Origin of the sequence: Parabacteroides provencensis (assembly GCF_900232875.1) — a bacterium.
In the GTDB taxonomy this organism is placed as follows: domain Bacteria; phylum Bacteroidota; class Bacteroidia; order Bacteroidales; family Tannerellaceae; genus Parabacteroides; species Parabacteroides chinchillae.
In genome coordinates this window covers 957,672-1,014,534 of the sequence record NZ_LT960488.1, presented here as the reverse complement: position 1 = coordinate 1,014,534, position 56,863 = coordinate 957,672, and the positions used below count along the sequence as shown (strand labels likewise).

63 protein-coding genes (2 of these 63 only partly in view) are annotated in these 56,863 nt (G+C 39.8%); 51 read left to right on the top strand and 12 right to left on the bottom strand.

The window, feature by feature from the left end:
• Nucleotides 1-163: the 5' portion of a radical SAM-associated putative lipoprotein gene (locus CTY47_RS04550; RefSeq protein ID WP_158228503.1), read on the bottom strand. It extends 296 nt beyond the left edge of the window; 163 of the gene's 459 nt are visible here — the first part of the coding sequence; it begins with the start codon at nt 161-163; the stop codon falls past the left edge of the window.
• A gap of 140 nt (nt 164-303) precedes the next feature.
• Between CTY47_RS04550 and CTY47_RS04545 the strand changes: the two genes are divergently transcribed.
• Both CTY47_RS04545 and CTY47_RS04540 read left to right on the top strand, forming a co-directional pair.
• Nucleotides 304-2,151: an ABC transporter ATP-binding protein gene (locus tag CTY47_RS04545; RefSeq protein ID WP_099463610.1), complete on the top strand. Its 1,848-nt coding sequence runs from the start codon at nt 304-306 to the stop codon at nt 2,149-2,151.
• A gap of 28 nt (nt 2,152-2,179) precedes the next feature.
• Nucleotides 2,180-4,624: a glycoside hydrolase family 95 protein gene (locus CTY47_RS04540; protein ID WP_099463609.1), complete on the top strand. Its 2,445-nt coding sequence runs from the start codon at nt 2,180-2,182 to the stop codon at nt 4,622-4,624.
• On the opposite strand, the gene CTY47_RS04535 is transcribed toward CTY47_RS04540, so the two are convergent.
• The 7 genes from CTY47_RS04535 to CTY47_RS04505 all read right to left on the bottom strand — a co-directional run bounded on the left by CTY47_RS04535 (nt 4,621) and on the right by CTY47_RS04505 (nt 11,785).
• Nucleotides 4,621-5,817: a porin gene (locus CTY47_RS04535; RefSeq protein ID WP_099463608.1), complete on the bottom strand. Its 1,197-nt coding sequence runs from the start codon at nt 5,815-5,817 to the stop codon at nt 4,621-4,623. The two genes, CTY47_RS04540 and CTY47_RS04535, sit on opposite strands and share 4 nt — an antisense overlap.
• 196 nt (nt 5,818-6,013) lie before the next feature.
• Nucleotides 6,014-6,700 (bottom strand): phosphate signaling complex protein PhoU, encoded by a 687-nt coding sequence (gene phoU, locus CTY47_RS04530; RefSeq protein WP_099463607.1) that lies wholly within the window; start codon nt 6,698-6,700, stop codon nt 6,014-6,016.
• Nucleotides 6,701-6,765: 65 nt separating this feature from the next.
• The gene (gene pstB / locus CTY47_RS04525) at nt 6,766-7,518 is read right to left on the bottom strand and encodes a phosphate ABC transporter ATP-binding protein PstB (protein ID WP_099463606.1); all 753 of its coding nucleotides are present in this window, start codon (nt 7,516-7,518) and stop codon (nt 6,766-6,768) included.
• A gap of 10 nt (nt 7,519-7,528) precedes the next feature.
• Nucleotides 7,529-8,416, bottom strand: coding sequence for a phosphate ABC transporter permease PstA (gene pstA, locus CTY47_RS04520; protein WP_099463605.1), 888 nt, complete (start codon nt 8,414-8,416; stop codon nt 7,529-7,531).
• 5 nt (nt 8,417-8,421) lie between these two features.
• A complete protein-coding gene (pstC, locus tag CTY47_RS04515) occupies nt 8,422-9,612 on the bottom strand; it encodes a phosphate ABC transporter permease subunit PstC (protein ID WP_099463604.1) in 1,191 nt (396 codons plus the stop codon).
• A gap of 140 nt (nt 9,613-9,752) precedes the next feature.
• Complete coding sequence (locus tag CTY47_RS04510) at nt 9,753-11,249, bottom strand: acetyl-CoA hydrolase/transferase family protein (RefSeq protein WP_099463603.1); 1,497 nt, start codon at nt 11,247-11,249, stop codon at nt 9,753-9,755.
• A 77-nt stretch (nt 11,250-11,326) separates the two neighbouring features.
• On the bottom strand, nt 11,327-11,785 hold the full coding sequence (locus tag CTY47_RS04505) for a hypothetical protein (RefSeq protein ID WP_099463602.1): 459 nt from the start codon (nt 11,783-11,785) through the stop codon (nt 11,327-11,329).
• 930 nt (nt 11,786-12,715) lie between these two features.
• Between CTY47_RS04505 and CTY47_RS04500 the strand changes: the two genes are divergently transcribed.
• The 11 genes from CTY47_RS04500 to metK all read left to right on the top strand — a co-directional run bounded on the left by CTY47_RS04500 (nt 12,716) and on the right by metK (nt 21,693).
• Entirely contained in the window at nt 12,716-13,024 is a 309-nt protein-coding gene (locus CTY47_RS04500) for a hypothetical protein (protein WP_099463601.1), read from the top strand.
• Nucleotides 13,025-13,627: 603 nt separating this feature from the next.
• Entirely contained in the window at nt 13,628-15,001 is a 1,374-nt protein-coding gene (miaB, locus tag CTY47_RS04495; RefSeq protein WP_099463600.1) for a tRNA (N6-isopentenyl adenosine(37)-C2)-methylthiotransferase MiaB, read from the top strand.
• A gap of 320 nt (nt 15,002-15,321) precedes the next feature.
• Nucleotides 15,322-16,200 (top strand): cell division protein FtsX, encoded by an 879-nt coding sequence (locus tag CTY47_RS04490; RefSeq protein WP_099463599.1) that lies wholly within the window; start codon nt 15,322-15,324, stop codon nt 16,198-16,200.
• 18 nt (nt 16,201-16,218) lie between these two features.
• Nucleotides 16,219-16,455, top strand: coding sequence for a DUF3098 domain-containing protein (locus CTY47_RS04485; RefSeq protein WP_099463598.1), 237 nt, complete (start codon nt 16,219-16,221; stop codon nt 16,453-16,455).
• Nucleotides 16,452-17,246 (top strand): undecaprenyl-diphosphate phosphatase, encoded by a 795-nt coding sequence (locus CTY47_RS04480; RefSeq protein WP_099463597.1) that lies wholly within the window; start codon nt 16,452-16,454, stop codon nt 17,244-17,246. Before CTY47_RS04485 ends, CTY47_RS04480 begins: the two co-directional genes overlap by 4 nt.
• Nucleotides 17,246-17,956: a tRNA pseudouridine(55) synthase TruB gene (gene truB / locus CTY47_RS04475; protein ID WP_099463596.1), complete on the top strand. Its 711-nt coding sequence runs from the start codon at nt 17,246-17,248 to the stop codon at nt 17,954-17,956. The genes CTY47_RS04480 and truB overlap by 1 nt, the downstream gene beginning before the upstream one ends.
• 9 nt (nt 17,957-17,965) lie before the next feature.
• Complete coding sequence (queA, locus tag CTY47_RS04470) at nt 17,966-19,015, top strand: tRNA preQ1(34) S-adenosylmethionine ribosyltransferase-isomerase QueA (protein ID WP_099463595.1); 1,050 nt, start codon at nt 17,966-17,968, stop codon at nt 19,013-19,015.
• An 11-nt stretch (nt 19,016-19,026) separates the two neighbouring features.
• Nucleotides 19,027-19,491: a 2-amino-4-hydroxy-6-hydroxymethyldihydropteridine diphosphokinase gene (gene folK / locus CTY47_RS04465; protein WP_099463594.1), complete on the top strand. Its 465-nt coding sequence runs from the start codon at nt 19,027-19,029 to the stop codon at nt 19,489-19,491.
• Between the two features lie 24 nt (nt 19,492-19,515).
• Nucleotides 19,516-19,701, top strand: coding sequence for a hypothetical protein (locus tag CTY47_RS04460; protein ID WP_099463593.1), 186 nt, complete (start codon nt 19,516-19,518; stop codon nt 19,699-19,701).
• Nucleotides 19,702-19,791: 90 nt separating this feature from the next.
• Nucleotides 19,792-20,220, top strand: a complete 429-nt coding sequence (locus tag CTY47_RS04455; protein WP_099463592.1) for a copper resistance protein NlpE — start codon at nt 19,792-19,794, stop codon at nt 20,218-20,220.
• A gap of 183 nt (nt 20,221-20,403) precedes the next feature.
• Nucleotides 20,404-21,693, top strand: a complete 1,290-nt coding sequence (gene metK / locus CTY47_RS04450; protein ID WP_099463591.1) for a methionine adenosyltransferase — start codon at nt 20,404-20,406, stop codon at nt 21,691-21,693.
• Nucleotides 21,694-21,848: 155 nt separating this feature from the next.
• Here the strand turns inward: metK and CTY47_RS04445 are convergent, their stop codons facing one another.
• Nucleotides 21,849-22,619, bottom strand: a complete 771-nt coding sequence (locus CTY47_RS04445) for an ABC transporter ATP-binding protein (RefSeq protein WP_099463590.1) — start codon at nt 22,617-22,619, stop codon at nt 21,849-21,851.
• Between the two features lies 1 nt (nt 22,620).
• Entirely contained in the window at nt 22,621-23,367 is a 747-nt protein-coding gene (locus CTY47_RS04440; protein WP_099463589.1) for an MlaE family ABC transporter permease, read from the bottom strand.
• 192 nt (nt 23,368-23,559) lie between these two features.
• Between CTY47_RS04440 and lptB the strand changes: the two genes are divergently transcribed.
• Complete coding sequence (gene lptB / locus CTY47_RS04435) at nt 23,560-24,312, top strand: LPS export ABC transporter ATP-binding protein (RefSeq protein WP_099463588.1); 753 nt, start codon at nt 23,560-23,562, stop codon at nt 24,310-24,312.
• Nucleotides 24,313-24,394: 82 nt separating this feature from the next.
• Here the strand turns inward: lptB and CTY47_RS04430 are convergent, their stop codons facing one another.
• On the bottom strand, nt 24,395-25,294 hold the full coding sequence (locus CTY47_RS04430) for a CPBP family intramembrane glutamic endopeptidase (protein WP_099464074.1): 900 nt from the start codon (nt 25,292-25,294) through the stop codon (nt 24,395-24,397).
• Between the two features lie 70 nt (nt 25,295-25,364).
• Complete coding sequence (locus tag CTY47_RS04425; protein ID WP_099463587.1) at nt 25,365-25,610, bottom strand: RNA recognition motif domain-containing protein; 246 nt, start codon at nt 25,608-25,610, stop codon at nt 25,365-25,367.
• 352 nt (nt 25,611-25,962) lie between these two features.
• On the opposite strand from CTY47_RS04425, the gene tig reads away from it, so the two are divergent.
• From tig to map, 37 genes are all read left to right on the top strand, one after another.
• A complete protein-coding gene (gene tig, locus CTY47_RS04420; protein WP_099463586.1) occupies nt 25,963-27,315 on the top strand; it encodes a trigger factor in 1,353 nt (450 codons plus the stop codon).
• A gap of 191 nt (nt 27,316-27,506) precedes the next feature.
• Complete coding sequence (gene clpP, locus CTY47_RS04415) at nt 27,507-28,169, top strand: ATP-dependent Clp endopeptidase proteolytic subunit ClpP (RefSeq protein WP_099463585.1); 663 nt, start codon at nt 27,507-27,509, stop codon at nt 28,167-28,169.
• A gap of 62 nt (nt 28,170-28,231) precedes the next feature.
• Nucleotides 28,232-29,464, top strand: a complete 1,233-nt coding sequence (clpX, locus tag CTY47_RS04410) for an ATP-dependent Clp protease ATP-binding subunit ClpX (RefSeq protein ID WP_099463584.1) — start codon at nt 28,232-28,234, stop codon at nt 29,462-29,464.
• A gap of 32 nt (nt 29,465-29,496) precedes the next feature.
• Nucleotides 29,497-31,677 (top strand): DNA helicase RecQ, encoded by a 2,181-nt coding sequence (recQ, locus tag CTY47_RS04405; protein ID WP_099463583.1) that lies wholly within the window; start codon nt 29,497-29,499, stop codon nt 31,675-31,677.
• A gap of 129 nt (nt 31,678-31,806) precedes the next feature.
• The gene (guaB, locus tag CTY47_RS04400) at nt 31,807-33,282 is read left to right on the top strand and encodes an IMP dehydrogenase (protein WP_099463582.1); all 1,476 of its coding nucleotides are present in this window, start codon (nt 31,807-31,809) and stop codon (nt 33,280-33,282) included.
• Between the two features lie 109 nt (nt 33,283-33,391).
• Entirely contained in the window at nt 33,392-34,978 is a 1,587-nt protein-coding gene (locus tag CTY47_RS04395) for a peptidylprolyl isomerase (RefSeq protein WP_099463581.1), read from the top strand.
• Nucleotides 34,979-34,989: 11 nt separating this feature from the next.
• Nucleotides 34,990-35,850, top strand: coding sequence for a hypothetical protein (locus CTY47_RS04390; RefSeq protein ID WP_099463580.1), 861 nt, complete (start codon nt 34,990-34,992; stop codon nt 35,848-35,850).
• Between the two features lie 16 nt (nt 35,851-35,866).
• On the top strand, nt 35,867-37,231 hold the full coding sequence (locus tag CTY47_RS04385) for a peptidylprolyl isomerase (protein ID WP_099464073.1): 1,365 nt from the start codon (nt 35,867-35,869) through the stop codon (nt 37,229-37,231).
• Between the two features lie 38 nt (nt 37,232-37,269).
• On the top strand, nt 37,270-38,805 hold the full coding sequence (locus CTY47_RS04380; protein ID WP_394340705.1) for an OstA-like protein: 1,536 nt from the start codon (nt 37,270-37,272) through the stop codon (nt 38,803-38,805).
• Between the two features lie 30 nt (nt 38,806-38,835).
• Nucleotides 38,836-39,141 (top strand): hypothetical protein, encoded by a 306-nt coding sequence (locus CTY47_RS04375; protein ID WP_099463578.1) that lies wholly within the window; start codon nt 38,836-38,838, stop codon nt 39,139-39,141.
• On the top strand, nt 39,138-40,979 hold the full coding sequence (mutL, locus tag CTY47_RS04370; RefSeq protein ID WP_099463577.1) for a DNA mismatch repair endonuclease MutL: 1,842 nt from the start codon (nt 39,138-39,140) through the stop codon (nt 40,977-40,979). The genes CTY47_RS04375 and mutL overlap by 4 nt, the downstream gene beginning before the upstream one ends.
• Nucleotides 40,980-42,346: 1,367 nt before the next feature.
• Nucleotides 42,347-42,748: a 30S ribosomal protein S12 gene (gene rpsL / locus CTY47_RS04355; RefSeq protein ID WP_099463574.1), complete on the top strand. Its 402-nt coding sequence runs from the start codon at nt 42,347-42,349 to the stop codon at nt 42,746-42,748.
• A gap of 148 nt (nt 42,749-42,896) precedes the next feature.
• The gene (gene rpsG, locus CTY47_RS04350; protein WP_099463573.1) at nt 42,897-43,373 is read left to right on the top strand and encodes a 30S ribosomal protein S7; all 477 of its coding nucleotides are present in this window, start codon (nt 42,897-42,899) and stop codon (nt 43,371-43,373) included.
• 28 nt (nt 43,374-43,401) lie between these two features.
• Nucleotides 43,402-45,531 (top strand): elongation factor G, encoded by a 2,130-nt coding sequence (gene fusA, locus CTY47_RS04345; RefSeq protein ID WP_099463572.1) that lies wholly within the window; start codon nt 43,402-43,404, stop codon nt 45,529-45,531.
• Nucleotides 45,532-45,552: 21 nt separating this feature from the next.
• On the top strand, nt 45,553-45,858 hold the full coding sequence (rpsJ, locus tag CTY47_RS04340) for a 30S ribosomal protein S10 (RefSeq protein ID WP_005634728.1): 306 nt from the start codon (nt 45,553-45,555) through the stop codon (nt 45,856-45,858).
• A gap of 20 nt (nt 45,859-45,878) precedes the next feature.
• Nucleotides 45,879-46,496 (top strand): 50S ribosomal protein L3, encoded by a 618-nt coding sequence (rplC, locus tag CTY47_RS04335; RefSeq protein ID WP_099463571.1) that lies wholly within the window; start codon nt 45,879-45,881, stop codon nt 46,494-46,496.
• Nucleotides 46,496-47,125: a 50S ribosomal protein L4 gene (rplD, locus tag CTY47_RS04330; RefSeq protein WP_099463570.1), complete on the top strand. Its 630-nt coding sequence runs from the start codon at nt 46,496-46,498 to the stop codon at nt 47,123-47,125. Before rplC ends, rplD begins: the two co-directional genes overlap by 1 nt.
• Nucleotides 47,126-47,136: 11 nt before the next feature.
• Complete coding sequence (gene rplW, locus CTY47_RS04325) at nt 47,137-47,430, top strand: 50S ribosomal protein L23 (RefSeq protein ID WP_099463569.1); 294 nt, start codon at nt 47,137-47,139, stop codon at nt 47,428-47,430.
• 8 nt (nt 47,431-47,438) lie between these two features.
• Nucleotides 47,439-48,263, top strand: a complete 825-nt coding sequence (rplB, locus tag CTY47_RS04320) for a 50S ribosomal protein L2 (RefSeq protein WP_099463568.1) — start codon at nt 47,439-47,441, stop codon at nt 48,261-48,263.
• Between the two features lie 20 nt (nt 48,264-48,283).
• Nucleotides 48,284-48,553, top strand: a complete 270-nt coding sequence (gene rpsS, locus CTY47_RS04315; protein WP_005634738.1) for a 30S ribosomal protein S19 — start codon at nt 48,284-48,286, stop codon at nt 48,551-48,553.
• Between the two features lie 52 nt (nt 48,554-48,605).
• Complete coding sequence (gene rplV, locus CTY47_RS04310) at nt 48,606-49,016, top strand: 50S ribosomal protein L22 (RefSeq protein ID WP_099463567.1); 411 nt, start codon at nt 48,606-48,608, stop codon at nt 49,014-49,016.
• 6 nt (nt 49,017-49,022) lie between these two features.
• Entirely contained in the window at nt 49,023-49,757 is a 735-nt protein-coding gene (gene rpsC, locus CTY47_RS04305; protein ID WP_099463566.1) for a 30S ribosomal protein S3, read from the top strand.
• A gap of 19 nt (nt 49,758-49,776) precedes the next feature.
• Nucleotides 49,777-50,211, top strand: a complete 435-nt coding sequence (rplP, locus tag CTY47_RS04300; RefSeq protein ID WP_005853976.1) for a 50S ribosomal protein L16 — start codon at nt 49,777-49,779, stop codon at nt 50,209-50,211.
• 5 nt (nt 50,212-50,216) lie between these two features.
• Complete coding sequence (gene rpmC, locus CTY47_RS04295) at nt 50,217-50,414, top strand: 50S ribosomal protein L29 (protein ID WP_099463565.1); 198 nt, start codon at nt 50,217-50,219, stop codon at nt 50,412-50,414.
• Nucleotides 50,415-50,423: 9 nt separating this feature from the next.
• Entirely contained in the window at nt 50,424-50,681 is a 258-nt protein-coding gene (gene rpsQ / locus CTY47_RS04290; RefSeq protein WP_009859539.1) for a 30S ribosomal protein S17, read from the top strand.
• 1 nt (nt 50,682) lies between these two features.
• The gene (rplN, locus tag CTY47_RS04285) at nt 50,683-51,048 is read left to right on the top strand and encodes a 50S ribosomal protein L14 (protein ID WP_005853982.1); all 366 of its coding nucleotides are present in this window, start codon (nt 50,683-50,685) and stop codon (nt 51,046-51,048) included.
• Between the two features lie 19 nt (nt 51,049-51,067).
• Nucleotides 51,068-51,388: a 50S ribosomal protein L24 gene (gene rplX, locus CTY47_RS04280; protein ID WP_099463564.1), complete on the top strand. Its 321-nt coding sequence runs from the start codon at nt 51,068-51,070 to the stop codon at nt 51,386-51,388.
• Nucleotides 51,388-51,945 carry a 50S ribosomal protein L5 gene (gene rplE / locus CTY47_RS04275; RefSeq protein ID WP_099463563.1) on the top strand — a complete coding sequence of 186 codons (558 nt, stop codon included), beginning with the start codon at nt 51,388-51,390 and terminating at the stop codon, nt 51,943-51,945. Before rplX ends, rplE begins: the two co-directional genes overlap by 1 nt.
• A gap of 6 nt (nt 51,946-51,951) precedes the next feature.
• Nucleotides 51,952-52,221: a 30S ribosomal protein S14 gene (gene rpsN / locus CTY47_RS04270; RefSeq protein WP_005634756.1), complete on the top strand. Its 270-nt coding sequence runs from the start codon at nt 51,952-51,954 to the stop codon at nt 52,219-52,221.
• A gap of 56 nt (nt 52,222-52,277) precedes the next feature.
• Nucleotides 52,278-52,673, top strand: coding sequence for a 30S ribosomal protein S8 (rpsH, locus tag CTY47_RS04265; protein ID WP_005634758.1), 396 nt, complete (start codon nt 52,278-52,280; stop codon nt 52,671-52,673).
• Nucleotides 52,674-52,689: 16 nt separating this feature from the next.
• Nucleotides 52,690-53,241 carry a 50S ribosomal protein L6 gene (gene rplF, locus CTY47_RS04260; protein ID WP_099463562.1) on the top strand — a complete coding sequence of 184 codons (552 nt, stop codon included), beginning with the start codon at nt 52,690-52,692 and terminating at the stop codon, nt 53,239-53,241.
• A gap of 21 nt (nt 53,242-53,262) precedes the next feature.
• A complete protein-coding gene (rplR, locus tag CTY47_RS04255; protein WP_099463561.1) occupies nt 53,263-53,607 on the top strand; it encodes a 50S ribosomal protein L18 in 345 nt (114 codons plus the stop codon).
• 5 nt (nt 53,608-53,612) lie between these two features.
• Nucleotides 53,613-54,131, top strand: a complete 519-nt coding sequence (rpsE, locus tag CTY47_RS04250) for a 30S ribosomal protein S5 (protein WP_099464072.1) — start codon at nt 53,613-53,615, stop codon at nt 54,129-54,131.
• Nucleotides 54,132-54,149: 18 nt separating this feature from the next.
• Nucleotides 54,150-54,326 (top strand): 50S ribosomal protein L30, encoded by a 177-nt coding sequence (gene rpmD, locus CTY47_RS04245; protein ID WP_099463560.1) that lies wholly within the window; start codon nt 54,150-54,152, stop codon nt 54,324-54,326.
• Between the two features lie 29 nt (nt 54,327-54,355).
• Complete coding sequence (gene rplO / locus CTY47_RS04240) at nt 54,356-54,802, top strand: 50S ribosomal protein L15 (RefSeq protein WP_099463559.1); 447 nt, start codon at nt 54,356-54,358, stop codon at nt 54,800-54,802.
• Nucleotides 54,803-54,805: 3 nt separating this feature from the next.
• Entirely contained in the window at nt 54,806-56,146 is a 1,341-nt protein-coding gene (gene secY, locus CTY47_RS04235) for a preprotein translocase subunit SecY (protein WP_099463558.1), read from the top strand.
• A gap of 4 nt (nt 56,147-56,150) precedes the next feature.
• A protein-coding gene (gene map, locus CTY47_RS04230) for a type I methionyl aminopeptidase (RefSeq protein WP_099463557.1) crosses the window boundary here: on the top strand, nt 56,151-56,863 show its 5' portion. 73 nt of this gene lie beyond the right edge of the window; 713 of the gene's 786 nt are visible here — the first part of the coding sequence; its start codon is at nt 56,151-56,153; its stop codon lies beyond the right edge, outside the window.

Sequence of the window (56,863 nt, the reverse complement as noted above, 5' to 3'; positions counted from 1 at the left end):
GTTTACCTTTACTGTCCATGACTTTTCCTTTTATTTGGAAGTGAGCATAGGGTGCTCCATATTCTACTACGTTGTTGTTACAAGAGTTAATCCCCATTAATGTTAACAACAAAGCTAGCAAATTACCGATTTTTACCAGCCATGTGTGTTGGAAATTTTTCATAATTTCTCCTTTCATTATAATTAGTATATAATGATAAATACAAATGTAGATTAAATACTGCATACAAATCTTCTTTTTTTCTGATATTTTTATCCCTTAAAATACGTAACTTGCGCCCTCAATTATCCAGTTTAAATTTTATGAGAGATTTTCTGCGCGTATTAAGGCGTTTTGTGCCTCCTTACAAGAAGTTTATGGTAATGAATATCCTGTTCAACTTCTTATCTGCTATTTTGAATTTGTTTTCTTTTGCTCTGATTATTCCGATCTTGCAGATTCTTTTTAAGATCAACAAAGATACCTATGCATACATGGAATGGACATTTAATCCAGCGTCTCTGGAATCGTGGAAAGCAATGCCGGAAATATTGAAGAATAATTTCTTTTGGTTTGTTTCTGATATTATAGAAGTGCATGGAGGGTCATTTGCGTTGGTTATCCTCGGGCTTTTTCTAATTTTGATGACTTTCTTCAAAGTGGCAACAATGTGTCTGGCGTTCTATACCATGATTCCCATTCGTACGGGGGTAGTTCGTGATATACGTAACCAGATAAACCGGAAAATTACCCAATTGCCTTTAGGTTTCTTTTCGGAAGAACGCAAGGGGGATATTATCTCCCGTGTGTCAGGTGATGTAAACGAGATAGAAGCCTCTATAATGAGTTCGCTTGATATGTTGTTTAAGAATCCGATCCTGATTCTGATATACCTTGTCGGTATGGTTATGATTAGCTGGCAGCTTACTTTATTTGTACTGATATTGCTTCCGTTAGCCGGCTATGTGATGGGGCTGGTAGGTAAAAAGCTGAAACGGAAGTCGTTGGAAGGCCAACAGCAATGGGGATTTTTGATGAGCCAGATAGAGGAAACATTGAGCGGACTTCGTATCATAAAGGCTTTTAATGCTGAAAAGAAAATTCAGGAACGTTTCGAGAAAAGCAATGATATCTTTCGCCGTACTACCAATAAAATATATCGTCGCCAGCAAATGGCACATCCGATGAGTGAGTTTTTGGGTACTGTAACAATTGCTATTGTTTTATGGTATGGAGGTACATTGATATTGAGTGCCAATAGTCCGATAGATGCGCCTACTTTTATTTATTATCTGGTTATATTTTACAGTATTATAAACCCAGCCAAGGATTTGAGCAAATCTGTTTATTCTATACAAAAAGGATTGGCCTCTATGGAACGCGTGGATAAGATCCTCAAAGCTGAGACAGATATCCATGATCCTGAAAATCCGAAACCTATAAAACTGAATGAGCGTATTTCTTATAATGATGTTTGGTTCAAATACCAGAATGAATGGGTACTAAAAGGCATTGATCTGACAATAGCGAAAGGAAAGACGGTTGCCTTAGTTGGGCAGTCCGGTTCGGGTAAAAGCACATTGGTAGATCTGTTGCCTCGCTTTTATGATGTAAACAAAGGAGGTATTGAGATTGACGGTGTAGATATACGTGAAGCCACATTATATGATTTGAGAGCTTTGATGGGAAATGTAAATCAAGAAGCTATTCTTTTTAATGATACTTTCTTCAATAATATTGCTTTTGGTGTTGCCAATGCCACTCTGGCACAGGTGGAAGAGGCTGCCAGGATTGCCAATGCACACGATTTCATTATGGCAAGCGAGAATGGATATGATACGAATATTGGCGACCGGGGAGGCAAATTGTCGGGAGGCCAGCGTCAGCGTATCAGTATTGCCCGTGCCATATTGAAAAATCCTTCTATATTGATCCTGGATGAAGCTACTTCAGCTTTAGACACTGAATCTGAACGTCTGGTGCAGGATGCTTTGGAAAAACTGATGAAAAACCGTACTACTATTGTCATAGCCCACCGTCTCTCGACAATACGCAATGCAGACGAAATTTGTGTGATGCATGAAGGACAGATTGTGGAACGTGGACGACACGAAGAACTTTTGGAACTGGATGGTTATTATAAGCGCCTGTGTGATATGCAAAGCTTCTAACTTAAAATCCAACTTAAAATAAAAACGCATGAAAACAAACTACTTCCTGGCATTGATCACAATCTTTCTGCTTTTGTCTTGCGACCGGCTTCCCGAGGTAAGCAAGAATAAATCTTTGTCTTATCATTTTGATCAACCGGCCTGTATATGGGAAGAAACTTTTCCGTTGGGCAATGGCCGGTTAGGTATGATGCCGGATGGCGGGATAGATAAGGAGAATATTATATTGAATGAGATTTCGATGTGGTCCGGAAGTAAGCAAGATACGGATAACCCGGATGCATATTCGTCTTTGGCCGGTATTCGTAAGGCGTTGTTTGAAGGCCGGAATGATGATGCGCAAGAATTGATGTACAAATCATTTGTTTGTAAAGGTACGGGAAGTAATTATGGTAAAGGTGCTGACTCTCCTTACGGAACTTACCAGTTACTTGGGAATCTTTATTTGAATTATAGCTATGCAAATAATGATACAGTTTCGGTTTATAGGAGAGAATTGAATTTGAACGATGCGATAGCTTCCGTTTCGTTTCAACGGGGCGGTGTCAATTATTTGCGCGAAGCTTTTACTTCTTTTGCCGGAGATATAGGGGTTGTTCATTTGGTTGCAGACGTTGATAAGGCATTGAATTTTACACTGGCTATGTCGCGCCCCGAAGATTATAGTGTTTCAACGGAAGGCAATGATCTGGTTATGCGTGGCCAGTTGCCGGACGGAATAGATACTGCCGTCATGCGTGGAACACAATATGAATCACGCGCCAGAGTTGTTTTACCTAAAGGTGGCCGGATTGTGGCGGGAGATTCTACAGTAACAGTGCAGAATGCGTCGGAAGCGATTATTCTGGTAAGTATGGCAACCGACTATTTTGATAAAGGCTATCGGAACCAGATATCGACTTTGTTGGCAAATGCAGAAAAGAAAGACTATCCGTTATTGAAGAAGGAACATTTGGCTTCTTACCGTAAATTGTTCGAACGTGTGGAGTTGGATTTGGGTAATTCTGTGAATGAGAAACTGCCAATGAACGAACGTTTGCAGGCATTTGCCGCAGATTCGGGCAAGACGAAGGATACGGCACTTGCCGCTTTGTATTTCCAGTTCGGGCGTTATTTGCTGATATCATCTACGCGTCCCGGCTCTTTGCCTCCTAATTTGCAGGGGCTATGGGCTAATACGATAGATACTCCCTGGAACGGCGATTATCATTTAAACATAAACTTTCAGATGAATCACTGGCCGGCTGAAGTGACGAATTTGTCAGAGTTGCACCTTCCCTTGATAGAATGGACAAAACAGCAGGTTGCCAGCGGCGAACGTACGGCAAAGTCTTTTTACAATGCCCGTGGTTGGGTGACACATATTTTAGGCAATCTCTGGGAGTTTACCGCACCGGGCGAACATCCTTCCTGGGGAGCTACGAATACTTCTGCAGCCTGGTTGTGCGAGCATTTATATACACATTATCTCTATACGAAAGATACCGCCTATCTGCGTGAAGTTTATCCTGTAATGAAGGGAGCGGCTCTTTTCTTTGTCGATATGCTGGTGCAAGACCCGCGTTCCAAATATCTGGTAACCGCCCCTACTACTTCTCCGGAGAATGGCTATAAGTTACCGAATGGAAACGTCGTAAGCGTTTGTGCCGGTTCTACAATGGACAATCAGATATTGCGTGAGTTGTTTACCAATACAATGGATGCTGCAACAATCTTGAACATAGATACTGCATTCGTACAGGAACTGGCCGAAAAGCGTGCCCGGCTGATGCCGACGACGATTGGTGCCGACGGTCGTATCATGGAATGGCTCGAACCTTATGAAGAATCGGAACCGCACCACCGTCATGTTTCCCACCTTTACGGGCTATATCCGGCCAATGAGATTTCAGTAACAAAGACTCCGCAACTGGCGGAAGCCGCCCGTAAGAGTTTGGTTGCCCGGGGCGACCAAAGCACCGGCTGGTCGATGGCGTGGAAGATCAATTTCTGGGCGCGGCTGCATGATGGCGATCATGCTTATAAACTGCTGGGCGATTTGCTTCATCCTTGTGTAGACCAGGGAACCAATATGGTGAATGGCGGAGGTACGTATCCTAATTTGTTCTGTGCCCATCCTCCTTTTCAGATCGATGGTAATCTGGGTGGTTGTGCCGGAATTGCAGAAATGCTGGTACAGAGCCAAAACGGCTATATAGAATTGCTCCCGGCTTTGCCGTCTGTCTGGAAGAATGGCAGCTTTAAAGGTCTGAAAGTACTCGGTGGCGGTGAAGTTTCGGCTAGATGGGTTGAGAACCGGTTGGCAGAAGCAAGCCTGAAAGCCGATGTTGCAGGAATATTCCGTATTAAGCTGCCTGCCGATTCGTCAAACCTGAGCATAAAGAAGAATCAAAAAGCGGTTTCGCTTCCTGTTGTCGATGGCATGCTGTCTGTCGATTTGCAGGCAGGTGATAATTTGCTCTTGGCCTTTTAATACAGAGGCAGGCGGTAAATAAAACCTATAGAAAGGCGTGCGGTGTTTTCGGGAGAGGCACTAAGCGCCTTTGCTTTTTCCGTCAGATTGTAAGCCCGTCCTGTTGCGGTAAGGAAAATATGCAGGTTGTCGTCTGCCATCGGATAAAACTCGATTCCTCCCTGATACCCCCATGCGGTACGGTATTTCCCTTTTTCAAGCCCTTCGCTGGATTTGTAGACCGAACCTGTTTCATACATCCCCTTGGCAAATAGCTTCCACTTCGGATGGAGACGGTATTGTACTTCGGCTACCAGTGAGAGATAGTCGCAGTTCTTAGCTCTTATGGGGATTTCATCTTCTTCATCTGTTGGCGTCAGCTCCGTAATTAATCCTAAGGGATCTAGTGCTCCACGTGAATACATTACGTCAAAGTAGGCATAGAAAGGCTCTGCATCTATATTCTGCCCGGCAAAGAAGTTGTACATGTATTTGCCTTGTGCCTGCTGGGCTGCCGAAACGGAATAGCGGAGGTTGATTAGTTCATCCAGATAACTGCTGTTCCAGTTCAATGTATAATACAAGGGGGCTTTCGGTTTCTTTATTCCGTCGGGCAGGCGGCCAAAGTCGTCTTCCATTGATCCCAGGCGGCTATTGGTTACCTGCAGCCTGATTTCTTGCGACCGGCTGGCTTCGTACCCCAGGCTCAAGCCCGTAAAGTAGCAAGGCAGGTATTCGTTTATGTCGCTGTATTCATAAATCAGTAAAGGGTTTTCGTCGTATTCGTAGCCTCCGAAGAATATTTCCTGCTTGCCGGCTATCAACGTGAACTTATCGGATAGCTTGTAACCGATTAATGCATATTCGATAGATTCGCTCAGGTTTTCGAGTGGTTGGTTTTCATATCCGGCGTTTAACTTCTGGCGGTACCAGTAAAAAAGACGGTCGTTTACCTCGCCGCTTATATCCACTTTAATATCTTTCATGCCGAAAGCGGCTTCGTCCGGCTTGCCGGACAAGAAGTCTGCATTGAACCCGGCGTGCATTTCAAGGTCGAGGTTGAATGCGTTGTTGCGTTTTGGTATTTTCGTCGCATACTCGAAAAGGGAAACAGTTGTGGAATCTCTTTCCGGAATTGGAGCTTGTGCCTTTGCCGGCATTACTCCCATGCCTGCTAAAAGGACCGGGAGAAGAAGGGCGGATAGTCGTATCATTGTACCTTTACCTTGTTTTCTTGTTTTGTTTACGGGGGCAAAGGTACTAAATAATGTGGGAACTCTTCCTGCTTATAAGGTGACAGTGTCTCACCTTACCGCGTGGCAGTGTCTCACCTTACCGCGTGGCAGTGTCCCACCTTACCGCGTGACAGTGTCCCACCAAAAATAGTCTTGTTTCTGCTTTGCGGTGCGACTATTTTTCGGTCTCTTTCTCTGTCTTTCCCATGTGTTTCATCACCTTTGCATCCAGATAGAAGATGAGTTCTTCGGCAATGTTTGTACAATGGTCTCCGAAGCGTTCCATTTTGCGGATGACGCCGGCCATATATAGTCCTGCCAATGCACTGCCGGGATGTTGTTCGATATATTTGGCAATGGTTGTAGTGGAATGGTGGTTGATTTCGTCTATCAGGTTATCTTTTATGAAGATGCGTGAAGCGATTTCGGAGCTTTCCTTGTCGAATGCTTCTTGTGCCAGGGAGATCATCTCGAGAAGTTGGTCGAGCATTTCTTGTACGCGTGTCTCTTTGATAAGTTGCGGATCGATAGGCTCACTCTCGGGCAGGTTGCAGGTAAAGCGGGCAATGCTTTCGGCAAAGTCGCCCAGGCGCTCCAGGTTTGTATTGATCTTGTACATGGCAAGCACAAAACGTAGATCTATAGCTACCGGTGCATAAAGGGCAATGATGTCTTCGCAATCGCTGTCTATCTTCAGTTCGAAGGCATTTACGCGGCGTTCGCGGCTGATTACTTTGTAGGCCAGTTCTTTGTCGCCGGTCAGCATGGCTTCGCCTGCATTGTAAATCTGTTGATGCACAAGGCTCCACATTTCGCTGACGCTATTCTTTAATGATACTATTTCATGTTCTATTACTTTCATATCCCATTTAATTATTACTTAACTACTCTCTGACTGCTAAACTCCTCAGACTCCTCAGCCGCCGGTTACCCGAAACGTCCGGTTATATAGTTCTGTGTCGATTCCTTTTCCGGATTGGTGAATATTTTACGCGTATCGCCATACTCGATTAATTCCCCCAGGTAGAAGTAGCCGGTTTTATCGCTCACACGGGCTGCCTGTTGCATGTTGTGGGTAACAATTACGATGGTGTATTGCTCTTTCAATTCATGTATCAGGTCTTCAATCTTGCCGGTCGAAATAGGGTCGAGTGCCGAAGTCGGTTCGTCCATCAGCAGAATGGATGGCGAAATGGCCAGGGCACGCGCAATACAAAGGCGCTGTTGCTGGCCTCCCGAGAGTGCGAATGCCGATTCGCGCAGTTTATCTTTTACTTCATCCCAAAGGGCTACCTGTTTGATGGTCTTCACAACAGTTTCCTCGATGTACGATTCATCATTGATGCCATTTACACGAAGACCGTATGCCACGTTTTCATAAATAGTCTTTGGGAAAGGGTTGGGTTTCTGGAATACCATACCTACGTTTTTTCGCAGTTGGTCTACCTTTTCACTCTTATCGTAGATGTTCCGCCCGTCTATGAAAACATTTCCGGTAAGGTGCGTATCGGGTATCAAATCGTTCATCCGGTTAAACAGGCGGAGGAAGGTAGACTTGCCGCAACCCGACGGGCCGATAAAGGCAACCGATGTGTGTGCTTCAATCTGCATCGAGATATGTTTCAGTGCATGAAAGTCGCCATAATAAAAGTCTACGTTTTGAGCATCAATCTTTATCATAATCTTGTTCTTAATTCATTTTTACTTTCTTGGCAAAATAGTTGCGTAAGGCATTTGCCAGCAGGTTTACAACCAATACAATTGCAATCAGTACCAAAGCCGTTCCGTATGCCATTCCGCGCGAAGCTTCGATATCGGTTCCGCTGGTTGAGATCACATACAAATGGTAGGGCAAAGCCATACACTGGTCGAATATACTCTTGGGAAGATGGGGCAGGAAGTAAGCAGCTACCGTGAAAAGGATAGGAGCCGTTTCGCCCGACACACGTCCGATCGAGAGTATCAGCCCGGTGATGATATTAGGGAAAGCCATAGGAAGAACCACACGGCGGATTGTCTGTAATTTGGTTGCTCCCAGAGCCAGGCTTCCGTGACGGAAGGAATCGTCAATGCTTTTAAGAGCTTCCTCCGTGGTGCGGATAATGAGCGGCAGAGACATCAACGCCAATGTGAATGAACCGGCTATAATGGAGTCACCCCACCCCAGCGTGTTCACAAACAATGCCATGCCAAACAAGCCGAATACTACCGAAGGCACACCGCTCAGGTTATTTGTCATAATGCGGATAAAACGTACGATCTTGCCGTTGGTTGCATATTCGTTCATATAGATACCACTCATAATGCCAATAGGGAAACTGATAAGGCTGCTGCCTAATACCAGATAGAGTGTACCTACAATGGCGGGGTAGATTCCTCCGGCTGTCATGCCTTCTTCCGGTGCGGTAGTGAGGAAATCCCAACTGATAACACTGGCTCCTTTAATAATGATGAAGCCAAGAATCACAAACAAAATCGCAACTACCGAATAACTGAGGAAGGTGAAGAAACCGAAAGCTGTCTTTTGCGACAAACGTTTCTTGCGGTCTATATTTCCCAAATGCTGTATAGGTGTCATATCTTTTATTTGATTTTACGTTTTGATGAGATATATTCTACGGTAACACTTAGTACCAGTGTGATGATAAACAACACGGCTCCCAGTAAGAAAAGGGCTTCGTAATGGGCGCCTCCTGCCGGAGCTTCTCCTAACTCTGCTGCAATTGTAGCGGGAATGGTACGTACCGGCTCAAAGAATGAGGTTGGAATGATAGCCGCATTTCCTGTTACCATCAATACGGCCATTGTTTCGCCTATCGCGCGTCCTATACCTAATACTACGGCCGAAGTAATACCGGATATGGAGTAAGGTATGATTACCTTATAAATAGTCTGCCATTGAGTTGCCCCCAGAGCCAGACTTGCTTCTTTCATAGCCCGTGGAGTGGTACGCATGGCATCTTCTGCTACAGTGATAATGGTAGGTAATGCCATGATTGCTAATACCACGCTACCGGCAAAGGCGGTTTCTCCTACGGGCAGGTCTAATGTTTTTTGTATGAGAGGCACGATGACTACCAGTCCGAAGAAACCATATACAACCGAGGGAATGCCTGCAAGCAATTCAATTACCGGTTTCAGGAAAGAACGTGTCTTGATATTGGCTATCTCGGCCAGGTAAATGGCAACGGCCAGTCCGAAAGGAAGGGCTATTATAATAGCTCCGATACTGACTAATAATGTACCGAGCAAAAGCGGAATCAATCCGAAAATCGGCGCAGGGGTTGAGGTAGGATACCATTCGGTTCCGGCAAAGAAATCGGCAGGTGTAATTTTGTCACCCGAGATTACTGTGCCTTGAAAGTCTTTAGCCAGATATTGTTGGGGGAAGAATGCAATAATGCCGGGTTCTTTATTGACCAGTTCGCTTATTTTATCAGGAACGTATTGGAATTCATCGCCAAGTTCTTCTTCCGGATAGTAGTTGGTAAGGTCGGAGAAGCGGAATACAAGAATATCTTCATCTTTACCGCCCAATTCTTTCCAATTGGTTATTTCGGCATCGAAAACGTCCATGATCTTTTCCGGCGATAAATGCTTTACAGGATTGTCTTTATTAAGGGCAAGCACATAACCTTCTTCTACGACCGGGCTATTGAATAATCCCCCGGCTTCTTTGAAAAGGAAGACAATTATAAGTAAAATAGCGAGGCTGCTTATGCTGCCGCTTATCAGTAATCCTCCTTCAACTAGTTTTTCTATAAACTTTCTCACATTCTTTGCTCTTTATTCTAGCGCAAAGGAACGATACGGATGTTAAGACGGTATTAAATGGGTTTGAAAGATGTATTTCAAGAATGTTACATTCAGATTACACAGACGGGCGTAAAACTGCACCCGTCTGTGTTGAGTCCTTATTTATTATATTTACTCCAATCTACATTGTGCATGTCTCCGCTTGCTGCCAGTTCTTCGTGGAAAGCAAAACAGCATTTCAGGTTTTGAGGCGTATGCCCTTTTATTCCCATTGCCAGATACTCTTTCAATAATGGCTTGTAATCCGGATGAACACAATTGTCGATAATACAATTTGCACGTTGGATTGGCGATTTGCCACGCAAGTCGGCTACACCGTATTCTGTGATGATGATCTTTACAGAATGTTCGCTGTGATCGAGGTGGGAAACCATAGGTACAAATGCACTGATCTTGCCTTCTTTTGCTGTAGAAGGTGTTGTGAAAATGGATAACATGGCCGAACGGGTAAAGTCTCCCGAGCCACCGATACCATTCATCATCTTGGTGCCTGATACGTGTGTAGAGTTGATATTTCCGAAAATATCCGCTTCCAGAGCCGTGTTGATAGCAATTAGGCCTAAGCGGCGGGCAACTTCCGGATTGTTTGATATCTCTTGTGGGCGAAGCAATAGTTTGTCTTTGAAGAAATCCAGGTTGGCATAAATTTCGCGGATCACTTCGTTGCTTACAGACAAAGAACAACCGCTGGCAAACTTAACGCGACCTTGTTTCATCAGGCTGATAACAGCATCCTGGATAACTTCGGTATATACGTTGAATGCCGGAATATCTTTGTTTTCCCCCATACAGCCTAATACTGCATTGGCAACATTTCCTACGCCGCTCTGGAGGGGGACAAATTCTTTTGGTAAACGTCCCGCTTTAATTTCACTTACTAAGAAGTTGGCAACATTCTTGCCAATAGCCATTGTAACATCATCCAGCGGAGCGAAAGCGCCGCCTTCGTTCGGTTCGTCTGTTTTAACAACCCCGACAATCTTAGCCGGATCAACCTTTACACAATCACTACCGATACGGTCGGATGGAGTATAAATAGGGATTTCACGACGATAAGGAGGATCTGCCGGTTCGTAGATGTCGTGCATACCGCGAATTTCTTTTGGATGACGGCTGTTTAATTCTACAATGATGCGGTCGGCCATGCGGCAGATAGTAGGTAAAATACCAACACCACAAGTGGGAACGATTTCGCCGTTTTCTGTTACATCTGCAGCTTCAACAATGGCAACGTTTACTTTTCCCAGGAAGCCATAACGCATGTTTTGTGCCAATTCCGATAAGTGCATATCAAAGTATTGGGCACCGTGTGAGTTTAGAAGGTTGCGCAAGTCTTTGTTTGACTGGTAAGGAGTACGGAATTTGATTGCGTTTGCACGTGCCAGTTGTCCGTCAAGCTTGTCTCCTGTTGAGGCTCCTGTAAACATTCCGATTTGGAAAGGGTTGCCTTTTGCGTGTTCTTCTGCAGCTTTTTTAGCGATAGCACCTGGAACGACTTTCGGGCAGCCGGCTGGTGTAAAACCGCTGAAGCCTACATTATCATCGTGATGAACAAATGCAGCAGCTTCTTCAGCTGTGATAAATTTTAATGCCATGATAATTTGTTTTTATTTTGTAGTGAATCTTTCGGTTTAAAATCCGGACACAAAATTACATATAAAATACGATGTAACTAATATTTACGGTTAAGAATCTCGGAGCAAATAATTGCTTTTCGTAATTCCGCCATATCTGTAAATGTTTGCTCCGGTATAATGCCGTTTTCTTCTTCCTGTTGTAGTATTGAGATTGGTGTAGCCTTAGTAGATTCCGGAATATTTTCTCCGGATAAAAAGGGGGGATGGACTGTGGTTTTTGTCGGTTGAGAGAATTGTTGTTGTTTGTTAGCCCTGTTCTTAATCACTGTTTGGGGTTGATCGGGGGCGGCTGGTTGAGGTTTTTCCTCCTGCATTTCTTGTAATATCTCCCAGAATCCTTTTTCCTGGGACAGTTCTGAGTCTTCCGGTATATCGTTGCCCGGCCGTCCAAGTATATTCTTTGACTGTTTTTTTTTCTTTCCGGAACTAAGTAAACCGCTAACTCCGGCAATGATTAGGAAAACAATATATATCCAATCACCTGCGTTATCCATAACTTTGATTATTTTTTACTTCGTACGCTAAAACACTATGTTTTCGCTAATAGAGTTAGACAAAAATACAACTTTTTTCTGAACTTCAATGCTTTGCAATTTTTTAATATGTTCCTCCGCTTATTTTAAATTATTTATCTTTGCCATAATAAAGAGTGGCTATATCCGGAGTTCCGAAGGTTACGACTTTTGGAAGTGTGATTCGTAGATTCAGTAATCTACCGGTAGATAATATACTGTTTGCCAGTCATGGTTTAGAATAGGCCTTTTATTGTACCAGCTCTATTCTACAAGGAAAGGTTACTTTACCGTTCTGCCTGCTGCAGGTTTCCGTAACTACTCTGATGGTAGTTACGGCGGTCTGTCTACCAGCGGACACTATTGGTCTTCTCCTCTTACAAGGACAGGTAAGTCTTTTCGTCTGCGCTTTGCTAGTAATCTTGCTAGCACGGATGAAGATGGTCTTGCGTATGGTTATTCAGTCCGTTGTGTCCAAGTATTTACGGTCACTCTTTTATTACATTATTTACTGAAGTTGAGTTGTATTAGCATTATAACTTTTCTTTCTTCGCCATCACTAAATTTGACATCTACATACACCTGTTCGTAAGTTCCGGTAATAACGTTTGTAGGAAAATTACGGTCTTTACTGGTCGTTTCCCGGTCTTGTTAATTTTCATGGTCTTAGTTTATAAAGTTGCCGATTGACCGCCCTTCCTGTGACGGTATGGTAGTTTGGTTTTTTGGGGTGTAAATACCCAAAGTTGTTTCATAAAATCCCGTAATGTCTCAATTGATATGTTAATGATAAAAACGTATAATAGTGTTCTTCAATACTATATATCTGTAATTGAAATTCGGCATATTCCTTGTACTATATTTATCAACGAATTGGTATGAATAGATTGTTTAATTAAAAATTTAGGAATCATGAAAAAGGTATTAGTTGCAGTAGCGTTAATGATGAGTGTCGGTAGTCTTAGTGCATTTGCCGTAGAAGCAAGTGTTGATTCAGTAGCGATCGTTTGCGAGGTTAATCAAGATGATTTTATTAAGGCCGAGTTAAAGGATCTTCCGGAAGTTGTTGTGCAAGCCATAGCAAAATCTTATCCGGGTTCAACAATCCAAGAGGTTTATATTGCAGAGAAAACTGATGGAAAATTATTTAAGGTGATTTTGGTTGTTGAAGGTAAAGAGTCCATTGCCATCTTTAATGAAAAAGGCGAAGAAGTAAAGTAGGTTATTGGCGAGAAGCCCGGTTTTATTAGCTGATAGAACCGGGCTTTTTCATAATTAATTATTGAAGATGTAAACTTTATGCTGAGTAATATATGATCTTATGAATAACAAATTGAGATAAGTCGTATGTTTATCCCGTAAAAATATAAATTTTTCATAGTTAAGTTTAGGAGCGTCTGGATAGTAATATCTAGACGCTTTTTATCATATTGCTATTTTACAACAAGTTTTTAATGGAATAGAGAGCTATGTTTTTTTTATTTGTTTATCGTTTTGTGGAATGGAAGTTTGCCAGTATCTTTACCAAAATTTCAGAAGGAAGATATTAGACTGTCAAAAGGTTTGAAGATCACCCGATTAAATAGCATTTATTGTTTTTGCACTTTAGATGTAGGAATAATTATTGAAAAGTAAATCAACAGACTGGTATAAAAGTAAATAAGGGTAACTTCACAGCCACCCTTATTTGATTTAACCAAAACCTTAACTATGAAAAAATTTACGTTTTTCGTATGCAAATATAAGCGTGTAATTTGAATCATGCAAATATTCTCTCGTTTATTTTTTAGAGAAATTATTATTTAAACTTTATTAGTAATTAAGATGATTGAACAAGAAAATGGCGCAGACTTAAAATCTGCTGTCTTAAATGAAGAAAAGAAATTGTTTATTGAGACTTACGGATGTCAGATGAATGTTGCTGACAGTGAGGTTGTAGCTTCTATCATGCAGATGGATGGTTATTCCATGACGGAAAATATTGAAGAAGCAGATGCAATTTTTGTAAATACCTGTTCTGTGCGTGATAATGCCGAACAACGTATTTATGGACGTTTGCAGTATTTTCAATCGTTGAAGCGTAAGAAGAAGTCGCTTATTGTTGGTGTATTGGGTTGTATGGCTGAGAGGGTTAAGGAGGAGTTGATAAATGAACATCGCGTAGATTTGGTTGTTGGCCCGGACTCTTATATGGATTTACCAAATCTGATTGGTGCCGTAGAGCATGGAGAAAAAGCAATTAATGTGGAATTGTCGACACAGGAAACATATAAGGATGTAATTCCTTTAAAGTTGGGTGGTGTGAATATCGGCGGATTTGTTTCCATTATGCGCGGGTGTAATAACTTTTGTTCCTATTGTATCGTTCCTTATACGCGTGGACGTGAAAGAAGCCGTGATGTCGAAAGTATATTGAATGAAATACAGGATATGCGTCAGAAAGGCTTTAAAGAAGTAACATTGCTGGGACAAAACGTGAACTCCTATTTGTTTGAAAAAGACGGGCAGCAGATAACATTTCCTGTTCTGTTGGAGCGCGTAGCCCTGGCTGCTCCTGATATGCGTATTCGTTTTGTCACCTCCCACCCAAAAGATATGAGTGATGATACATTGCGCGTGATAGCTGCTCATACTAATATATGTAGGTATATTCATTTGCCGGCTCAGTCCGGAAGTTCGCGTATGCTGAAGGTTATGAACCGTAAATATACGCGCGAATGGTATTTGGATCGTATTGCGGCTATCCGCCGTATCCTTCCTGATTGTGCAATCTCTACCGATTTGTTTTGTGGTTTCCATTCGGAGACAGAGGAAGATTACCAGGAAACATTGTCTTTAATGCGAGAAGTGGGATATGACAGTGCATTTCTTTTCAAATACTCTGAACGTCCGGGTACTTATGCTTCAAAACATTTGGCTGACGATGTTCCTGAAGAAGAAAAGGTACGCCGCTTGCAAGGTATGATCGATTTGCAAAATAAACTTTCCGAAGAAAGCAATCTGCGTGATATAGGTAAAGAATTCGAAGTTTTGATTGAAGGTTTCTCTAAACGCTCAAGAGAACAGTTGTTTGGCCGTACAAGCCAGAATAAAGTGGTAATCTTTGATAAGAGGAACTATCACGTCGGACAATTCATCAAAGTGAGGATATTACGTGCATCTTCGGCTACTTTATTCGGGGAACCCGTAGATAATTAATCAAAAGTATAGGATGTTTTTTGTTTTTGACCTGGGTGGAATTTGATTTTGACCCAGATCGAAATTAATTTTTAGCTAGGTCAAAATTGATTTTGGGCGGCTCAAAAGAATAATTCTTCCCGTACTTCAGCCTAAAAGTAGAGGATTCCAATATTAAAAAAACGGTATTGATTCTTATGTAAGAAGTAATTCTCTATGGTTAAAGATTTGTAAATACGTATGGCGTTACGCAAATAATTCGTTCTTTTGCAGAAAAATTGGGAGGTGTGTTCTCTTTACGCATCTCCCCAATTTATTTAATTCAATTAAGAGCGTGTCTGATGGCTGAAAATAAAAAGGTTAGTACTGTATCTTTCTTTAATTCTCGTCTTACTTCTGTAATCAGTATAGCATTGGTGCTTTTCTTGTTAGGACTGATTTTCTTGATGGGATTATTAAGTAATAAGCTTTCTGTTTATGTAAAAGAAAATATAGCATTTTCCATATTGTTAAAAGATAACCAGAAGGAAGCCGATATTAAGCGAATGCAAAAAAGTCTGGATGCATTGCCTTTTATTAAATCAACAGAATATATTTCGAAAGAACAAGCTGCAAAAGAACTGGAGGAAGAACTTGGCGAAAATCCCGAGACTTTTCTTGGTTTTAACCCGCTGCAAGCATCTATGGAGGTAAAGCTGCATTCGGAATATGCTAATCCTGATAGCCTCAAACTGATAGAGAAACAAATAAGAACCTATACTTCTGTTACAGATTTGCTTTATCGTAAGGATATGATGGAAATGGTTCATAATAATATGAAGCGGGTTGGAATAATATTGCTGACATTGGCGGTTGTACTGATGTGCATATCTTTTGTCCTTATCAGTAATACGATTCGTTTACTTATTTATTCGAAGCGTTTCCTTATCCATACAATGAAGTTGGTTGGTGCTACGCCCGGCTTTATTTGCAGACCTTTTGTAAGGTATAATGTGGTAAGTGGTATTTTTGCATCTATACTTGCAATATTGATGTTGACCGGTGCGTTATACTATCTACAGAATGAATTGAAAGGTTTCATTCAGATATTGGATGTTCAATCGTTGCTTATTGTATATGCTGCCGTGTTGGGATTAGGGATTTTATTATCTGTCGTAGCAACAATATTTGCGGTGAACAAATATCTCAGAATGGGCGTTGATAAATTGTATTATATATAATATTAGAGAGATAGAAAGATGGCAAAGAGAGATTTTGCATTTGGCAAAGAAAATTTTATACTGATTGCAATTGCAATCGTATTTATTGTTGTGGGCTTTATGTTGATGAGTGGTGGTGGCTCTGTAGACGGAGTTTCTTTTAACCCGGAAATATTTAGTACCCGCCGTATTGTTGTCGCTCCGGTTGTGACTGTATTGGGCTTTGTAATTATGATTTTCGGCATACTGAAGAAAAGTAAAGAAGTAGCCGAATGAACTGGTTTGAAGCATTAATCCTGGGTGTAATACAGGGACTTACTGAGTTTTTGCCGGTTAGCAGTAGCGGACATCTGGCCATAGGTAGCGCTCTGTTTGGTATTCAGGGAGAAGAGAATCTGACATTTGCTGTAGCGGTGCATGCTGCTACAGTGTTGAGCACCATTGTGGTTTTATGGAGCGAAGTTTCTTTCTTATTCAAATCCTTTTTCTCCTTTAAATGGAATGAAGGAACAAAGACAGTCTGTAAAATATTATTGTCTATGATTCCAGTTGGAATTGTGGGCGTTTTCTTTAAAGATTATGTGGAAGAAATATTTGGTAGCGGATTGTTGATAGTAGGCTGCATGCTTCTTGTTACGGCTGCGTTGCTGGCATTTTCTTATTATGCAAAACCGCGCCAGAAAGAAGAAATATCTTTTAAAGATGCATTTATTATCGGTATAGCACAGGCTTGTGCAGTATTGCCGGGCTTATCGCGTTCGGGTTCAACAATTGCGACCGGACTTTTGTTAGGCGATAAGAAAGAGCAGGTTGCTAAGTTTTCTTTTCTGATGGTGATTATTCCGATTTTAGGAGAAGCCTTTCTGGATCTGATGAAAGGTGGTTTTTCTCCTGAAGAGTCAGGAATATCGTCAGTTGCTTTGATCACTGGTTTTATAGCAGCTTTCGTATCGGGAGCGATCGCTTGTAGATGGATGATTAATCTGGTGAAGAATGGAAAGCTTATTTATTTTGCTTATTACTGTGTGGTTGCCGGATTATTTACGATTATATATTCGCTTGTTTAATGGATTTTATTGCAGGAGAGGTTCTTTGTTTTAATAAGCCACTGCGGTGGACTTCTTTTGATTTGGTAAATAAGTTTCGCTATAAATTATCGCGTAAACTTAAGGTGAAGAAAATAAAGGTGGGACATGCCGGTACGCTTGATCCGTTGGCTACAGGTGTGATGATCGTGTGTACGGGTAGGGCTACTAAAAGAATTGATGAACTTCAATATCAGACGAAAGAGTATGTGGCAACCCTGAAATTGGGTGAAACCACTCCTTCTTTTGATCTGGAAAAAGAGGTAGACGGGGTTTATCCGACAGAGCATATTACTTGTAAGATGGTGGAAGATGTTTTGCAATCGTTTGTGGGAACGATACAACAGATACCGCCGGTCTTTTCTGCTTGCAAGGTTGAGGGAAAGCGAGCGTATGAGCTAGCCCGTAAAGGGGAAGAGGTAAAGTTGAAAGCAAAAACATTGGTGATAGATGAAATGGAATTGCTGGAATGTAATTTGCCGATAGTAAAAATACGGGTTGTGTGTAGTAAAGGCACATATATTCGTGCTTTAGCCCGTGATATCGGGGTCGCATTACACTCGGGTGCCCATCTGGTTGCATTAGAGCGCACGCGAATTGGTGATGTTACTTTGGATATGTGCATGTCGCCGGAAGATATAGATGATTTTCTGGAAAAGAATGTAGAGATAGAAATAAAAGAAAATAAATAGAATAGCATTATGAAGCTGTCGAAATTCAAATTTAATTTGCCGTCGGAACAGATAGCATTGCATCCGACAAATAACAGAGATGAATCGAGAATGATGGTCGTAAACCGTAAGACCGGAGAGATTGAACATCATGTTTTCAAAGATATACTGAATTATTTCGGAGAAAAAGATGTATTTATCTTCAATAATACAAAAGTATTTCCCGCACGTTTATATGGGAACAAGGAAAAGACGGGGGCACGTATTGAAGTCTTTTTATTACGTGAACTGAATGAAGAATTACGTTTGTGGGATGTGCTGGTGGATCCGGCCCGTAAGATTCGTATCGGTAATAAATTGTATTTCGGTGAAGACGATTCTATGGTGGCAGAGGTGATAGATAATACTACTTCACGCGGCCGTACGCTTCGTTTCTTATATGATGGTAATCATGACGAATTCAAGAAAGCTTTATATGCTTTAGGCGAAACTCCGCTTCCAAAGTATATAGACCGTCCGGTAGAAGCAGATGATGAAGATCGTTATCAGAATATTTTTGCAACAGAAGAAGGCGCTGTTGTTGCTCCGGCAGCCGCTTTGCATTTTAGCCGTGAGTTAATGAAACGCCTGGAGATAAAAGATTGCCGTTTTGCTTTTCTTACATTGCATTCGGGTTTGGGTAACTTCCGTGAAATAGACGTAGAAGACCTGACTAAACATAAGATGGATTCGGAACAAATGGTTGTTGATACGGATGTTGTGAATATTGTGAATACGGCAAAAGACGACGGACATCAGATTTGTGCGGTAGGGACATCGGTTATGCGTGCTGTTGAGACAGCTGTAAGTACAGACGGACATTTGAAGGAATTTGAGGGATGGACGAATAAGTTTATCTTCCCGCCTTATGATTTCAGTGTTGCTACAAGTATGGTGACAAACTTGCATATGCCATTGTCTACATTGTTGATGATGACTGCTTCTTTTGGTGGTTACGACCTGATAATGGACGCTTATGAAGTTGCTCTGAAAGAAGGCTATCGCTTTGGAGCCTATGGTGATGCAATGTTAATTCTGTAAATATATTACAAATGGCAACAGCATACCTTAGTTTAGGTACGAATATAGGAAACAAACGAAGAAATTTAATAACAGCGGCAGCGTTGTTAGCCGAAAGGGTGGGAGATATTCTCGCCCTTTCTGATATATATGAAACAGAACCTTGGGGCTTTGAATCGGAAAATACATTTTTGAATGCGGCTTTAGCGCTTCGTACTTTGCTTTCACCATTAGAGTTGCTTGATGCAACCCGCTTGATAGAGGTTGAAATGGGACGTGTGGAAAAAAGTAATGGTACATATCAGGATCGTATTATCGATATAGATATATTAATGTACGACGACATTGTGATGCAGACTTTGCAACTTACTATTCCTCATCCTCTAATGCACAAACGTTCTTTTGTGATGGAACCGTTGGCAGAGATAGCTCCGGATGTGGTTCATTCGGTTTTTCATAAAACAATTGCCGAACTTGCCGGTTTTAAGTATAAATAATTTTACCCGTAAATACAGATAAATATGGATATAAATAAAATACTGACAGAAGGTATGGTCTTTAAAAAGGCCAAACAAGAACCATCAAAAGATGGTAAGAAGATTAAGTTTTCGGACTTCCTGAAGGGTACACATGGCTCAGACTCTGCAAAAAAGAAGGCAGAATATAAGTACAAAAGAGCTATGCGTAATAAAAAGAACAGAGGATAGGCTGAAAGTAAATGAGTGTTTGCCAAAACATTTACTTATATAAATAGTGTTCTTAATAATAGAAGTGAATGTTTAATTATTGAATCGAGTATGAAAAAGATTGTTGTTTTGTTATGTTCTTGTTTTCTTATGACGGCTTGTGTAAACAGCTCAAAGACAAATAAGGAAGAAAAGAAAAGTGAAACGGTTGCAGATATGCATAATGCCGAGAATTCGTTGGATGTTGATGGTGTTTATACCGGTACGTTTCCTGCTGCGGATTGTCCGGGTATAGAGACGACTCTGACGCTGAATAAGGATAACACCTTTACTTTGCATTCTGTATATATTGACCGGAAAGATGGGACTTTTGATGATAAAGGAACATATACACTTGATAAAAACCTGCTTACCCTTAAAGTAGATGGTGATAGTGATCAATATTATAAAGTTGGTGAAAATAAACTGTTCCGTTTAGACAGTGATAAGAAAGAAATTACAGGTCCGTTGGCCGAACATTATATTTTAACAAAAGAATAAAACTTAAAATATCCGGGTTTGACAAATTTTGTATATATTTGCAACCGAATTGATGTGGATAGATTTGTATTGCTTGCAACCACAGGAAAAAATGCTAAAAACAAACCTCTTTTCTAAGCCGTTCGGCAAACAATTCCTCCTAAATCAATTCATTACTAATATACATATTTAATCATTGAAGTAATGAGTTATTTATTCACCTCCGAATCGGTGTCTGAAGGACACCCCGATAAAGTAGCCGATCAAATATCGGATGCTTTGCTTGATGAGTTTCTGGCTTATGACAAAAACTCGAAAGTTGCTTGCGAAACCCTTGTTACAACCGGACAGGTTGTCTTGGCTGGAGAAGTTAAATCAAGTGCATATGTAGATGTGCAGGAAGTAGCGCGTGGCGTGATTGAAAAGATCGGCTATACGAAAAGCGAATACCAGTTTGAAGCTAAATCATGCGGTGTATTTTCTTCTATCCATGAACAAAGCGGTGATATTAACCGTGGCGTGGAACGTGAAGATCCGTATAATCAGGGCGCCGGAGACCAAGGTATGATGTTTGGTTATGCCACAAACGAAACCGAAAACTATATGCCTCTTGCATTAGACCTTTCTCACAGCCTGTTGTGGGAATTAGCTTCTATTCGTAAAAATGAACCGGATCTGATGCCTTACCTTCGTCCGGATGCAAAGAGCCAGGTTACAATTGAATATGACGACAATGGCAAACCTTTGCGTATTGATACAATTGTAGTTTCTACGCAACATGATGAGTTCATCAGCCCTAAAGGTATTTCACAGGAAGAAGCCGATATTGCTATGCAAAAAAAGATTGCTGTCGATGTGAAAAATATTCTTGTACCACGTGTTAAAGCTCAATATCCGGCTCATGTTCAGGCTTTGTTTAGTGATGAAATTATCTACCACGTAAATCCAACCGGAAAGTTTGTGATTGGTGGTCCTCATGGCGATACTGGTTTAACCGGCCGTAAGATTATTGTAGATACTTATGGTGGAAAAGGTGCTCACGGTGGTGGTGCTTTCTCTGGAAAAGACCCTTCGAAGGTAGACCGTTCGGCTGCTTATGCAGCACGTCATATTGCAAAGAATATGGTTGCAGCTGGTGTTGCCGATGAAATGCTGGTGCAGGTATCTTATGCTATCGGTGTTGCAAAACCTATGAATATCTTTGTAAATACATTTGGCCGTGCCAAAGTGAATATGACTGATGGCGAGATCGCTGCTAAGATATGGGATTTATTTGATATGCGTCCGAAGGCAATTGAGGAACGTTTGAAATTACGTAATCCGATTTATTTGGAAACTGCATCTTATGGACACATGGGACGTAAGCCTGAAGTTGTAAAGAAAACATTTGTGTCTCGTTACAACACGAAGCCTACTACTTGTGAAGTTGAGCTTTTTACTTGGGAAAAGCTAGACTATGTTGACAAAGTAAAGAAAGCATTTAGCTTGAAATAAGAATATTTTCTGTTTAATTCATGAAAAGCCGTTTTCGTATGCTTTATGTATGCGATAACGGCTTTTCTTTTGAAAAAGAGGGGAATAAATGCTTGTGATAAATTAACTTGTATTATAAGACTTGGTATGTGCCTAATAATATGGCAATCTGTTTGTCATCCTTCTTCGTGCTGCATTTCTATTTCCTTTACTTTCCGGAATAAATCGGATGCGAAAATAAAATCATTCAGCGCTTTATTGCTGGACGTGATTACTTGTTCTTTCGTTCCCTGCCATTCTTTTACTCCTTCTTTTATGAAAATAATATTTTCTCCAATATTCATTACGGAGTTCATATCATGAGTATTAATGATAGTTGTCATCTTATATTCAACTGTAATGTCGTGAATCAGATCATCAATAATCAATGATGTCTTTGGGTCCAGACCGGAGTTGGGTTCATCACAAAACAAATATTTAGGGTTCAGGGCTATGGCACGTGCTATGGCGGCACGTTTCATCATACCTCCACTAATTTCGGATGGGAACAGATGCCCGGCTTCCGACAGATTTACGCGATCCAAACAAAATTGAGCTCGTTTTTGGCGCTCTTTTGCAGAATCATTGGAAAACATATCGAGTGGAAACATAACATTTTCCAGGACGGTCATGCTGTCAAACAATGCGGAACCCTGAAAGAGCATACCCATTTCGCGGCGGAGCATATTCAGTTCGTGCTTATTCATTGTAAGCAGGTTGCGTCCGTCATACAATATTTCTCCCTTATCCGGTTTCATCAGTCCGATGATGTTTTTGATAAGAACAGTCTTTCCCGAGCCGCTTCGACCTATAATCAGGTTCGTTTTGCCGTCTTCAAAGATCGTATTAATATCATGGAGTACAACACGCCCGTCAAAAGACTTTGTTATATTTTTTACTTCAATCATCTTATGTTAGCATTAAATGGGTTAATATTACGTCGGCAAGCAGGATCATAATACTACTCATTACCACTGCATTTGTACTGGCTTTACCGACTTCCAGTGCTCCGCCTTTCACATAATAACCGAAGTAAGCAGCTATGGATGAAATGATGAAAGCGTAAACTACGGATTTGATAATAGAATACCAAATATAAAATTCGTTGAAATAAAATTGCAATCCATATTCGAAAGATGCGGGAGTCATCCCTGTCCCTGTTGAGTAGCTGGCTGCAATACCTCCCAGGATACCAGTAAACATACTGAAGATAACTAATACGGGGATGAAGATCATTAGACCTATCATTTTAGGAAGAATCAGGAAGTTAGCAGAGTTAACCCCCATAATTTCCATTGCATCAATTTGTTCGGTGACGCGCATTGTCCCTATTTCCGATGCGATATTACTACCTACTTTACCTGCCAGAATCAAACACATGATGGAGGAAGAAAACTCCAGTAATATGATTTCACGGGTTGTATAACCAATAGTGAATTTAGGAATTAATGGCGAGCTGATATTTAATGATATCTGAATGGCTATAACGGTGCCGATAAAAATGGATATAATAATTACAATCCATAGCGAATCAACTCCCAGCTTGTAAACCTCTTTTATCAACTGTTTGAAAAACATACTCCACCTGTCAGGTATGGTAATGCTTTTCATCATTAATTGGGTGTATTCACCCACTCTATGTAATGCTTTATTCATTATCTGATTGCTATTCAATTACAGTCTGCAAATATAACGCAAATATGGCAACAACGGTTCATTTGTTACTTGATACTTCTGGTTTGAATTAAATATTAAATCGGAACTAAGCTTTTTGCAGAATATGAATTGTCTGTCTCTTTCTTGCTTGTAACTGATTTATTCTGTTTCTTTGTGCCAAAGATTTAATGTATGTCAGAAGAAGAACAAATGATTCTCCGGACGGAGGATTTGGTGAAAAAATATAGGACACGTACGGTAGTAAACCATGTTTCCATTAATGTGAAACAGGGAGAGATTGTTGGTCTGTTAGGGCCTAATGGGGCAGGCAAGACAACTACGTTTTATATGACAGTAGGATTGGTTACTCCTAATGAAGGTAAAATCTTTTTGAATGATATGGAGATAACGAAATTTCCGGTTTATAAGCGTGCTCGCAATGGGATTGGCTATTTAGCCCAGGAAGCCTCTATCTTCCGGAAAATGACGGTTGAAGATAATATTCGTTCCGTACTCGAGATGACAGACACGACTGCCGAATACCAGAAAGAAAAACTTGAAAGTTTGATTGCCGAATTTGGTCTGAATAAGGTGCGGAAGAATTTGGGAGACCAACTTTCGGGAGGAGAACGCCGCCGTGCAGAGATAGCGCGCTGTCTTGCCATTAATCCGAAGTTTATTATGTTGGATGAACCTTTTGCAGGTGTAGACCCTATTGCTGTACAGGATATTCAAACTATTGTAGCAAAATTAAAGCATAAGAATATCGGTATTTTGATTACAGACCATAATGTATATGAAACACTGAGTATTTGTGACCGGGCTTATTTGTTGTTTGAGGGTAAGGTGTTGTTCCAGGGTAGTGCGGAACAGTTGGCCGAAAACGAAATTGTTCGTGAAAAATATCTGGGTAAAGATTTTGTTTTGCGGAAAAAGGACTTATAAGTAGTAGGAAAATTTGATCCTGATCATTTTGCAAAAACATCCCGATGATTTAATCAAATCATCGGGATGTTTTTGTATTGAATCAATTGTCTTTTATTAATTCTTTCCGGATATATTTATTTAATATGATAAAGGATATCAGCGTGACAAAAGCCATGCTTGCGAAAGATAATAAATGAGCATCTGAAATATCACCGGAAACCAATTCCAGATTTTTCCACCGGCTGTTCGACATGCCTATAACTGCTGTTGCATTGTTTACAAAATGGGCAAAAACAGGTATCCAGATACATTTGCTCCAATAAAGCAAGTAACCGAAGTAGGCACCTAATAGCAAACGTGGTATAAATCCGAAAAACTGCATGTGGAATGCGCTGAAAATAAATGCGGCACTCCATATTATTATGTGGTGGTTTGGACTCCATTTGCCGATTATTCTCTGTATGGTTCCGCGAAAAAGGAACTCTTCTGTTATGGCCGCTGTTACTGCTATAACAATCAGATTGGAAAGCAAAGTAAGTATTCTTCCTTCTGATAATAATAACTCTGTCATGCGTTCGGCTGCATTCTCTTGTGTTCTCATCCAATTTTCTATAGGAGCCAAAATAGAAGGCAACTCCATTTGTTTGTTTAATACGCCTGTGAGCGTAATCGTGGGTGAAAACAGATACATGCTGATAAGTATCAATAGCATGATTCTAACGTTCGGTGTCTTTTTTATTGACAAATACCCGGAAGGTTTGTTACTGCACGTCCAGGCTACGGCAATTGCCGGAAAAAGGAACATTCCGATGGAAGAAAGAAATTGCAATGTTCGCATTATACCGGGATACTGATATATATCAGCCTTTACTCCATGGGTAAGGAATAAGACTCCCATACCTAAAACAGAAGATATAAATCCTCCGGCCAGCATAAAAAGCAATAGTAAGAAAATTTGGAACAAGGCCGGTTTGCCGGCATAAAAACCTTTTAAATTCATATTTTCGGGCATAAAAAAAAACTTCTGCCCAAAGATAGACAGAAGTTTTTATTTTTTTAGGAAGAACTGATTACATTCTGGGTCTGGCTTCTTTAACAACCATCTGGCGACCTTCGAATTCAGCTTCGTTTAATTCTTCGATAGCTTTTTTTGCTGCAGAATCATCCGGCATTTCAACAAAAGCAAAACCTTTAGACTTGCCAGTTTCACGGTCCTTGATAATCTTTACAGAATCAACTGCACCGTATTCTTCCATTACTTGTTTCAAATCATCTTCCCGAACACGATAGTTCAGGTTTCCAATGTAAATGTTCATAAAAATAGAAAATTAAAAAAATAAAATTGTTACTTAAATGAAAGTGTTATTAAACCGGAATTTCGTAACAATGAGATAATTTATTCAACAAGTAAATGCGGAAAAATCAACAAGTAGATGCAGAAATAAAAAACAATGTTATGTACGTTCAAGGTAAATTTCCTTTCACGCTACAAAGGAATACAAATATTTTAGATAAACAACTATTTATTTGAAAATAAAATGTGGAAATGGATACTTTTTTAATTGTGCTGAAACAAATTAGGTTAACTATTTGCGATATTGAAAGAATAAATCTAATTTTGCACCCTAAATTTTTGATACAGTATATTAATTAAATAAATAATCCAGAATGAACATTTCGCTGAAAAACAATGATGCCCTGAGTGGTATTATAAAATTAGAAATAGTGAAAGCTGACTATGAAAGTCAGGTTGAAGGAAATTTGCGTAAGCTCCGTCAGAAAGCTAATGTACCAGGATTCCGCAAAGGTATGGTTCCGGTCGGTATGGTAAAAAAAATGTATGGTAAACACGTTTTAATAGAAGAGATTAACAAAATTGTATCTGAGAATCTTTTCAAATATATCCGTGACAATAATTTGGCTGTTCTGGGAGAACCATTATCAAGCATGACGGAACAAAAAGATATTGATTTTGATAAGGATGAAGATTTTGAGTTCTGCTTTGATGTTGCTTTTGCTCCTGCATTTAATATTGAATTAGACAAAAATGATAAATTAGCATACTATCAGGTTGCTATTGATGATGATATGCTGAATAAGCAGGTAGAATCTTATACTTCTCATTTCGGTTCTTATGACCAGGCCGAAGAAGTTGAAGAAAGAGACTTGGTGAAGGGTACTGTTGCGGAACTGGAAAACGGGGCTCCGAAAGAAGGCGGTATCGTTGTGGAAGATGCAGTTTTGATGCCATCATATATGAAAGATGAAGCAGAAAAGGCTAAGTTTATTGGTGCAAAAGTTAATTCGGTAGTTGTATTTAACCCTAATAAGGCTTATGAAGGTGCGGAAGCTGAAATCTCTTCGTTCCTGAAGATTGGAAAAGAAGATGTTGCTAACCATACCGGTGATTTCAGCTTTGAAATTAAGGAAGTGACACGTCATAAAAATGCAGAACTGAATCAGGAGTTATTCGATAAAGTCTTCGGTGAAGGTGCTGTCACTAGCGAAGAAGAGTTTAAAAATAAAATTAAAGAAGCCTTGGCCGAACAGTTTGGGCCTCAGAGCGACTTTAAATTCCTGACAGATGCCCGCGAATTGTTGTCTGCAAAAGCGGGTGAAATGGAAATTGCGGATGATTTGGTAAAACGTTGGTTGCTTGTTGCAAACGAAAAGAATACACCGGAAGCTATTGAAGAAGATTATCCGAAAATTAAAGAGGATTTGAAATATCACTTTATCAAAGATGCTTTAGTGAAAAAGTATAACCTGAATGTAGAGCGTGAGGATATTGAAAACTTTGCTAAACGTGTGGCGAAAGCCCAGTTCGCTCAATATGGCATGCTTTCTGTTCCTGAAGAAATGCTGGACAATTATGCGAAGGATATGTTGAAAAATCAGCAGACTATGCAGAATATTGCAGAACGTGCTATGGAAGAAAAGCTGGCTGCATGCTTGAAAGAACAGGTCGATCTGGAAATTAAAGAAATTTCGGTTGACGAATTCAATAAACTTTTTGAATAAAAAAGGAAAAATAAGGGCTTTTGCAAATTAGCCTGTTTCTTGAAAAAAGGGGATTTCTCTCTAAAAATATCTTAGCGGACAACAAATAAGTTGTTTCTTTCAGAAATTTATTTATAACTTTGTTTTCCGTTAAGTCTTGAGAGGAATCCCCTTTTTATGTCTTCTCGGAAATAATTATACAATAGAGAAATATGGAAGATTTTAGAAAATATGCTACGAAGCATTTGGGAATGAGCGGTACGGCTCTTGATAGCTATATGAATATCTCCAGTAGTTATATTTCGCCGACAATTATTGAAGAACGTCAGCTAAATGTTGCTCAGATGGATGTTTTTTCACGTTTGATGATGGATCGTATTATCTTTTTAGGTACACAGGTCGACGATTATACAGCTAATGTGATTCAGGCACAATTATTGTATCTTGATTCCAGTGATCCGGGAAAAGATATATCTATTTATATTAATTCTCCTGGTGGTTCTGTTTATGCGGGATACGGAATTTATGATACAATGCAGTTTATCAGTTCAGATGTTTCTACTATCTGTACGGGAATAGCAGCATCTATGGCCTCTGTGTTGCTGGTTGCGGGAAAGAAAGGAAAACGTTTTGGTTTGAAACATTCTCGTGTGATGATCCATCAACCGTTAGGAGGTGTTCAGGGACAGGCATCTGATATAGAAATAACGGCTCGCGAAATATTGAAAGTGAAGAATGAATTGTATACAATCATTTCTGAGCATTCGGGCAAGTCATTCGAAGAAGTTGAACGCGATGGTGATCGCGACTTTTGGATGACTGCTGCCGAGGCAAAGGAATATGGTATGATTGATGAAATTCTTGCTCGTAAATAATAAACTAAAAAGACAAGGCTTGGAAGCAGGCCTTGTCTTCATATTATAAGAAAGGAATATATATGGCCAAAACAACAGGCGATACTTGTACGTTTTGCGGGCGTAGTTCCCGGGAAGTAGATTTGTTAATAAATGGTATATCGGGTGCTATATGCGATAATTGCGTAAAACAAGCTTATGAAATTGTGAAAGAACAGATGCCGGCTAGTAAAACCTCTTTTGGATTGAACCAGAAAGATTTGCCGAAACCGGAAGATATAAAGACTTTTCTTGACCAATATGTAATAGGCCAGGATGAAGCTAAACGCTATTTGTCAGTATCTGTATATAATCATTATAAGCGTTTGTTGCAGAAAATAAATCCGGACGATGTAGAGATTGAAAAATCTAATATAATAATGGTGGGTGCAACGGGTACTGGGAAAACACTGTTGGCACGCACTATTGCCAAATTACTTCACGTTCCGTTTTCTATAGTAGATGCAACGGTGCTTACCGAAGCGGGTTATGTTGGAGAAGATATAGAAAGTATTTTAACCCGTCTTTTGCAAGCTGCCGATTATGACGTAGAAGCTGCTCAGAGAGGAATTGTATTTATTGATGAAATAGATAAAATTGCCCGTAAAGGGGACAATCCTTCAATTACGCGCGATGTTAGCGGGGAAGGAGTGCAGCAAGGTTTATTGAAATTATTGGAAGGTTCTATTGTAAATGTTCCTCCTCAGGGCGGGCGTAAACACCCGGAACAGAAGATGATTGCTGTTGATACAAAAAATATTTTATTTATTTGTGGCGGAGCCTTTGATGGCATAGAAAAGAAGATCGCACAGCGTTTAAATACTCGTGTGGTTGGTTATGCTGCAAGTAAAGATACTGCAGCAGTAGATAAGAATAATCTGCTGAAATACATTACTCCTACAGATTTGAAGTCATTTGGCTTAATACCCGAAATAATCGGGCGTTTGCCTATTTTGACTTATTTGAATCCTTTGGACCGAAATACGCTACGGAATATTCTTACAGAGCCTAAAAATTCTATAATAAAACAATATATTAAATTGTTTGAAATGGATGATATAAAGCTTACCTTTGATGAGTCTGTTTATGAGTATATCGTGGATAAAGCTTTAGAGTTTAAATTGGGAGCTCGTGGATTACGTTCAATTGTAGAGGCCGTCATGATGGATGCCATGTACAGTATGCCATCTGAAAATAAAAAAGAATTGCATGTAACTCTTGAGTATGCAAAAGAAAAATTTGAGAAATCGGATGTAAACCGTTTACAGGTTGCATGATTTAGAACGGTCTGTTTAAAATATTACAAGGTATGGCGAAGAAGGATAATTTAACTGAAGAACTGAAAAAATACTTTGGGTTTGATACCTTTAAAGGGAACCAGAAAGCTATTATTGAAAATGTACTGGCGGGAAATGATACGTTTGTATTAATGCCGACCGGAGGTGGAAAATCTTTATGTTACCAATTGCCTTCTTTATTAATGGATGGAACGGCAATCGTAATTTCACCTTTGATAGCACTGATGAAAAATCAGGTAGATGCTATGCGTAACTTTAGCGAAGAAGACGGGGTTGCGCATTTCATCAATTCCTCTTTAAATAAATCTTCGATTGACCAGGTTAAAAATGATATTTTGTCGGGACGTACAAAGCTGTTGTATGTTGCCCCGGAATCTTTGACAAAAGATGAAAATGTAGAATTTTTACGGCAGGTTAAAATATCATTTTATGCAGTAGACGAGGCACACTGTATTTCTGAATGGGGGCACGATTTCCGTCCGGAATACAGGCGGATACGTCCTATCATAAATGAAATTGGTAAACGTCCGCTTATAGCTCTTACTGCTACAGCTACGCCAAAAGTGCAACATGATATTCAGAAAAATCTGGGTATGATTGATGCTACAGTATTTAAATCATCATTTAATCGTCCTAACTTGTATTATGAAATTCGTCCTAAAGGTACGAATATAGACCGTGACATTATTAAATATATAAAATCCAACGAAGGTAAATCCGGTATTGTATATTGTTTAAGCCGTAAGAAAGTAGAAGAATTTGCCGATATATTGAAAGCAAATGGAGTTAAGGCTCTTCCTTATCATGCCGGAATGGATTCGCAATTGCGTTCTACTAACCAGGATGCATTCCTGATGGAAAAAGTAGATGTTATTGTGGCAACCATAGCCTTTGGTATGGGAATAGATAAGCCGGATGTACGTTATGTAATTCATTACGACATACCTAAAAGTCTTGAAGGTTATTATCAGGAAACCGGGCGTGCAGGCCGTGATGGCGGTGAAGGCCATTGTATAGCTTTTTATGCATATAAAGATTTGCAAAAACTTGAAAAGTTTATGCAGGGTAAGCCTGTTGCCGAACAAGAAATAGGACGCCAGCTATTACTTGAAACTGCAGCTTATGCGGAAACATCGGTATGTCGTAGAAAAGTATTATTACATTATTTCGGGGAAGAGTTTTTGGAAGAAAATTGTGGTAGTTGTGATAATTGTTTGAATCCTAAGAAACAAGTGGAAGCGAAGGAATTGTTGAGTGCTGTGCTGGAAGTAGTTAGTACATTAAAAGAAAAGTTTAAGACAGAATATATTGTAAACATGTTGGTTGGAAACGAGACGTCTGAAATTCAGTCGTATAAACATAATGAATTGGATGTTTTCGGCTCCGGTCAGGATGAAGATGAAAAAACGTGGAATGCTGTAATACGCCAGGCATTAATAGCTGGTTATCTGATAAAAGATATTGAAAACTACGGTCTGTTGAAAATATCCGATAAGGGGAAGGGATTTGTAGAAAAACCGGTTTCGTTTAAGATTACAAAAGATAATGAATTTGAAGAAGAAGAGGAAGAAGTTCCCGTGCGTGGCGGTGCATCTTGTGCTGTAGACCCTGTTCTTTATTCGATGATGAAAGATTTGCGAAAAAAACTTTCTAAAAAACTGGAAGTTCCTCCTTTTGTTATTTTTCAGGACCCGTCGTTGGAAGCAATGGCTACGACCTATCCGGTTACGTTGGATGAGTTGCAGAATATCCCGGGTGTAGGAGCTGGCAAGGCAAAACGTTATGGTAAAGAGTTTGTCGAATTAATTAAGAAACATGTAGAGGAAAATGAAATAGAAAGACCTGAAGATTTACGTGTACGTACGGTGGCCAATAAGTCCAAATTAAAGGTTTCTATTATTCAACGTATAGACCGTAAAGTTGCCCTGGATGAAATTGCAATGACTAATGGTTTGGAATTTAGTGAATTGCTGGATGAAATAGAAGCTATTGTCTATTCGGGGACACGTATTAATATAGATTATTTCCTGAATGACGTTATGGACGAAGATCATATTGAAGATATTTATGAATACTTCAAAGACTCGGAAACTGATGCCCTGGAAGATGCTATAGAAGAATTGGGCGGTGATTATACGGAAGAAGAAATACGCTTGGTTCGTATTAAATTCCTTTCGGAGATGGCAAATTAAATACCTGTTTGAAAAGATAGTTTGGAATTCCTTTCGGATGGATTTTTGATTTCTTCCGAAAGGAATGTTTTTTTGATCCGCCAAAAGTTTGTATATTTGCACGCAATAATTTTTTAAAGCATAAATTCTATGTCATTTATTGCAGACAGGGTTGTTATGGATGGATTAACGTTTGACGATGTGTTGTTAATCCCTGCTTATTCGGAAGTTCTTCCACGGAATGTCGATCTCACGACAAAGTTTTCACGTAATATTGTATTGAATATACCAATGGTTTCGGCGGCGATGGATACGGTAACCGAAGCTAAGATGGCTATTGCTATAGCCCGCGAGGGAGGTATTGGTGTGATTCATAAGAATATGACTATTGCAGAGCAGGCAAAGCAGATTCAGAGTGTGAAACGCGCAGAGAATGGTATGATTTATGATCCTGTTACCATAACCAAAGGAAAGCATGTTGCCGATGCATTGGCAATAATGGCAGAATATAAGATTGGAGGAATACCTGTTGTTGACGAAAGCGGTTATTTGGTAGGTATTGTAACAAACCGTGATTTGCGTTTTGAAAAAGACATGGATCGTTCGATTGAAGAGGTGATGACTAAAGATAATTTAGTGGTGGCTGATCAATCGACTAATTTGGAAACGGCAGCTCAGATACTTCAGCAACATAAGATTGAAAAACTACCGGTTGTTGACAATCATAATAAATTGATAGGTCTGATTACGTATAAAGATATTACACGTGCAAAAAACAAACCGCAAGCTTGTAAAGATGCTAAAGGCCGTCTTCGTGTTGCTGCCGGGGTTGGAGTTACTTTCAATACATTTGAACGTGTGGAAGCATTGGTTGAAGCTGGTGCTGATGCTTTAGTAATTGATACGGCGCATGGACATTCAAAAGGCGTGGTAGATGTTTTGAGGCAGATAAAGGCGCGTTATTCCAATATTGATTGTGTGGTTGGTAATATCGCAACAGGCGAAGCTGCCAAGTATTTGGTAGATGCGGGAGCTGATGCGGTGAAAGTTGGTATCGGCCCTGGTTCTATTTGTACGACACGTGTGATAGCGGGAGTGGGTGTGCCGCAATTATCCGCTATTTATGATGTGGCTAAAGTGTTGCAAGGAACAGGCGTACCCTTGATTGCAGATGGTGGCTTGCGTTATTCCGGAGATATTGTGAAGGCAATTGCAGCCGGAGGATCTTCTGTAATGATGGGATCTTTGTTGGCTGGCGTAGAAGAGTCTCCGGGAGAAACTATTTTGTTTAACGGGCGTAAGTTTAAATCTTATCGTGGAATGGGATCGTTGGAAGCTATGCAAAAAGGTTCGAAAGATCGTTATTTCCAGGATGTGGAAGATGATGTAAAGAAATTAGTGCCCGAAGGTATTGCTGCCCGTGTCCCTTATAAGGGATTGCTTTATGAAGTTATCTATCAGATGGTAGGTGGTTTGCGTGCCGGAATGGGATATTGCGGAGCTCATAATATAGAAGAATTGCATCATGCAAAATTCACCCGTATTACAAATGCGGGAGTGTTGGAAAGTCATCCGCACGATGTTGCGATTACCCGGGAAGCTCCGAATTATAGTCGCGGAGAATAGTAAATTCATGCCTTGTATTTTATAAAAAACACTAATTTAATGGTATAGCATACTTTTCTTAGCCGGCAACCGTTAGATTAGTGTTATTTTTGTAATGTATAATAGCAGTATGGTAAAAGAGTTTTTGATGAAAAAGTTACTTGTATTATCTTTGATATTTGCTTGCTACACGGGAAAAGCACAGACTCTTCCAGATTCTGTGGTAATGACCATAGCCGGCAAACAAATACCTTTATCGGAATTTGTTTTTATAGCGGAGAAGAATAAGGAGGTCGATTTATCAGACAGCAAATCTGTAAAGGCGTACGTTGAATTATTTAAAAACTTCAAATTAAAAGTAGCAGAAGCGGAAGATTTGGAGTTAGATAAAACAGATGCTTTTAAAGAAGAGCTTGATGGTTATCGTACACAGCTTATTACAAGTTATTTATCAGACAAAGATGCAGAAGAAGCTGCTGCCCGTGAAGTCTATAATCGCGGAAATGAAGAGCTTGAGTTGAGCCATATACTATTTCGTTTGAAAGGTAATATTGTTTCTAAAGATACGGTTGATGTTTATAATAAAGCCTTGCAGGTATATAACCGGATTAGTAAAGGAGAAGATTTTGATGTTGTCGGCAAAGAAATAAATGGACAGGAGAACGATAATATTCATTATGAATATGTGCATTGTTTATTGCCGATGCAAACATTGAAAGCGTTTGAAAATGTAGCTTATTCAATGCCGGTTGGTGCAATTTCCAGACCTGTCCGTACGAATATGGGATTTCATTTGATTAAAATACATAACCGTAGGGCAAACCGGGGAAGAATTCATATAGCACACATATTGATCGCTTTTCCAAAAGACACGGTTGCTAATAGTCAATCTGAGGTATTGGCAAGGGCACAGGAGGTTTATCAAAAAGCAAAGAACGGAGCAGACTTTGCAGAGCTTGCAAAACAGTATTCGGATGATACTGCTTCTGCGCAGAAAGGAGGAGAATTACCAATAACCGGGCCCGGTGAGATGGTTGATTCTTTCGAGGATGCTGCATTTGCCTTAACCACCCCGGGGCAATTGTCTGGTTTGGTGAAAACGCCTTTTGGTTATCATATAATAAAACTGATAGAAAAGCTAGACAGATCTCCGTTTGAAGCCGAAAAGAAAAAGTTGGTGCGTGCTATGGGACAAGGAGAGCGTAATTTTGAATTATATAAGGTTTTTGATGACCGTATGAAAAAAGAATATGGTTATGTTTTTTACCCTGAAGCTTATGCAGAGTTGCAGGCATTATGTAATGATCATTTCCCTACAGATGCCTCCTTTTATGAAAAGGCGAAGCAGATGAATAAGACCTTGTTCCACGTAAACGGTATTGATTTTCCGCAAAGTGAATTTGCTTATTATATCCAACGTTGTCCTTTTTCTACAAAAATCTATGCCGGCGACTTTATGCAAGATGTTTATAATCTTTTTGTTCGTGATATTGTGACAACGGCAGAGCGCGGGAATTTGTCGCTAAAACATCCTGAGTTTGATCATTTGATGCAGGAATATAGAGATGGTATATTATTATTTGATGTAAGTAACCGGGAGATTTGGACAAAGCCTGTTAACGAACAGAAAATCTTGGAAAAACAGTGGATAAAAAGCCTGAATGAGAAATATCCGGTTGTAATTAACTGGAAATTGATAAATAAGGTCAAGAAATAAAATATAAATCGATGAAATATAGCTTCATTTTTATAGCGTTTGTATCTTTGCTGTGTGCATGTAAGGGAACACAGCCTATGGATGATACGGATGTATTGGTAAGAGTGAAGGATCGTACGCTGAAACGTTCGGAAGTAACGAGTCTTATTCCCAAAAGTGCAACATCGGAAGATAGTTTGTTGCTGGCGGAGAGTTATATAAAAAAATGGGTAAAAGATGCCTTGGTTTATGATGTGGCTCTACGTAATTTGGGTGATGATAAAGATGCTGTAGATAAGTTGGTGGATGAGTATCGTAGTTCTTTGGTTCGTTATCGTTATTTGGAACAGTTGGTGAATGAACGCTTATCTGCAAATATTCCCGAAACCGATAAGTTAAGTTATTACGAGGAGAACCAACAGAAATTTATTTTGGATAAGAGCCTTATTAAAGGTCTGTTCCTGAAAATACCACAAGATGCGCCGGGAATATCCGATGTGAAAAGCTGGTATAAATCAACTTCTGAGGCTTCATTGGAAAAAATAGAGAAGTATAGTGTGCAGAATGCTGTAATTTATGATTACTTTTACGACAAATGGGTCGACTTTGATGAAGTGATGGACAATATACCTGTTCATGTGGCTAACTCGGCTGATTATTTGAAAGTAAATAAGTTCGTGGAAGTTTCTGATAGTAGCTATTGTTATCTGTTGAATATTAAGGAATACCTTTCAGTGGGAAGTGTGGCTCCTTATGATTATGCAACCCCTCAGATTACCGAGATGTTGATTAATCGACGAAAAGTAGATTTTTTGAAAAAATTTGAAGACGAATTATATAACGATGCTATCAGAGGCGGCGATGTCAAATTTTATGACGGCTCTGATAAATGATTATAAAACGGTAGACATGATGAAAAAGTTTTTAGTAGTATTTTTTCTTGCCTGTTGGACTTGTGCAGCGATGGCGCAAGACAATGTTATTGATGAAATTGTGTGGGTGGTAGGAGATGATGCGATTTTACGTTCTGACGTCGAAGCCCAGCGTTTGTATTTGGCAAATGAAGGACAGCGCCTGGACGGTGATCCCTATTGTGTGATTCCGGAAAGGATGGCTATTGATAAACTATACTTGAATCAGGCAAAAATAGATAGTATAGAAGTTAGCGAATCACAAATTATTCAGCAAGTAGACCAATGGATGAATTTTGCTGTAAATCAGATTGGATCAAGGGAAAAACTGGAAGAATATTTTAATAAAAAATATTCGCAGATTAAAGACGAACGTAAAGAAATGGTTCGTGAGCAGCAGATCGTGCAGCAGATGCAACATCAATTAGTTGGTGAAATTAAGTTGACACCCTCTGAAGTTCGTAAGTATTATAGCCAGTTGTCGAAAGATAGCCTGCCAAATATTCCTACGACGGTAGAAGTACAGATAATTACAATGGAACCTAAAATTCCTTTTGAAGAGACGGATGCTATCAAAGCCCGTTTGCGTGATTTTACAGAACAGGTAACAAGCGGAAAAATGGAGTTTTCTACATTAGCACGTTTATATTCCGAAGATCTGGAATCGGCAAAACGTGGTGGTGAATTAGGTTTTATGGGTAAAGGTATGTTAGCCCCAGAATTTGCAAATGTAGCATTTAACCTGACAGATCCGAAACGTGTATCCCAGATTGTGCAGACAGAATATGGTTATCATATTATCCAGTTGATTGAAAAACGCGGAGACCGTATTAATTGCCGCCATATTTTGTTAAAACCAAAAGTGTCGGATAAAGAATTGAATGAAACAATGGCTCGTATGGATTCTTTATATAATGATTTACAGGATAATAAATTCTCGTTTGAAGATGCTGCAACGTTTGTATCCTATGATAAGGATACCCGGAATAATAAGGGATTGATGGTAAATCAGAATTATGAAAGTGATCATGTCGGTACGCCTAAATTTGAGATGCAGGAATTGCCGCAGGAAATAGGTAAGATTGTATATAATATGAAGGTGGGTGATATATCAAAACCGTTTACGATGATTACAAATAAGCAAAAAGATGTTGTTGCTATTGTAAAACTGAAAGCCCGTGTGGAAGGCCATAAAGCAAACTTGTCGGATGACTACCAGGCATTAAAAGCAATCGTAGAAGGACGGAAACGTGAAGAACTTTTGAATGACTGGATTGCGAAGAAACAAAAAACAACTTATATCCGTATTAGCGACGGATGGAGGAATTGCGATTTCCGCTATCCGGGATGGATTAAAGAATGAAACTACTTACTAAGTTATTATTAATACATTTGCTATGTATGTTCACTGTCTGTGTTTTTGCACAGGCAAGTGATAGTATTCCTCCTAAAACGACCAAGGTTTTTTTGGAGCATACTAATACTTTATCGTATGATAAAGAGGTGAATGCCGATGCTCAGGTGTTGGTTGGTGATGTATGTTTCCGCCATGATAGTTCGTATATGTATTGCGATAGTGCTTACTTCTTTGAATCAACTAATTCGCTGGAAGCATTTAGCAACGTTAGAATGGAACAGGGAGATACCCTGTTTGTCTATGGAGATTATCTGTTCTATAATGGAAATACGGAAATTGCTTATCTGCGCGATAATGTCCGTATGGAAAACGGGCAGGTCACGTTGTTTACCGACAGCCTTAATTATGAACGTATTCCGGATATAGGCTATTACTTTGAAGGAGGGATGATTGTAGATTCCCTGAATCAATTATCCTCTTTTTACGGACAATATTCACCGGCTACGAAACTTGCCGTTTTTAATGATAGTGTACGTCTGGAAAACCCTCAGTTTACACTTTATTCAGATACACTGCATTATAATACAATGTCTAAAATTGCTACAATATTAGGCCCGTCTGTTATAGTATCGGATAGTGGTACTATTTATTCTTCCCGTGGTTGGTATGATACGGTAAATAACACCTCTTTGCTGTTGGATAATTCCCAGGTTGTTTCAGGTGACCGGATTTTAACGGGAGACTCAATTGCTTATAATCGCGAAATCGGCTTTGGTGAAGTTTTCGGAAATATGAGTTTGCAGGATACGATAAAGAAGATTACCCTGGAAGGCCAATATGGTTATTATAATGAAACGACCGGATATGCTTTCGCCACAGATAGTGCCCGGATGCTGGAATATTCGCAGGGTGATACATTATATTTACATGCCGATACGTTGCAAATGGCAACAATAGATTCCGTCTACCGTGAGATTAAAGCATATTACGGTGTTCGTTTTTACCGTACCGATATGCAGGGCGTCTGTGATTCCATGCAGTTTAATACGCGTGATTCTGTATTGTATATGTATAATGATCCGATTTTGTGGAATGAGCAGTACCAGATATACGGAGATACGATTCTGATTTATATGAACGACAGTACAATTGACTATGCACACGTGAGGCAATTTGCGTTTGCGGTTCAATATGTTGATTCTTCTTATTATAACCAATTGAAAGGAAATGACCTGAAAGCTTATTTTGAAGGGCAGGCTGTCCGGCAAATAGATGTTGCAGGGAATGCGGAATCGATTTTCTATCCTCTGGAGAATGATGGGGCTATGGTGGGAATGAACCAGACCCAAAGCGGCTTTATAACTATATGGGTAAAAGATAATAAATTGGAAAGGTTGAAATTAACACCGGCATCTCAGGGTACGCTTACCCCGATTCCGGACCTGAAACCTGATCAAAAAACATTAAAAGATTTCTATTGGTTTGATTATATCCGCCCTAAAAACAAGGATGATATTTATCAGGTGGTGAAAAGAAAAGTTAATGAAGCACCCAGAAGAAATAATAAATTTGTACATTAGCGAAGTTTTCACAATGTAATTCAATTAAACATGGCACTTTTCTCATTTTATAATGTGCGTAAACCGCGTCAGTTTGAACATAAGCCGATCTATTGGGATCCTCACAGAGAGGCTATGCAAGAACGTGTGAGTAAAATCAAACGTGAAATGGGAATGGAAGAACCTCTTGAGGAATATAAGCCGCAGATAAAGGGCAGTTTTGTTGAAGGCACTTCCCATTTGAAAAAGAGCATGGACAAAGGAGTCGATTCTCGGAGTTTGAAATATAGGAATGTAAAACTGCTGGTAGCCTTAGCTGTATTGGCTGCCTTGTTTTGGTTTTTGTTTTGGCAATGAGTGATATAATACATTTGCTCCCCGATAGCATTGCAAATCAGATAGCAGCCGGCGAAGTTATCCAACGTCCGGCTTCTGTTGTTAAAGAATTGGTTGAAAATGCGATAGATGCCGGAGCTGCTAATGTCCAGGTAAACATAAAGGATGCAGGTAGAACCCTGATACAAGTTGTAGATGATGGGAAAGGGATGTCGGAAACAGATGCCAGAATGGCTTTTGAGCGGCATGCCACTTCCAAGATAACTACGGCAGATGATCTTTTTTCGCTCCATACTATGGGATTCCGCGGTGAGGCTCTTGCCTCTATAGCAGCTGTTGCCCATGTAGAATTACGGACAAGAATGCGTGGCTCTGAATTAGGTACACGTTTGGTTTTAGCCGGGTCTGTAGTGCAGGAATCCGAGGCCGACGCTTGTAATGAAGGTTGTATCTTTTCTGTAAAAAACCTGTTCTTTAATGTCCCGGCGCGCAGGAAGTTCTTAAAGTCCAATGAAACGGAATTTCGTAATATCATTACGGAATTTGAACGTATAGCATTGGTTAATCCGCAAGTGTCTTTATCATTGCATCATAATGATACCGAAATATATAATTTACCAGTCTCGGGTCTTCGTCAACGTATTATTAATATATACGGAAAAGCGTTGAACCAGAAGTTGCTTACCCTGGAAGCAGATAGTTCATTGGTTACAATTTCAGGTTTTGTGGGACGGCCGGATTCAGCCAAAAAACGAGGCGCGCTTCAATATTTCTTTGTGAACGGGCGCTTTATGAAACATCCTTATTTTCATAAAGCGATAATGCAAGCTTATGACCAGTTGATTCCGGTAGGAGAAATGCCGAATTATTTTGTTTATTTCACTTTAGATCCGGCTACTATAGACGTAAATATACATCCTACTAAAACAGAAATAAAATTTGAGAATGAGCAGCCTATTTGGCAAATCCTGATGGCAGCTACACGTGAGTCTTTGGCTAAATCGAGTGCTATTCCTTCAATTGATTTTGATGTGGAAGATGCAATAGATATTCCCGTATATAATCCGGTACAGGAAAACACAAATTTTAAAGCTCCTCAAATTCAGGTAAACTCCGGTTATAATCCTTTTGAAACATCTTCGTCCTCATATAAGAGGCCGGAATTTGATTGGGCTAAATTGTATAAAGGTTTTGAAGAAGACCGGGCTTCAGTACAACTCGAACAGACCTCTCTTAATGAATTTCCACAAGAGGAGTTAATTGAAACAAACGTTTCGGATAAGATGTTTGCCGAAACATCCAATCCTTGTTACCAATACAAGGGAAGGTATATTATAACTTCTTTGAAATCTGGCTTAGCATTAATTGACCAGCATAGGGCGCATGTACGTATTCTGTTTGACCGGTATTTGGATAATTTACGTCAACAAAAAGGGGCGTCTCAGCAGGTGCTATTTCCGGAAATTATTGAATTTTCAGTAGCCGAGGCTGCAATATTGCCTACTTTATTAGATGATCTTCATTCGATAGGGTTTGATCTGAGTAATTTGGGAAACGATAGTTATGCCATCAATGGGCTTCCTTCCGGATTGGAGAATGTAGACCCATTGGCTCTTTTACGGGATATTGTAGACCGGGCTATAGAAGTCGGTTCGGAGATAAAAGAAGAGATCCGTAAGACAATAGCATTGTCTTTGGCTAAAGCAGCTGCTATCCGTCCGGGTAAGTCGCTTTCAAATGAAGAAATGGATCATTTGATTGCCACACTTTTTTCTTCTCCGGAGTCTAATCTTACACCAGATGGTAAGACGATCATATCTATGCTTACAGATGATGAATTAGAGAAACGTTTTAAATAAGTTTGTTTTGCTCTATTGTAGCTGGTATAGGTTTTTGTTTTGTGCATGTTTGCCGACTCCACTTTGTCACCTTCTGTCACTTTCTTCGGGGGGTATTCCTAAATTGCAAAATGATCTGATATCGGCTGTATGTTGTTGATTTGTATATTATTGCACCGTTGTTTCGAAATCATGCCTGTAACGCTTTAGTGCTTCCGGCGAACACTTTTTTATTACTTTTGGCTTGACCCAAAAGTAACCAAAAGGTCAAGGCTACACCGTCCGGGCTACTTCGGCAAAAGACTTCGCTTAACCAGCGGAACTCGCTTCGCTCAAAATCGTTTCTGTCACTTTTGGCTTGACCCAAAAGTAACCAAAAGGTCAAGGCTGCACCGTCCGGGCTACTTCGGCAAAAGACTTCGCTTAACCAGCGGAACTCGCTTCGCTCAGACAGCCGCTGGTTTCGTCGCTACGTCTTTTACCTGCGTTAACGCCCAGCCGCTGATGCCGGAGATGAGAAAGCTATGCTTTCTTTTGGGATGGCCGATAGAGCCTGCTCTTGTGCTTGTGCTTACTCTTGACAAGCTTGTTTTCAATACGTCTGTTTTCGATTACCTTTCTTCGATATGGCTTTAGCCTGGTTTCAATTGCCGTCTGCTTCAGCTGACGGACTAAAGGGGATATATCTGTATTGGCTTTAGCCAAATTTCTTCTCGGAAAGCTCTTTTTGATTATCTCATTCTTATTGGGCTGAAGCCCTTGAAAGAGGAAGACTCTACTATCCGTCGGTTTCAACCGACGGCAACTAAACTTAAGCTGAAGACATTGGGGAAAAGTGTTCGCGGAAGTGTTAAAATGAAATCCGCATTGACCGTTTTTAGGAGTTTGAAAAACGTGTTGGTACGTTGTAATATTCTATATATTAGTAAATTGTGTACTTGCGTGGAATGCCTGTAGATAATTTTTCACATTTTGGAATACCCCCCGAAGAAAGTGACAGAAGGTGACAAAGTGAACCCTTAAATGTCCCTTTATTGAGACTATGATTCCGTACTTTTTAGGTAAGCAACTAAATTGAATAAGGTAGACAATTAAACGACAAAGGGTAGGCGATTAAAAAAGGCCGGTGCAAATAAAATTGCTGCTATAATGTTCTGTAATACTGAATAAATTCTGTTTTAATTGTTAATTATGTATAAATACTTAAAGGCCTTAACTTGTAGAACGGGAACAAATACGTAACTTTGCACCGTTTTTAGCGCAGATTATATGCAAAAAGTGCGGCAACTAATTGATAGTCCGAATTAAAATGTATATCTTTGCAGCTCAAAATTTGAAAAAAGAGATAATTAAATAATAACACATTCAAAGTTTAAAAAAGAAAAGAAATGCCTACAATTCAGCAATTAGTTAGAAAAGGAAGGGAAACTTTGGTGGTTAAAGGTAAATCACCCGCATTGGATTCATGTCCTCAGAGACGTGGCGTATGTGTACGTGTGTATACTACAACCCCTAAAAAACCTAACTCTGCAATGCGTAAAGTAGCGAGAGTACGTTTGACAAATGGTAAAGAAGTAAACTCTTACATTCCGGGAGAAGGACATAACTTGCAGGAACACTCAATCGTGTTGGTTCGCGGCGGTCGTGTAAAAGACCTTCCTGGTGTACGTTACCATATTGTTCGTGGTACTTTGGATACAGCTGGCGTGAATGGCCGTACTCAGCGTCGTTCTAAATACGGAGCTAAACGTCCTAAACCAGGTCAGGCAGCAGCAAAAGGGAAGAAGTAATTAATAACCTTCCAGACTGAGAAATTAAATTAAGTATTAAAGCTGGTTTTAGTTATTTGGATAGGCTAGGTTGAGTAAATGGTTCAGCGGAACCGTTGAAGACGATAAAAGAGGCAACCAAAAACAAGATCGAAATTTTTGAAACAAAATGAGAAAAGCAAAACCAAAGAAAAGACAGATCCTGCCGGATCCTGTTTTCGGTGATGTAAAGGTTACGAGATTCGTAAACCATTTGATGTATGATGGCAAGAAGAATACTGCCTTCGAAATTTTTTATTCTGCGTTGGAAAACGTAAAGGCCAAATTGCCTAACGAAGAAAAATCCTCTCTCGAGATTTGGAAAGCTGCGCTCGATAATATTACTCCCCAGGTAGAGGTTAAATCTCGCCGTGTCGGTGGTGCAACATTCCAGGTGCCTACAGAAATCCGCCCGGATCGTAAAGAATCCATTTCAATGAAAAATCTTATCCTGTTCGCTCGTAAGCGTGGTGGTAAGACGATGTCTGATAAGTTGTCTGCAGAGATTGTAGATGCTTTCAACAACCAGGGTGGCGCATTCAAAAGAAAAGAAGATATGCACCGTATGGCTGAAGCTAACCGTGCATTCGCTCACTTCAGATTTTAATTAGCAATTTAAGGAGACAATAAAAAAGATGGCAACAAAAGCTGACGAACAATTAAAATATACCAGAAACATCGGTATCATGGCGCACATCGATGCGGGAAAGACTACGACTTCAGAGCGTATCCTTTTCTACACAGGTCTGACTCACAAAATTGGTGAGGTTCATGACGGTGCTGCTACTATGGACTGGATGGAGCAGGAGCAGGAACGTGGTATTACCATTACTTCTGCTGCTACTACTACTTTCTGGAATTACAATAATGACAAGTATAAAATTAACTTGATTGACACTCCGGGGCACGTGGACTTTACTGTTGAAGTAGAGCGTTCATTGCGTATTCTGGATGGTGCCGTTGCTGCTTTCTGTGCTGTAGGTGGTGTTGAACCTCAGTCTGAAACTGTATGGCGTCAAGCTGATAAATATAATGTACCTAGAATTGGTTACGTTAATAAAATGGACCGTTCCGGCGCAAACTTCTTTGAAGTTGTTCGTCAGGTAAAAGATGTATTAGGTGCAAATCCTTGTCCTATTCAGATTCCTATCGGATCAGAAGAAAAATTCCAGGGTGTTGTGGATCTTATCACAATGAAGGCTATTTTCTGGCACGATGAAACTATGGGTGCTGAATATACAACAGAAGAAATACCTGCAAATTTAATGGCAGAAGCGGAGGAGTGGAGAGAAAAAATGCTTGAAACTTTGGCGGAATGCGATGATGCTTTGATGGAAAAATATTTTGATGATCCTTCTACAATTACTGAAGAGGAAATTAAAAAAGCTATCCGTAAAGGTACAATCGCTATGCAGATCAATCCGATGATTTGTGGTTCTTCATTTAAGAATAAGGGTGTTCAGACGTTGCTGAATGCTGTTTGTGCATACTTGCCTAGCCCTGCAGATACAGAAGCTATTGAAGGTACAGATCCTAGAGATCCTGAGAAAGTGATCGTTCGCAAACCTCTGTTTGAAGAACCGATGACAGCTCTTGCATTTAAGATCGCAACAGACCCGTATGTAGGTCGTTTGTGTTTCTTCCGTGTTTACTCAGGTTCTTTGCAGGCTGGTTCTTATGTTTACAACTCTCGTTCAGATAAGAAGGAACGTATTTCCCGCTTGTTCCAGATGCATTCAAATAAACAGAATCCGATGGAAGCTATCGGTTGTGGTGATATAGGTGCAGGTGTTGGTTTCAAAGATATCCGTACTGGTGATACGCTGTGTGATGAAGCACATCCGATTACACTGGAATCTATGGAATTCCCGGATCCGGTTATCGGTGTTGCTGTAGAGCCTAAAACTCAGAAAGACTTAGATAAGTTGGGCATAGGCTTAGGTAAGTTGGCTGAAGAGGATCCTACATTCCGCGTTCAGACTAACGAAGAAACAGGCCAAACTGTAATTAGTGGTATGGGTGAGCTTCACTTGGATATCATTATCGACCGTTTGCGTCGTGAATTTAAAGTTGAATGTAATCAAGGTAAACCTCAGGTAACTTATAAAGAAGCTATCACAAAATCTGTTGAACTTCGTGAAGTTTACAAGAAGCAATCCGGTGGTCGTGGTAAGTTCGCTGATATTATTGTTCGTGTTGAACCGGCTCCTGCCGACTTTGAAGGAACTTTGCAGTTTGTTGATGAAGTAAAAGGTGGTAACATTCCTAAAGAGTTTATCCCTTCTGTTCAGAAAGGTTTCGAAAAGGCTATGAAGAACGGTATTCTTGCTGGTTATCCGCTGGATAAATTGAAGGTTACTTTGATTGATGGTTCTTTCCACCCGGTTGACTCTGATCAGTTGTCATTTGAAATTGCAGCTATTCAGGCATTCAAGAATGCTTCAGAAAAGGCAGGTCCTGCTTTGATGGAACCGATTATGCAGATGGAAGTTGTGACTCCGGAAGAAAGCATGGGTGATGTGATTGGCGACTTGAATAAACGTCGTGGCCAGGTAGAAGGTATGGAGTCTAGCCGTACAGGTGCCCGTATTGTAAAAGCTAAAGTTCCATTGGCTGAAACATTTGGTTATGTAACAGCTTTGCGTACTATTACTTCGGGTCGTGCAACTTCTTCTATGCAGTTCTCACATTATGCTCAGGTATCTTCTTCTATCGCTAAACAAGTGTTGACAGAAGTTCAAGGTCGTGCTGATTTGATCAAATAATTTAGAAACATATATAATAATATGAGCCAAAAGATCAGAATTAAATTAAAGTCTTATGATTATTCTCTGGTAGACAAGTCTGCAGAGAAGATCGTAAAGACTGTAAAGGCTACCGGTGCTGTAGTAAGCGGTCCTATACCTCTGCCTACACACAAACGTATCTTTACTGTGAACCGCTCAACTTTCGTTAACAAGAAATCTCGTGAGCAGTTCGAACTCTCTTCATATAAGAGATTAATCGATATCTACAGCTCAACTGCTAAAACAGTTGACGCATTGATGAAGCTGGAATTACCCAGTGGTGTTGAAGTAGAAATTAAAGTGTAAGTTAATTAACAATTAGTGAAATGCCAGGATTATTAGGAAAAAAAATCGGAATGACATCCGTTTTCAGTGCCGAGGGAAAAAATCTTCCATGCACTGTTATCGAAGTGGGTCCTTGTGTAGTTACACAGGTTAAGACTTTGGAAAAAGATGGCTATCAGGCAGTACAGTTAGGTTTCGAAGACAAAAAAGAGAAACACACAACTAAGCCGGAAATGGGTCACTTTCAAAAAGCAGGTGTAGCTCCCAAGAGATACTTGGCCGAGTTCAAGAATTTTGAAACTGAATACAAGTTGGGTGATGTAATCACTGTAGATTACTTGGATAATGCAGGTTTCGTAGATGTAATTGGTACATCTAAAGGTAAGGGATTCCAGGGTGTAGTAAAACGCCATGGTTTTGGTGGTGTAGGTCAGACTACTCACGGTCAGCATAATCGTGCTCGTAAACCGGGTTCTATTGGTGCTTGTTCTTACCCTGCGAAAGTATTCAAAGGTATGCGAATGGGCGGCCAGATGGGTAACGAACGTGTAACAGTTCAGAACCTGCAGGTGATCAAGGTAATGCCGGAACATAATCTTTTATTGGTAAAAGGGTCTGTTCCAGGAGCAAAAGGTTCAATCTTATTAATTGAAAAGTAATGGAACTGAGCGTATTTAATATTAAAGGTGAAGATACCGGAAGAAAGGTAACTTTGAACGATGCAATTTTCGGCATTGAACCCAATGATCATGCTATCTATTTGGATGTAAAGCAGTATTTGGCTAATCAACGTCAGGGAACGCATAAGTCAAAAGAGAGAAGCGAAGTATCAGGTAGTACACGTAAGCTGATCCGCCAGAAAGGTGGAGGTGGTGCACGTCGTGGTGATATAAACTCTCCGGTATTAGTAGGTGGTGGTCGTGTATTCGGTCCTAGACCTCGTGATTATGAGTTTAAGTTGAACAAGAAAGTGAAATCTTTGGCTCGTAAGTCTGCATTGGCTTATAAAGTAAAGAATAACGCAATTGTAGTTGTTGAAGACTTCGTAATGGAAGCTCCTAAAACTAAAGAATTTGTAACAATTGCTAAAAACCTAAAAGTGGCTGGTAAAAAGTTGCTTATGGTTTTACCGGAGAAGAATAATTTTGTATATTTGTCGGCTCGTAATTTAGAAAAGGCAAATGTTATAACAGCTTCTGAGCTAAACACATACGGAGTATTGAATGCTGCGAATATGGTTGTTACCGAGAGTTCAGTTGCTGCTATAGAAAAACTTTTTAACGCATAAGGAGTGAAGAGATGGGAATTATTATTAAACCTATAGTAACAGAGAAGCAAACAGCGATTACAGAAAAGATGGCTAATCGCTATGGTTTTCGTGTTTCTCCTGATGCCAACAAGTTAGAGATTAAGAAAGCTGTAGAAGATATGTATAATGTTACCGTAGTTGATGTTAACACCATCAACTACTCAGGTAAATTAAAAAGTCGTTATACAAAGTCTGGCGTGATTAATGGCAAGCAGGCTGCTTTCAAAAAAGCGATCGTAACGTTGAAAGAAGGAGAAACAATTGATTTCTTTAGTAATATCTAAAAAAAGAAATGGGAATACGTAAATTAAAGCCCACAACACCGGGGCAGAGACACAAAGTTATTGGTGCATTTGATAAAATCACTGCAAGTACACCAGAGAAGTCTCTTGTAACAGGTAAGAAGAGTTCAGGTGGTCGTAACAACACAGGTAAGATGACAATGCGTTATCTTGGTGGTGGCCACAAACAGAAGTACAGATTTATCGATTTCAAGAGAAACAAAGATGGCATTCCTGCAACAGTAAAGTCTATCGAGTACGATCCAAACCGTACTTCACGTATTGCTTTATTGTATTATGCTGACGGAGCAAAGAGCTATATTATCGCTCCGAACGGCTTGGAAGTTGGCCAAACAGTGGTTTCAGGTAGCGATGCCGCTCCTGAGGTAGGTAATACTTTGCCTATGGCAAATATTCCCGTTGGTACTATTATTCACAACATTGAGCTTCGTCCTGGACAGGGTGCCAAAATGGTACGTTCTGCAGGTGCATTTGCTCAGCTGACATCTAAAGAAGGTGCTTATGCAATCATAAAGATGCCTTCTGGTGAAACAAGAAAGATTCTTGCAGCTTGTAAAGCTACAATTGGTGCGGTAGGCAATTCAGACCATGGTCTTGAAAAATCAGGTAAAGCCGGTCGTTCTAGATGGTTAGGTCGTCGTCCTCGTAACCGTGGTGTTGTTATGAACCCGGTTGATCACCCAATGGGAGGTGGAGAAGGTCGTGCTTCCGGAGGTCATCCTAGATCTCGTAATGGCTTATATGCTAAGGGCTTGAAGACAAGAGCTCCGAAGAAACATTCTTCAAAATATATTATTGAAAGAAGAAAGAAATAATCTGATTAATTAAGTAAACTATGAGTCGTTCGCTAAAAAAAGGCCCGTATATTAATGTAAAGCTTGAAAAGAAAGTGCTGGCTATGAATGAGTCCGGTAAGAAAGCTGTCGTTAAGACGTGGGCAAGAGCTTCAATGATTTCGCCTGATTTTGTAGGCCATACTATTGCAGTTCACAATGGAAATAAATTTATTCCTGTTTTTGTAACCGAGAATATGGTAGGTCATAAGTTGGGAGAATTTTCTCCTACGCGTACTTTCCGTGGTCACGCCGGTAACAAGAAGAAATAATATCGGTAGTAACAGGAATTCAGGAATCTGAAAATAAAAAGAATCGAATAAAATGGGTGCTAGAAAAAGAATATCAGCTGAAGCAAGAAAAGAAGCCCAGAAGACCATGTACTTCGCAAAATTGCGTAATGTGCCGACTTCTCCCCGCAAGATGCGTCTCGTTGTAGACATGATCCGCGGTATGGAAGTATTCCGTGCACTTGGTGTTTTGAAGTTTTCTAATAAGGAAGCTGCAGCAAGAGTAGAAAAATTGCTTCGTTCAGCTATTGCCAATTGGGAACAGAAGAATGAACGTAAAGCAGAAACTGGAGAGTTGTGTGTTTCTTCTATTAGCGTAGATTGCGCTACTACATTGAAGAGAATGCGTCCTGCTCCTCAGGGAAGAGGTTATAGAATTCGTAAACGTTCGAATCATGTAACTCTGTTTGTTGATACACTTAGTAAAAACGATAGTCAAAATTAATTGTAGATGGGACAAAAAGTTAATCCGGTTAGTAATCGTTTAGGAATCATCCGTGGTTGGGATTCCAATTGGTATGGCGGCAAAAATTACGGAGATACTTTGTTAGAAGATAGCAAGATCCGTAAGTATTTGAATGCCCGTCTTGCAAAAGCTAGTGTATCTCGTATCGTTATTGAACGTACGCTTAAGTTGATTACAATTACAGTTTGCACATCACGTCCTGGTATTATCATCGGTAAAGGTGGTCAGGAAGTTGATAAGTTGAAAGAAGAGTTGAAGAAGATCACAGACAAAGAGGTTCAAATAAACATCTTTGAGGTGAAAAGACCTGAATTGGACGCTGTTATTGTTGCAAACAATATTGCTCGTCAGCTTGAAGGAAAAATTGCTTACCGTCGTGCTATTAAGATGGCAATAGCCTCTACCATGAGAATGGGTGCCGAAGGTATTAAAGTGCAAGTCTCTGGTCGTTTGAACGGTGCTGAAATGGCACGTTCTGAAATGTATAAAGAAGGAAGAACTCCGTTGCACACATTCAGAGCTGATATTGATTATGCTTTGGCTGAAGCGTTGACAAAAGTAGGGTTGATCGGTGTTAAGGTTTGGATCTGTCGTGGTGAAGTTTATGGAAAGAGAGATTTGGCTCCTTCATTCACTGCATCAAAAGACTCAGGTCGCAGAAACGAAAATGCCGGAGGCAGCAGAGAGAAAAACTTCAAGAGAAAGAAAGCTAATCGTTAAACGTTAGAATTTAATAGAGATGTTACAACCGAAAAAGACAAAGTTCAGAAGACAGCAGAAAGGCCGCATGAAGGGCGAAGCTCAGCGCGGTAATCAGTTGGCTTTTGGTTCTTTTGGTATAAAGTCATTAGAAAATAAATGGATTACCGGTCGTCAGATCGAAGCTGCCCGTATTGCTGTAACTCGTTATATGCAACGTCAGGGTCAGGTTTGGGTTCGTATCTTCCCGGATAAACCGATCACTAAGAAGCCTGCCGAAGTACGTATGGGTAAAGGTAAAGGTAATCCTGAAGGGTTCGTTGCGCCTGTTACTCCAGGTCGTTTGATTTTCGAGATCGAAGGTGTTCCTTTTGATATCGCTAAAGAAGCTTTGCGCTTAGCTGCACAAAAGCTTCCGGTGACAACGAAGTTTGTTGTGAGACGTGATTATGACATGCAAAATCAAAATGCGTAATTGTTATGAAGATTGCAGAAATTAGAGAATTAAGCACAAAAGAATTGCTTGAAAGAGTAGATGCCGAGGTTGCAGCCTATGATCAAAAGGTAATTAACCATAGCATTTCTCCTATGGATAACCCTGCTCAGATTAAACAGCAACGCAGGATGATTGCGCGCATGAAAACAGAATTGCGCCAGAGAGAACTTAACAACAAATAATTGAGCCTGATGGAAACTAGAAATTTAAGAAAAGAAAGAACGGGCGTGGTTACTAGCAACAAAATGGATAAGAGTATCACTGTTGCTATTAAATGGAAGGAAAAACACCCCATTTATGGTAAGTTCGTTAACAAAACGAAGAAATATCATGCTCACGACGAAAAGAATGAATGCAACATTGGCGATACCGTAAAAATTATGGAAACTCGTCCTTTGAGCAAAACAAAAAGATGGAGATTAGTTCAAATAATCGAAAGGGCTAAGTAACATGATACAACAAGAATCTAGATTAGTAGTAGCTGACAATAGTGGTGCAAAAGAAGCTTTATGTATCCGCGTTTTAGGTGGAACAAGAAAGCGTTATGCCACTGTAGGTGATGTGATTGTAGTAGCAATTAAGAGCGTAATACCTGCTTCTGATGTTAAGAAGGGTGCTGTTTCTAAAGCTATTATTGTTCGCACTAAAAAAGAAATCCGCCGTCCGGATGGATCTTACATCCGTTTTGATGATAATGCATGTGTATTGCTGAATGCCGGTGGGGATATCCGTGGAAGCCGTATTTTTGGTCCGGTTGCCAGAGAACTTCGTGCAACTAACATGAAAATTGTATCACTTGCACCTGAAGTGCTTTAATATTGTAAAGTTTAAAGTAATGAGTAAATTACATATCAAAAAAGGCGATATAGTATTTGTTAATACCGGCGAGGACAAAGGTAAAACAGGACGTGTTTTACAAGTGCTTGTAAAGGACAATCGTGCAATTGTTGAAGGTATTAATATGGTATCAAAGCATACCAAGCCTAATGCAAAGAATCCTCAGGGAGGAATCGAAAAGAAAGAAGCTCCTGTTCATATTTCTAACCTTAATGTAGTTGACCCTAAGTCAGGTAAGCCAACTCGTATTGGTCGTAAGTTGAATGCTGAAGGTGCTTTAGTGCGTTATTCAAAAAAATCAGGGGAGGAAATTAAGTAATGAGCAATACTGCCAGTCTTAAGAAAGAATATCAGGACAGAATTGTTCCTGCTTTGACAAAAGAGTTTGGATACAAAACAGTGATGCAGGTTCCTGTATTAAAGAAAATAGTTATTAATCAGGGCTTAGGTCTCGCTGCTGCTGATAAAAAAATCATTGACATCGCAATTAGCGAATTGAGTGCTATTACTGGTCAGAAAGCCGTAGCAACGGTTTCTAAGAAGGATATCTCAAACTTTAAGTTGCGTAAGAAAATGCCAATTGGTGTAATGGTGACATTACGTCGTGAGCAGATGTATGAATTCTTGGAAAGACTCGTTCGCGTGGCTCTTCCACGTATTCGTGACTTTAAGGGGATTGAAAGTAAATTGGACGGAAGAGGCAATTATACTCTCGGAATTGAAGAACAAATCATTTTCCCTGAAATAAATATTGACAATATTACTAAAATATTGGGAATGAATATTACCTTTGTGACCTCTGCGAAAACAGACGAAGAAGGTTATGCTCTCTTGAGAGAATTTGGATTGCCTTTTAAAAATGCAAAAAAAGACTAAGTAGTTATGGCAAAGGAATCAATGAAAGCCCGCGAGGTGAAAAGAGCAAAGCTTGTAGCTAAATATGCTGCTAAAAGAGCAGAATTGAAAGCAGCTGGAGACTATGAAGCTTTACAGGCTTTACCAAAGAATGCTTCTCCTGTACGTTTGCACAATCGTTGCAAAATTACAGGTCGTCCGAAAGGTTATGTACGCCAGTTCGGAATTTCTCGTATTCAACTGCGTGAAATGGCATCTCATGGTTTAATCCCGGGGGTAAAGAAAGCAAGTTGGTAAGAGTTTTTTAGTTTAAATATTGTCCGGGTGGCCGGATCAATTTAATTATTTTATATATGACAGATCCTATAGCAGATTATTTGACAAGATTGCGTAATGCAATTAAAGCGAAGCACAGAGTTGTTGAAGTGCCGGCGTCAAATTTAAAGAAAGAGATCACTAAGATCCTTTTCGACAAGGGTTACATTCTTAATTTTAAGTTTGTAGAAGATGGTCCTCAAGGAACAATTAAAATTGCCTTGAAGTATGACCTCGTAAACAAAGTAAATGCAATCAAGAAACTTGAGAGAGTTTCTACTCCAGGTTTGCGTAAGTACACTGGTTACAAAGAAATGCCGAGAGTATTGAATGGTCTAGGTATTGCTGTTCTTTCTACTTCTAAAGGTGTGATGACAGACAAAGAAGCCCGCGATTTAAAGATCGGCGGTGAAGTATTATGTTATGTTTATTAATTAGGAGGAAAGAAGAATGTCAAGAATAGGAAAATTACCAATTCAGGTACCAGCCGGTGTTACGGTTACAATCAAGGGTAATGTAGTAACAGTAAAAGGTCCAAAGGGAGAACTTGTACAGGAAGTAAATCCTGATATTAAAGTTTCTTTGGAAGATGGTGTAATCCACTTAACCCGACCGACAGATGAGAAAAACCATCGTGCACTTCACGGTTTATACCGTTCTTTAGTTCACAATATGGTTGTTGGTGTATCAGAAGGTTACAAGAAAGAACTTGAATTAGTCGGTGTTGGTTATCGTGTTGCAAATACAGGTCAGTTACTGGACCTTTCTTTAGGTTATACACATAATATTTATTTGTTGTTGCCGAAAGAAGTAAAAGTTGAGACTAAATCAGAGAGAAATAAGAACCCTCTTATTATCCTTGAATCAGCTGACAAACAATTGATAGGTCAGATTTGTGCTAAGATTCGCTCATTCAGAATGCCAGAACCTTATAAAGGTAAGGGTATTAAATTCGTGGGTGAAGAAATTCGCAGAAAGTCTGGTAAGTCAGCAGGTAAGTAATCTACGTAAACTGAAATTATCATGACAACGAAGGAAGAAAGAAGACTAAAGATAAAAAAAGGCGTACGCGGTAAGATTTCAGGTACTACTGAACGTCCACGCTTGACTGTGTTTAGAAGCAATAAGCAAATCTACGCACAGGTTATAGATGATACTACAGGTAAAACAATTGTGGCAGCTTCATCTTTGAAAATGGATTTAAAGGCTCCGAAAAAAGAAGTGGCAGCAAAAGTTGGTGAAATGATAGCAAAGAGTGCTTTGGAAGCTGGTGTTCAGACTGTCGTTTTTGACCGTAACGGTTACCTGTATCATGGGAGAATTAAAGAATTAGCAGATGCTGCACGTAACGGCGGCCTTAAATTTTAATGAAGATGGCAGGAGTTAATAATAGAGTTAAATCAACCAACGACTTAGAGTTGAAGGACAGATTGGTTGCAATCAACCGTGTAACTAAAGTTACCAAAGGTGGACGTACCTTTAGTTTTGCTGCTATTGTTGTAGTAGGAAACGAAGACGGTATTGTTGGTTGGGGCTTAGGTAAGGCCGGTGAAGTAACAACAGCTATCGCTAAAGGTGTTGAAGCTGCTAAAAAGAACTTGATTAAGGTTCCGGTTCATAAAGGTACCATACCTCATGAACAATTAGCAAAGTTTGGTGGTGCTCAGGTTCTTATCAAGCCAGCTTCACATGGTACTGGAGTTAAAGCTGGTGGTGCTATGCGTGCTGTATTGGAGAGTGTAGGTATAACTGACGTTTTAGCAAAGTCTAAAGGTTCTTCAAATCCTCATAACTTGGTGAAAGCAACAATTGCTGCCTTGAATGAGTTGAGAAGTCCGTTGGCTGTTGCACAGAACAGAGGTATTTCAGTAGAAAAAGTGTTTAGAGGTTAATTAGGGAGGATACAAGTTATGGCAACTATTAAAGTTAAACAGACAAAGAGTAGAATTAAATGCCCTAAAGACCAAAAGAGAACACTAGATGCTCTTGGTTTAAGAAAGATGAATCAGGTAGTAGAACATGAAGCTACTCCATCTATTCTGGGTATGGTTGAAAAAGTGAAACACTTGGTTTCAGTAGAAAAGTAATAATTGATTGAAAAAATAAATTATACGATATGAATTTATCAAATTTAAAACCTGCTGAAGGATCTACTAAGACCAGAAAAAGAATCGGCCGTGGTCCGGGTTCAGGATTAGGAGGAACTTCTACAAGAGGTCATAAAGGAGCAAAGTCTAGATCTGGTTATAAAAAGAAGATCGGTTTTGAAGGAGGTCAGATGCCTATTCAAAGACGTTTGCCTAAATTCGGTTTCAAGAATATTAATCGTGTAGAATATAAAGCTATCAATATTTCAACACTGCAACAGATGGCTGAAACTCAGCAGTTGACTAAGATTGGTGTTAATGAATTGATCGAAGCTGGTTTTATTTCTACATCTCAATTAGTTAAAATTCTTGGTAATGGAAGCTTAACTGCAAAATTGGAAGTTGAAGCTCATGCTTTTTCTAAGAATGCTGAAGCTGCTATTCAAGCCGCAGGTGGAACTGTTGTTAAACTCTAAGTCATGAGAGCAGTTGAAACAATAAAAAATATCTGGAAGATTGAGGATCTGAGAAATCGGATCCTCACCACTCTTTTATTAGTAGCTATATATCGCTTCGGAACATATGTGGTGCTTCCCGGTATTGATCCTAAAGCATTGACTGCTTTACAAGAGCAGACACAGGGTGGATTGCTTGCACTGTTGGATATGTTTTCAGGAGGTGCTTTTTCTAATGCATCTATCTTTGCATTGGGAATTATGCCGTATATTTCCGCATCAATTGTTATGCAGTTGTTAGCTATTGCAGTTCCTTCTTTCCAGAAATTACAGAGAGAAGGTGAGAGTGGTCGTAGAAAAATTAATCAGTGGACTCGTTATTTGACAGTTGCTATTTTATTATTCCAAGGTCCTACGTATCTTGTGAATTTAAGTGTGCAATTAAGAGCTGCAGGTGCAGCTTTGCCTCCGGGTATCTGGTTTACACTTTCTTCTACGGTTATTTTAGCTGCAGGCAGTATGTTTATCTTATGGCTAGGTGAAAGAATTACGGATAAAGGTGTTGGAAATGGTATTTCATTTATCATCTTGGTTGGTATTATAGCTCGTCTACCACATTCTTTGTTCCAGGAATTTATTTCAAGAACAAGTGAAAAAACAGGTGGTTTGGTTATGTTCTTGTTTGAAATGTTGTTCTTATTACTTGTTATTGCTGGAGCTATTTTGTTAGTACAAGGTACTCGTAAAGTTCCGGTTCAATATGCAAAAAGAATAATTGGAAATAAACAGTATGGCGGTGCAAGACAGTATATCCCTCTAAAGGTTAATGCTGCTAATGTTATGCCTATCATTTTTGCTCAGGCAATTATGTTTATTCCTATTTCAATCGTTGGTTTTTCTCATACTGGCGAAAGTAGTGGTTTTTGGGCTGCCTTTATGGATAATTCAGGATTTTGGTACAATTTTGTATTTGCAGTACTAATTATCTTGTTTACTTATTTCTATACGGCAATTACAATCAATCCGACTCAGATGTCTGATGACTTGAAGAGAAACAATGGATTTATTCCGGGTGTTAAGCCTGGCAAACATACCAAAGATTATTTGGATACTATAATGGATCGTATTACTTTACCAGGCGCATTTTTCTTAGCATTAGTGGCTATTATGCCAGCTTTTGCCAGAATTGCCGGTGTAAGTATGGCGTTCTCCCAATTCTTTGGTGGTACATCTTTGTTAATTTTGGTTGGTGTAGTGTTAGATACATTACAACAAGTAGAAAGTCATTTGTTGATGCGTCATTACGACGGTTTGTTGAAATCAGGAAGAATTAAAGGACGTTCAGGCTCTGTAGCCGCGTATTAATAGAATGATCTATTTAAAAACAGATGAAGAGATAGAGTTGATGCGTGCTGCAAATCAACTGGTGGGTAAGACGCTTGGCGAATTGGCCAAACATATAGCTCCTGGTGTAAGTACGCTTCATCTTGATAAAGTTGCTGAAGAGTTCATTAGAGATAATGGTGCAGTTCCGGCATTTTTAGGATATGGAGGATTTCCTGCTTCTATATGTGCTTCTGTAAACGAACAGGTGGTGCATGGAATCCCTTCTGCAAAAGCAATTTTAAAAGAAGGTGATGTGATTTCTGTAGATTGTGGAACTTTTTTGAACGGGTTTGTTGGTGATTCTGCATATACTTTTTGTGTAGGAGAAGTTGCTCCCGAGGTAAAAGCTCTGTTGAAAGCAACTAAAGAATCACTGTATTTAGGTATTCAACATGCTATTGAAGGTCGGCGTTTAGGTGATATAAGCCATGCGGTACAATCTTATTGTGAGTCGAAGGGTTACTCTGTTGTCAGAGAGCTTGTAGGTCATGGTTGTGGACGTAAGATGCATGAAGAACCTGAAGTTCCTAATTATGGTCGTCCGGGTTGCGGCCCATTGTTACGTAGTGGAATGTGTATTTGCATTGAACCTATGATCAATATGGGAAGCAAAAATGTCGTTTTTGAAAAAGATGGCTGGACAGTACGGACAAAGGATCGCAAGTGTTCTGCTCATTTTGAACATTGTATTGCAAT

Bases quoted from the DNA above. Each gene is read 5' to 3' on its own strand.
- CTY47_RS04545 (WP_099463610.1), top strand. From the start codon at position 304: ATGAGAGATTTTCTGCGCGTATTAAGGCGTTTTGTGCCTCCTTACAAG.
- CTY47_RS04540 (WP_099463609.1), top strand. From the start codon at position 2,180: ATGAAAACAAACTACTTCCTGGCATTGATCACAATCTTTCTGCTTTTG.
- CTY47_RS04535 (WP_099463608.1), bottom strand. From the start codon at position 5,817: ATGATACGACTATCCGCCCTTCTTCTCCCGGTCCTTTTAGCAGGCATG.
- phoU (WP_099463607.1), bottom strand. From the start codon at position 6,700: ATGAAAGTAATAGAACATGAAATAGTATCATTAAAGAATAGCGTCAGC.
- pstB (WP_099463606.1), bottom strand. From the start codon at position 7,518: ATGATAAAGATTGATGCTCAAAACGTAGACTTTTATTATGGCGACTTT.
- pstA (WP_099463605.1), bottom strand. From the start codon at position 8,416: ATGACACCTATACAGCATTTGGGAAATATAGACCGCAAGAAACGTTTG.
- CTY47_RS04510 (WP_099463603.1), bottom strand. From the start codon at position 11,249: ATGGCATTAAAATTTATCACAGCTGAAGAAGCTGCTGCATTTGTTCAT.
- CTY47_RS04505 (WP_099463602.1), bottom strand. From the start codon at position 11,785: ATGGATAACGCAGGTGATTGGATATATATTGTTTTCCTAATCATTGCC.
- CTY47_RS04500 (WP_099463601.1), top strand. From the start codon at position 12,716: ATGAAAAAGGTATTAGTTGCAGTAGCGTTAATGATGAGTGTCGGTAGT.
- miaB (WP_099463600.1), top strand. From the start codon at position 13,628: ATGATTGAACAAGAAAATGGCGCAGACTTAAAATCTGCTGTCTTAAAT.
- CTY47_RS04490 (WP_099463599.1), top strand. From the start codon at position 15,322: ATGGCTGAAAATAAAAAGGTTAGTACTGTATCTTTCTTTAATTCTCGT.
- CTY47_RS04485 (WP_099463598.1), top strand. From the start codon at position 16,219: ATGGCAAAGAGAGATTTTGCATTTGGCAAAGAAAATTTTATACTGATT.
- CTY47_RS04480 (WP_099463597.1), top strand. From the start codon at position 16,452: ATGAACTGGTTTGAAGCATTAATCCTGGGTGTAATACAGGGACTTACT.
- truB (WP_099463596.1), top strand. From the start codon at position 17,246: ATGGATTTTATTGCAGGAGAGGTTCTTTGTTTTAATAAGCCACTGCGG.
- queA (WP_099463595.1), top strand. From the start codon at position 17,966: ATGAAGCTGTCGAAATTCAAATTTAATTTGCCGTCGGAACAGATAGCA.
- folK (WP_099463594.1), top strand. From the start codon at position 19,027: ATGGCAACAGCATACCTTAGTTTAGGTACGAATATAGGAAACAAACGA.
- CTY47_RS04460 (WP_099463593.1), top strand. From the start codon at position 19,516: ATGGATATAAATAAAATACTGACAGAAGGTATGGTCTTTAAAAAGGCC.
- CTY47_RS04455 (WP_099463592.1), top strand. From the start codon at position 19,792: ATGAAAAAGATTGTTGTTTTGTTATGTTCTTGTTTTCTTATGACGGCT.
- metK (WP_099463591.1), top strand. From the start codon at position 20,404: ATGAGTTATTTATTCACCTCCGAATCGGTGTCTGAAGGACACCCCGAT.
- CTY47_RS04445 (WP_099463590.1), bottom strand. From the start codon at position 22,619: ATGATTGAAGTAAAAAATATAACAAAGTCTTTTGACGGGCGTGTTGTA.
- CTY47_RS04440 (WP_099463589.1), bottom strand. From the start codon at position 23,367: ATGAATAAAGCATTACATAGAGTGGGTGAATACACCCAATTAATGATG.
- lptB (WP_099463588.1), top strand. From the start codon at position 23,560: ATGTCAGAAGAAGAACAAATGATTCTCCGGACGGAGGATTTGGTGAAA.
- CTY47_RS04430 (WP_099464074.1), bottom strand. From the start codon at position 25,294: ATGAATTTAAAAGGTTTTTATGCCGGCAAACCGGCCTTGTTCCAAATT.
- CTY47_RS04425 (WP_099463587.1), bottom strand. From the start codon at position 25,610: ATGAACATTTACATTGGAAACCTGAACTATCGTGTTCGGGAAGATGAT.
- tig (WP_099463586.1), top strand. From the start codon at position 25,963: ATGAACATTTCGCTGAAAAACAATGATGCCCTGAGTGGTATTATAAAA.
- clpP (WP_099463585.1), top strand. From the start codon at position 27,507: ATGGAAGATTTTAGAAAATATGCTACGAAGCATTTGGGAATGAGCGGT.
- clpX (WP_099463584.1), top strand. From the start codon at position 28,232: ATGGCCAAAACAACAGGCGATACTTGTACGTTTTGCGGGCGTAGTTCC.
- recQ (WP_099463583.1), top strand. From the start codon at position 29,497: ATGGCGAAGAAGGATAATTTAACTGAAGAACTGAAAAAATACTTTGGG.
- guaB (WP_099463582.1), top strand. From the start codon at position 31,807: ATGTCATTTATTGCAGACAGGGTTGTTATGGATGGATTAACGTTTGAC.
- CTY47_RS04395 (WP_099463581.1), top strand. From the start codon at position 33,392: ATGGTAAAAGAGTTTTTGATGAAAAAGTTACTTGTATTATCTTTGATA.
- CTY47_RS04390 (WP_099463580.1), top strand. From the start codon at position 34,990: ATGAAATATAGCTTCATTTTTATAGCGTTTGTATCTTTGCTGTGTGCA.
- CTY47_RS04385 (WP_099464073.1), top strand. From the start codon at position 35,867: ATGATGAAAAAGTTTTTAGTAGTATTTTTTCTTGCCTGTTGGACTTGT.
- CTY47_RS04380 (WP_394340705.1), top strand. From the start codon at position 37,270: ATGTTCACTGTCTGTGTTTTTGCACAGGCAAGTGATAGTATTCCTCCT.
- CTY47_RS04375 (WP_099463578.1), top strand. From the start codon at position 38,836: ATGGCACTTTTCTCATTTTATAATGTGCGTAAACCGCGTCAGTTTGAA.
- mutL (WP_099463577.1), top strand. From the start codon at position 39,138: ATGAGTGATATAATACATTTGCTCCCCGATAGCATTGCAAATCAGATA.
- rpsL (WP_099463574.1), top strand. From the start codon at position 42,347: ATGCCTACAATTCAGCAATTAGTTAGAAAAGGAAGGGAAACTTTGGTG.
- rpsG (WP_099463573.1), top strand. From the start codon at position 42,897: ATGAGAAAAGCAAAACCAAAGAAAAGACAGATCCTGCCGGATCCTGTT.
- fusA (WP_099463572.1), top strand. From the start codon at position 43,402: ATGGCAACAAAAGCTGACGAACAATTAAAATATACCAGAAACATCGGT.
- rpsJ (WP_005634728.1), top strand. From the start codon at position 45,553: ATGAGCCAAAAGATCAGAATTAAATTAAAGTCTTATGATTATTCTCTG.
- rplC (WP_099463571.1), top strand. From the start codon at position 45,879: ATGCCAGGATTATTAGGAAAAAAAATCGGAATGACATCCGTTTTCAGT.
- rplD (WP_099463570.1), top strand. From the start codon at position 46,496: ATGGAACTGAGCGTATTTAATATTAAAGGTGAAGATACCGGAAGAAAG.
- rplW (WP_099463569.1), top strand. From the start codon at position 47,137: ATGGGAATTATTATTAAACCTATAGTAACAGAGAAGCAAACAGCGATT.
- rplB (WP_099463568.1), top strand. From the start codon at position 47,439: ATGGGAATACGTAAATTAAAGCCCACAACACCGGGGCAGAGACACAAA.
- rpsS (WP_005634738.1), top strand. From the start codon at position 48,284: ATGAGTCGTTCGCTAAAAAAAGGCCCGTATATTAATGTAAAGCTTGAA.
- rplV (WP_099463567.1), top strand. From the start codon at position 48,606: ATGGGTGCTAGAAAAAGAATATCAGCTGAAGCAAGAAAAGAAGCCCAG.
- rpsC (WP_099463566.1), top strand. From the start codon at position 49,023: ATGGGACAAAAAGTTAATCCGGTTAGTAATCGTTTAGGAATCATCCGT.
- rplP (WP_005853976.1), top strand. From the start codon at position 49,777: ATGTTACAACCGAAAAAGACAAAGTTCAGAAGACAGCAGAAAGGCCGC.
- rpmC (WP_099463565.1), top strand. From the start codon at position 50,217: ATGAAGATTGCAGAAATTAGAGAATTAAGCACAAAAGAATTGCTTGAA.
- rpsQ (WP_009859539.1), top strand. From the start codon at position 50,424: ATGGAAACTAGAAATTTAAGAAAAGAAAGAACGGGCGTGGTTACTAGC.
- rplN (WP_005853982.1), top strand. From the start codon at position 50,683: ATGATACAACAAGAATCTAGATTAGTAGTAGCTGACAATAGTGGTGCA.
- rplX (WP_099463564.1), top strand. From the start codon at position 51,068: ATGAGTAAATTACATATCAAAAAAGGCGATATAGTATTTGTTAATACC.
- rplE (WP_099463563.1), top strand. From the start codon at position 51,388: ATGAGCAATACTGCCAGTCTTAAGAAAGAATATCAGGACAGAATTGTT.
- rpsN (WP_005634756.1), top strand. From the start codon at position 51,952: ATGGCAAAGGAATCAATGAAAGCCCGCGAGGTGAAAAGAGCAAAGCTT.
- rpsH (WP_005634758.1), top strand. From the start codon at position 52,278: ATGACAGATCCTATAGCAGATTATTTGACAAGATTGCGTAATGCAATT.
- rplF (WP_099463562.1), top strand. From the start codon at position 52,690: ATGTCAAGAATAGGAAAATTACCAATTCAGGTACCAGCCGGTGTTACG.
- rplR (WP_099463561.1), top strand. From the start codon at position 53,263: ATGACAACGAAGGAAGAAAGAAGACTAAAGATAAAAAAAGGCGTACGC.
- rpsE (WP_099464072.1), top strand. From the start codon at position 53,613: ATGGCAGGAGTTAATAATAGAGTTAAATCAACCAACGACTTAGAGTTG.
- rpmD (WP_099463560.1), top strand. From the start codon at position 54,150: ATGGCAACTATTAAAGTTAAACAGACAAAGAGTAGAATTAAATGCCCT.
- rplO (WP_099463559.1), top strand. From the start codon at position 54,356: ATGAATTTATCAAATTTAAAACCTGCTGAAGGATCTACTAAGACCAGA.
- secY (WP_099463558.1), top strand. From the start codon at position 54,806: ATGAGAGCAGTTGAAACAATAAAAAATATCTGGAAGATTGAGGATCTG.